This window comes from Sphingosinicella sp. SM1-17 (assembly GCF_056821765.1).
In genome coordinates, this window is record NZ_JBPDIO010000001.1 from 716757 (window position 1) to 773648 (window position 56892).

Consider the following 56892-nt stretch of genomic DNA (forward strand, 5'->3'; position numbering starts at 1 on the left):
GACGATCACCGGCTATGCCCGCAGCGACGGAACCCCCGAGATGCGACTGGAACGCCTGCGGGTTGGCGAGCGCACCGTCGAGTTCCGCTGACGGCGAATGGAAGCCGCGCTGTCGGCCGCCGCCGGATGGCTGCAGGCCATCGGCTATAGCGACTGGGCGCGCTTTTCGCCCCTGGTCTACCCGATCGCCAACGTGGTTCACCTGCTGGGCCTGGTCATGCTGGTCGGCGGGATCGGAATCGTCGATCTGCGGACGGTCGGGTTGTGGCGTTCCCTTCCGCTGGCCGAGCTGTCACGCGCGCTGACGCCGATCGCGGTCGCCGGGCTGGCGATCCTGGCGGCGAGCGGAAGCCTGCTGTTCGCGGCAGACGGACCGGCGCTCGCTACTTCCGGAATGTTTCACCTGAAGCTCATCCTGATTCTTATCGCGCTAGGCAACGTGGCGTTGTTCCATCTGCTTCGGCGTCCCCATGGCGGCAAAAGACGGGGAGAGGCAGCACCGCTGGAGCGCGCGGTGGCTGCGGCCTCCTTGTTGCTATGGCTTGGAGTCGCGGCCGCCGGACGGATGATCGCCTATAGCTGATGACGGGAGCCATGGCCCAGCAGTTCGAACCGCTTGTCCAGGGTTCCAGGCTTGGTGCGGAGGCGACAAACCGCCATGAAGTGAGCAGGCCGCCAAGAAGGCGAAGCTCATGGCCTACCTGGCTTCGCACCTGCCTCCCGACTTCGCGAAAGCAGCGGAGCGAAAGTGGATTTGGCGGGAGCAGGCCGAGCGCGCGGGAATGCTTAAGCACTATGAATTCCTGTACCGGCTTACGAGTAAGCTTCTTCATTCGACACCGCTCAATATTCTCACTGAGAAGGTGCTCAGCCCCTCCGAGAGGGTGATCGTGATGGACTACATCGTCGTGGCCTCGCTCGATCTTCTCAAAGAGATAGGGCGATTTGACCATCCTGGACGTATGAAGGCATTGTTGATCAGTGGGTAACCGACCAAGCTCCTTTTGCTGAACGACCATCGTTTTTCGGGACATGAGGAGTCATTTGTGCAATCGCGCGGGCGGTTTCACTCGCGCTGAAATACGCAGATGTTCCCGATGCAATGAGAGCGTGAAAGGAAGGCGAGGAAGCGATGAGCGTCACTCTTGATCGACTTATTCGTCACCCCCGCTGAACGGCTAGTCGTAATCGAGGCGCCAGAGGTAGAACCATTTTCATGCGCTCAGAGGACCTTCTCTTGGCCTGAGTTTCACCGCCTTCAGCATTAGGGTATCATCCGGCCTGCCTCTCCGGAGACCTATGCCGGTGAGGTGGCAGGTTCTTGGAAGCTATCATTCTTTGGCCTCGTCGTTCGGGCTGCTTTGCAACGCGCGCCTGAATGATCGTTGGCATTCCGGGCTTTGAGATCGCCTTGATTCAGAGTCGCAGCATCGGCAGTCGTTCGCCAATCTCGGCCATTCATTCCGATCGCGTGCTGTCCTGGAGCTGCCATTCGCTCAGTATGTATCTGGCGACCTCTATCGGGGCCGAGCGGGTCATTCCTGCAGAAGTGCTTTACAACATTTTTCGTGAGGCATAGCGTTCACAAGGTTGTGAGGCTGGGGGGACGCTTCATTACGAGACGGGGGAGCACTATCGCTTCGAGCTATAATGCAACCGGGTCGATGCTCGGGTATCTGTACCAGTGTCGTGAGGCGCTGCTACTTGCCATTTTGGAGACAAAAACACAGCCAAGCCTTTCGGTCTCGATCGAGCGCTTCGACGATGTCACCTTTGAGCAGCACGGCACGGCGACAGAACAACTTCAGCTCAAGCACCACGTAAACCCGTCGAGCCTGACCGACATGAGCGTCGACCTGTGGAAGACGCTAAGGATCTGGAGCGAACTAGTCGCCGCAGATCCGCAATTGCCATTCGAACGGCGGTTCACCATCATCACCACCGCCCAGGCTCCAGCCGGCTCGGCTGCTGAATTGCTGAGAGCAGCGCGGCCATCCGAAGACGCAGAGAAGACGGCGCTCCGTCTTCTCCAGGCAGCTGCCGCAGACTCAACCAACCAGGAATCGGCCGCGGGGCGAAAGGCCTTCCTTGCGTTGTCCGAGCAAGACCAGAGCAACCTGCTTGCGGCTATGCGTATCCACGACAACGCGCCCAGCATCACCAATGCGCGAAGCGAGATTGAGGAGCAGCTCTACTTCTCGGCGCCAGATGGCAAGGTCTCGGACCTCGTCGATCATCTTGAGGGGTGGTGGTTCGCGCAAGTCGTCACATCGCTCGCCGAACCGGGCGCACTCGCAATATCGCTCCTCGCGTTACGCGCGAAGATAGATGAGATCGGCAGGGCTTTTCGCAACAGCGAGCTGCTGATCAACCCGGAAACGCTGGCGGTCTCCGCCGAAGATCTGCCCAACTCCGATGACCGAATATTCGTCCAGCAGATGCGCTGTGTCGACGTAGCGGAGGAGTCGATCGAGCTCGCGAAGCTCGACTTTTATCGGGCAACAGCGCAACGTTCGAGCTGGGCGCGGGAAAATGCGCTGCTCGACGGCGAGGCGGCCCGTTACGATGCCGATCTGGTCGAACGGTGGAAGCGGGAGCGCCTTGCCCGCGAAAGCAGCGTTAAACCTTCGACTGAAGACGAGAAGAAACTGTTCGGCCGCGACCTGTTCCACTGGGCCAACCGCATGCAGGCACCGTTCCGCAACCGCCATGAACAATGGCTGTGCACGGGGTCCTATCAGATCCTTGCCGACGGCGTGACGGTCGGCTGGCATCCCGATCACAGTACGATGTTCGGCACTCGCGCCAAGGACAAGGCCGCATGAGCCTGCTGGCGTGGGATAAACGTCCGCGCGAAGAAGCGCATCTGTTCAACCCCGCCTTCTGCGCTGCGGCGCTGCACGAGTTCGTAAAGGAGTATCAGAAGGCGAAGGGAGCGGCCGCCCCTTATGCCCTGCTGTTCTGTGTTCTTTCGATCGCGCTCCATTGCAAGACTCGGCGCGCTCTGCCGGGCTCGACGCTCACGTCACTCTATTCATGGCGTGAGCGCAATCCGCAGGTGCTAGTCGGCTTCGCGGAACGCGCCCGCTCGCTACGGCCGGTCGCGCAGGAAGCGCTGCGCTTCGCGATCGATCGCGGCGCAATCGCTTTCGCCGACGATGGCGGGGTCACGCTCGGCTCAAAGCCGCTGGTCGTCGCGAAAAGCTTCGAGGATGCTCTCACCGACGACGCCCGCGAGTGCATCGCCGCGACGCGCTTGCTTGGACGCTGGTTTGCAAAGGCTGGCACGACATCGACGATCATGGCCGCCTGGGGGGTCAAACCATGAGCATGAGCATAGGGGCGATCGTACTCTATTCGCATTCGGGCGAGCAGCGCGAGCTCACTTTCAAGAGCGGCTGCCTCAACGTCATCACCGGCGACTCCAAGACCGGTAAGTCCGCAATCATCGACATCATCGATTATTGCCTTGGCCGGAGCAGCTGCAACGTGGCCGAGGGCGTCATCCGGCGCAGCATCTCTTGGTTCGCGGTGCGCTTGCTGAAAGGCGACGATGAGCTGTTCGTCGCCCGCAAGAATCCGGGTCCCGGCACGGATACTGGCGGCGATATCTATGTCCGCCGCGGTACGTTCGACGCGGCGCCGGCGTTCGACGAACTCGCGCGAAACATGGTCGAGGCCGAGCTCATCTCCCTGTTGTCGCGTTTCGTCGGCATCTCGGAGAATGAACACAGGCCGCAGAGCGGTACGCGGCTGCCGTTGCAGGCAACGATCCGGCACGCCTTGTTCCTCTGCTTCCAGAAACAGGATGAAATCGATAACCGCGACCGGCTCTTCCATCGACAGGGCGATCAATTCATCCCGCAGGCGATCAAGGATACTCTGCCGTATTTTGTGGGCGCGGTTGATGAACAGCACTTCCTGCGGCAGCACGAGCTCGATCTCGCGCGGGAAGCCTTGCGCGAACTTGAGCAGCGCGCCCAGCGGCAAAATGAGGGACGCAACGTTGACATGGCCCGCATCCGCAGGCTGGTCACGGACGGCAAACGTGTCGGTTTGATCGTGCCTGAGTATGAGCCGGTCGAGATAGATACCGCGCTGGAAGTACTCGACCGCGCTACGCGCACCGATCTAACCACCACAGCGGCGCTGCCCGACTTCGGGGATTCCATCAATCGGCTGCGGGGCGAACAGGCTACTCTCAGGAGCGGTCTCGAACGGGTGAACGAAGAAATTCGGGCCTCGAGGCTCATGCTGTCGGAACAGAGCGCCTATTCGCGCGAAGGCCATGAACAGCGGGCTCGCCTCAGTTCGATCGGCTTGTTCAAGGTCGAAGCCGACGGTCATCGCTGTCCGTTGTGCGACACGACGCTCGATGTGCCGACACCGGGCGCCGCACAGGTCGCCAATGCGCTGCGCTTGGTGGGCGATCAGCTCGCAGCGGTCGAAGTCGAGCAGCCGCACCTTCAACGTCACATTGAAAGGCTGGAGCAGCGAAAGGGAGAACTTGAACGTGAACTGGTCGAGGCGCAGAACTCGCTGTCGCGGCTGATCGCGGACGACGCCCGGGCCAAGGCTCAGCAGGATTTGTTGGTGGACCAAGCACGCGTCATCGGCCGGATCGGTGCCTTTCTGGATGCGGTACGCCCAAGCGAGAGTGACTCCGATCTGGGGCCGATGATCGAGACGGCGAAGCGCAAGGTCGAGACGCTTGAGACCGCCGTCAATGCCGACGACGTCGCCCAGCGCCTTGACACCTATCTCAACCTAATCAGCAAGCAGATGTCAGCCTTCGCCGAATCCCTCGATCTCGAGCATAGCGGCAGCGAGCTTCGGCTCGACATCAAGAAGCTCACCGTGGTCGCCGACACGCTCGACGGCCCAATACCGCTCAATCGGATGGGAAGCGGCGAGAACTGGGTAGGCTATCATGTGCTCACTTATCTCGCGCTGCACTGGTGGTTCAGAAAGCGCAATCGGCCGGTGCCGGCAACGCTGATCTTTGACCAGCCGAGCCAAGCCCATTATCCTGCCGAGCGCGATCAGGAGGGCAGTCTTGATCCCCTTGACGACAAGGACCGTCACGCTGTGCAGGCCTTGTTCGAACTAATGCACCGCGCCTGTCAGGAGATCGAAGGTCTGCAATTGATCGTGCTCGATCACGCCCATCTCGCCAATGACTGGTTTGAGGCTTCGATCGTCGAGGAATGGCGTCGCAACCGCTTCCTCGTGCCGCCCGCATGGGACGAGCGTAACATCTGACGCCTTTGTTTTACCGAGTGCGGGAGTCACGTAGCTGCGTGCGACCGCTAATGCCTTGGCAACCCAACGGCCGCCGGTCGGCTGACGGCCAGAAGCCGACATTTAACTGGCTCGAAAACTCGGCTCCTGCTTAGCGCGGGCACGGCGCGCGCGACTGATTCCGCCGGCTCTCCTGAATGAACGGCGTATCCGCTCCTCCAGCGTCGGCAGCGGCACCGAGCCCAATTGGATGATCGCTTCGTGGAACTTGCGCTGGTCGAAGCGGGGGCCGAGATCGCGCTCCGCCTCGGCGCGCGGCGGCGGGATACGCTGCGAACGGCCCAGCCTCGTCAACCGCGCTTCGGATGCACTTTCAATTCGCCAATGATGCACTCCATCCAAGCTCGGTAAGGTCGACCTGGTCGGCGCGGAACTGCTCCTCGAAATCTTGATCCCAGGGAAACCTGTCGAGACTGTCGGGCCAAACGAGCTGCAGGCAGGCGAAGTCGCTGTCCTGGTAGAACCATTTCGACGAGAGAAGCCACTCGTCGCGATGGGTTGAACTCACCGGAAAGAAGGCGACACGAACGCCGTCGGCGATCCCCTCGACAGGGCGGCCGACCGGGAGAGTGTTACCAGCCACGCCCCCCCTGAAGATGTCCCAGAAAATGGAATGGGCGGTCCGTCCTGGAAGCCCAAAGACGATGATTTCGGGAGCGCCTGCAGTCAGGCAGAAGCCGGTGGTATAGGTAAAGCTCGGCTGCCCATTGTCAGCGACAACGTGCGTGCAGAACCATCCGTGTTCGCGAACGTCTGCAACGATCGTGCGTTCGTAAGCGCTCAGCGCTTTGGCCGGCAGGTCGAGCGCCGTGGCCGGTGGAGCTCCATGCGTTTCAGCCCGGGCTCGGCTGCCCATCTTGCGGAAGGGGTCAAGCCAACTCATTCGGTCCTCCACTCGGTTACCTATCCGCAAGTATACCCACCGCCTGCGCGCCCCTGGACGCGAGGCGCAGGCATCCAGCAGCCGCTACGCTACTGACCCCGCCGGCTCTCCGCGATGAACTGCCGGATCCGCTCCTCCAGCGTCGGCAGCGGCACCGAGCCGAGCTCCAGGATCGCGTCGTGGAACTTGCGCTGGTCGAAGCGCGGGCCGAGCTCGCGTTCGGCCTCGGCGCGGAGGCGGCGGATCTGGAGCTCGCCGAGCTTGTAGGCGACCGCCTGGCCGGGCCAGGAAATGTAGCGGTCGACCTCGTTGACGATCTCCAGCTCCGACAAGGCGGTATTGTCGCGCAGATATTGGAGGGCCTGGTCGCGGGTCCAGCCATAGGCATGGATGCCGGTGTCGATGACCAGCCGGGCGGCGCGCCACATCTCGTAGCTCAGCCGGCCGAAATCCTCATAGGGCGTCTCGTAGATGCCCATGACGGTGCCGAGCCATTCGACATAGAGGCCCCAGCCTTCGCCATAGCCGGAGAAATAGGTCTGCTGCCGGAATTCGGGCCGATCGGGGCCTTCCAGGGCCAGCGCCGCCTGGAAGCTGTGCCCGGGCGTGCATTCGTGAAGCGCGAGCGCCGGCAGCTGGTAGAGCGGACGGGTCGGCAGGTTGTAGGTGTTGAACATGCAGTTTTCGAGGCCGCCCCGGCCGCTGGTGTAGATCGGCGCGATCTCGTCCGGAACCGGGACGATGCCGTGGCGGTAGCGCGGCAGCGTGCCGATCGTCTCGCCGAGCACGCCGTCCGCCTTCTTCACCACATAAGCGGCGGCGGCGAGAAGCTCGCGCGGGGTGCGCGCATAGAATTGCGGATCGGTCCGGAGGAACTGGATGAACTCGGGCAAGGTGCCCTGGAAGTTCGCCCGCCGCATCACCTGTTCCATCTCGGCGCGGATGCGCGCGACCTCGCCAAGACCGATATCGTGGATCTCGCGCGGGGAGAGATCGAGCGTCGAATATTTGCGGATCATCGCCCGGTAATAGGCTTCGCCGTTCGGCATCTGGTGAGCGCCGAGACTGGTCCGGGCGCGGGTCATATATTCCTCGCGGAACATGGTGTGGAGCTGGCGGTAGGCGGGGATCGCCGCTTCGCGAATCGCGGCCATGCCCTCGGCGCGAAGCCGCGCCTGTTCATCCGCCGGGATGGTCGAGGGCATGTTCGCGAAGGGCGCGTAAAGCGGGTTGCCTTCGCCCTCGGCGAGGAACGGCTCCATCGTCCGTTCCCGGCCCGGCAGGGTCACGCGCGGGATCGAGAAGCCGCGCTCCAGCCCGGCGCGCATGTTGGCGATATGCTCCCCGAAATAGCGCGGCAGGTCCCGAAGCCGGCCGATATAGCGGCGATATTCCTCGGCATTGGCGAAGCCGGTCCGCGGCGCGAGATAGGTCCAGAAGAAGGAATCCGAAGTGAACGGCGCCTCGTAGGTTCGAAAGCGGACGTCGTTCGCATCCTCCTCGATGATCGCCCGGAACACGGCCGCATTCACCCGCTCCTCGGGAGAAAGCGCGTTCACGGGGATCCGGTCCAGCTCGGCGAGAACCCGTTCCCAATAAGCGAGCCGTTCCTGCTGGGCGGCGGGGGCGACGCTCGGCCAGCGATCGGCCAGAGCGCCCGGACCATGGCCGGGCAGCCGCCCGAACTGTTCGCGCCGCCATTCCCATTCCGCATTGTAGAGCTGGCGCAGCCGCTCGTCGGCGGAGTTTCGCGAGGCGGTCGCCGCCGCCGGCTGCTGCGCCGCAGCGGCGGGAGACAGCGCGCAGGCAGCGGCGGTGGCAAAAGCGAGGCGGTGAAGGGTGGAGCGCATCGGCAACTTTCTGGCTGGCGGGCTTGGGACGGGCGCAATATCGTATACGAAATTCCTCCGAGTCAATCGAGGCGCCCGTGGATGCACTGAAGCTTAGCCGTCGAACCCTGCTCGCAAGCGCCGCCGCCGCGGCGATCCTGCCGAAATCGGCGTTGGCCGAGGCGGCGTCGCTGCCAGGCGCGGTACGGCCGCTTCCGCTGACTTCCGTCCGGCTCCTGCCGTCGCTGTTTTTCGACGCGCTCGAAGCGAACCGGCTTTACCTGTTGAGGCTCGAGCCGGACCGGCTCCTCCACAACTTCCGAACGAGCGCCGGACTCGAACCCAGAGGTGCGGCCTATGGCGGCTGGGAAGCGGACACGATCGCCGGCCACAGCCTTGGCCATTATCTGAGCGCGCTGGCCCTGATGCATGCCCAGACCGGCGACGAGGAATGCCGCCGTCGCGCGTCCCATATCGTTGCGGAGCTGGCCCGGTGCCAGGAGGCGCATGGTGACGGCTATGTCGCCGGCTTCACCCGCCGCCGCGGCGAGACGATCGAGGACGGCAAAGCGCTCTTCGCGGAACTGGTGCGGGGCGACATCCGGTCGATGCCGTTCGACCTCAACGGCTGCTGGGTGCCTTTCTACAACTGGCACAAATTGTTCGCCGGCCTGTTCGACGCCCAGGCCCATTGCGGCATCGCGCAGGCCCTGAGCGTAGCGAGCGGCCTTGGCGGCTATATCGAGCGGGTGTTCGCGGCGCTGGACGAGGACCAGGTGCAGCGCGTGCTCGACTGCGAACATGGCGGGATCAACGAGAGCTTCGCCGAGCTCCACGCCCGCACCGGCGATCCTCGCTGGCTCCGGCTCGCCGAGCGCCTTCGCCACCGGCGGATCCTCGATCCCCTGTCCGAGCGTCGCGATGTCCTGCCCTGGATCCATGCCAACACGCAGATCCCGAAGCTGATCGGGCTCGCCCGGCTGCACGAGATCAGCGGCACCGCGGCGCATGCCGAGGCTGCCCGCTTCTTCTGGGAAACGGTGACCCGCGATTATTCCTATGTGATCGGCGGCAATGCCGACCGGGAATATTTCCCGGAGCCGCGCACCGTTTCGCGCCATATCACCGAGCAGACCTGCGAAAGCTGCAACAGCTACAACATGCTGAAGCTGACCCGGCACCTGTACGGCTGGCGTCCGGAGGCTCGCCTGTTCGACTATTACGAACGGACGCACATCAACCATATCCTCGCCCAGCAGGACCCGGCGAGCGGCATGTTCGCCTATATGGTGCCGTTGATGTCGGGCAGCCATCGGGAATATTCGACGCCGTTCGACAGCTTCTGGTGCTGCGTCGGCACGGGAATGGAAAGCCATTCGAAACATGGCGATTCGATCTGGTGGCAGAGCAACGACACTTTGATCGCCAATCTCTACATCCCCTCCGTCGCCGAGTGGAGCGCGCGCGGCGCCACCGTCCGGATGGATACCGCCTATCCGTTCGGCGAACAGGTGATGCTGAGCCTCGACCGGCTCGAACGGCCGTCACGCTTCACGCTTGCCCTGCGCGTTCCGGGCTGGTGCGAAGGGGCGCGGGTCAGGATCAACGGGCGCGCCGATCCGGCACCCGCGCGCGACGGCTACTTCCGGATCGACCGGGAATGGCGGCAAGGCGACCGGATCGCGCTCGACCTGCCGATGCGGCTGCGCACCGAGGCGACGGTCGACGACCCGTCCGTGGTCGCGCTCCTGCACGGACCGGTCGTGCTCGCGGCCGACCTCGGCGCCACCGACGCGCCGTTCGAGGGCCCGGCCCCCGCTTTGGTCGCGGCCGAGCCGCTCACCGGGTTCGTCGCCGTCGATCGATCGCGGGGCCGATTCCGAACCAGCGGCATCGGCCGGCCGGCCGATCTCGATTTCGCGCCCTTCTTCGAGCAGCGGCAGCGGCGGACCGCCGTCTATTTCGAGACCTTCGACGAAACGGGCTGGGCCGCCGAGCAGTCGGAGCGGTCGGCCGAGGCGGCGCGCCTTCGCGCGCTCGACGCCCGATCCGTCGACATCATCGCGCTCGGCGACGAGGAGTCCGAGCGTGCGCACGACCTCGAATCGCTTCGCAGCTATGCGGTCGTCTATCGCGGGCGCCGCGGTCGCGACGCCCGCAGCGAAGGCCATTTCGAGTTCACCGCGAATGTACGGCCGGGCCCGCTCAGTCTCCACGCCACCTATTGGGGCGACGAGCGCGACAAGCTGTTCGACATCCTCGTCGAGGGGCGGAAGATCGCCACCCAGCGGCTTCACGCAGAGCGGCCGGGCGAGTTCTTCGACGTGGAATATCCGATTCCCCCGGAGCTGACCGACGGCAAGGATCGGGTCCGGATCCGGGTGGAGCCTTCGACCCCGACCGCGCGCGGCGGGCCCGTCTTCGGCCTTCGCCTGCTGCGGCCCGAGACCGTCTAGACGCCCTCACGATTGAAAGTACCTAGATTAAGTTCGCCCTGAGCTTGTCGAAGGGCTTCCCTTCTTCTTCCGGGAAATAGGGGAAGTCGGGTTTCGACAATGACCCGGTGCGAACGTCCCCCGGAAATTCGCAGCCAAGCCGGGGGCCCGGCGCCCGGGTCATCAGCCCGAACGGTTCAAGGAGAATCCGGCAGCGTCTAGATTCCGGTCACCGGCCGATCCTTCGCGGCAAGGCTGCGCGACCGGCTGTAAAGGAAATAGACGGCAAGCCCGATCAGGTTCCAGATCAGGAACCGGACCAGGGTCAGGCCCGGAAGGCTGAAAAGAAGATAGAGACAGCCGAGGATGGTCAGAGATCCGACCAGATAGGGGGCGGGGCATCGGAACACCCGCGGCAGGTCGGGACGGGTGCGCCGGAGCGCCATCATGCAGGCGCCCACCGCGATGAAGGCGGCCAGCGTTCCGGCATTGGCGAGTTCGGCAATCTGGGCGAGCGGGAAGAAGCCGGCGACCAGAGCGATCGCGACTCCGGTCACTGCGGTCATCAGGGTCGGCGTTCCGCTGCGCGGCGAAACCCGGCTGAAGGCGCGGGGGAGCAGGCCGTCGCGCGCCATCACGAAGAAGATCCGGCTTTGGCCATACATCATCACCAGGATCACCGAGGGCAGGGCGACGAGCGCGGCGATCGCCACGGCCCAGGCGGCGAAGGGCTGGTCGAGAGTCCGAAGCACCAGCGCCAGCGGCTCGGCAGAATCGCCGAGCTGGCGGTAGTCGAGCGCTCCCACCGCGGCGAGCGCGACAGCCATGTAGATGATCGTGCAGATCATCATCGATCCGATGATTCCGATGGTGAGGTCGCGGCCGGGATTCTTGGCCTCCTCGGCCGAGGTCGCGACCGCGTCGAAGCCGTAAAAGGCGAAAAAGACGATCGCAGCCGCCGCCATCACCCCCCGGGTCGTTCCTTCGGCATCCACCGTGCTTCCGAAGCCATAGGGCATGAAGGGGGTGAAATTGGCGCCGTTGAACGCCGGCAGGGCCAGAACGACGAAGGCGGCGAGCGCGGTGAGCTTGATGATCACGAGGATGATGTTGAGGGTCGCGCTTTCCCTGGTGCCGGCGATCAGCATTCCGGCCACGGCGAGCGACACCAGGACGGCGGGAAGATTGATCAGGCCCGGACTGGAATCGGCCAGCGGTCCGGCGAGCAGGGCCGGCGGCAAGCCGATTCCGATCGATTGCAGCCATCCCACCAGATAGCCGGCCCAGCCCACCGCGACGGCGCTGCAGGCCACCGAATATTCAAGGATGAGGCTCCACCCCACCACCCAGGCCAGAGTCTCGCCGGCCACCGAATAGGTGTAGGTGTAGGCGCTTCCGGAGGTAGGAATCAGGGTGGCCAGTTCCGCATAGGCCAGCGCGGCGCAGGCGCAGACCGCACCGGCAATCAGGAAGGCGAGGATCACCGCCGGGCCGGCCCGGTCGGCGCCGACGCCGGTCAAGGTATAGATGCCGGTACCGACAATGGCGCCCACCCCGAGCGCAACGAGATGCGGCCAGCTGAGCGATTTACGAAGTCGGTGATGCTCGGCAAGCGTGGCGTGCGTGTCGATGGGCTTTATCGGTCCGAGCAGCGATCCAGTCATCCTCATTCCCCCCGTTTCGTTTTTTTTCATTCGGCCGGCAGTTGCCGTCGCAAATCTTCCAGTGCCTGGCGGATATGCGCTTCCACCAGGCGCTCGACCTCGTCCTGGTCGCGTCTGCACCAGGCGTCGAACAAGGCGCGATGCTCCGCGCTCGCGCGCTCGTCGCGGCCGAGCGGCTCCAGATGCTTGCGCACGTAGCGCTCCGAAAGGAGGTGAAGCCGCTCGAGTATGTCGCAGGTAATCGGCTGGCGCCCCGGCCGAAGCAGAGCGAGGTGGAACGCCCGGTTCGCGAACCCGACGCCCTCGCCATGGCCGCCGATGATCCTGTCGAGCTGGTCGAGGCGATCGCGCGCCTGCCGATGGTCGCCGGCATCGGCCAGTGACGCGGCGAGGGCGGCCGCGGCAGGCTCGAGCTTGAGCCGGAGCTCGAACACCTCGGTCGCCTCCTCGGCACTGAGCGGGCTGACGAAATAGCCGCGATTGGCCTCGGAGCGGATCAGCCCGTCGCTTTCGAGCCGAGCCATGGCTTCGCGAAGCGGGATCTTGCTGACCCCGAGCTCGGCGGCGAGCGCATCCTGCCGGAGCGGCCGTCCCGGAGCGACGATCCCGGCGAGGATCCGCTCGCGCAGCCGATCGACCAGGCTGTCAGACAACGGAGAAGCCCGCGTGGAAGGGGTCGGCGCGGTCTATCCAGACCGTGTTGAAGCCGGTCGCGATGGCCGATCCCTCGATCGATGGAATGATTGCCGGCCGGTCGCCGACCCGGGTTTCCGCCTCGATCCGGCCGATGAACCGGCTGCCAATATAGCTTTCATGGACGAAGCGATCGCCCGGCTGCAGCCGGCCGGTTCCGGCGAGATGGGCGAGCCGGGCGGACGTGCCGGTCCCGCACGGACTGCGATCGATCGCGCGCTCGCCGTAGAAGACGGCGTTGCGGCCGTCGGCGCCTTCCCCCTTGGGCGAATCCGCCCACAGGACATGAGTGACGCCTCGGATCGTCGGGTCGAGCGGATGGACCGGCTCGAAGCGATCGCGGACGAGCTGGCGAACGGTCCGGCTGAGCTCGACGATCCGCGAGGCGCCGAGAGCGTCGAGCCCGCCATAGGGGCCCTGCGGCTCGATGATCGCATAGAAGTTGCCGCCATAAGCGACGTCCACCGCCAGAACACCGAAACCCGGCACCTCGATCTCCAGGCCGCGCTCGGCGATGAAGGAGGGAACGTTGCGGATCCGGACGGAAGTCACCTTCTCGCCGGCCGTTTCATAGTCGATGTCGATCAGGCCGGCAGGAACCTCGATCCGAAGCCTTCCCGGAGTGCGCGGTTCGACCAGCCCATGTTCGAGCGCGAACGTGACCATTCCGATCGTGCCATGGCCGCACATCGGCAGGCAGCCGCTCGTCTCGATGAACAGGATTCCGCAATCGGCTTCCTCGCGGGTGGGCGGGTAGAGGAAGCCGCCCGACATCATGTCGTGGCCGCGCGGTTCGAAGCAGAGCCCGGTGCGGATCCAGTCGAACCGCGCCAGGAAGTCCTGCCGTCGCTCGGCCATGGTGGCTCCGCGGAGCAGAGGCGCTCCGCCGGCGACGAGCCGCACCGGATTGCCGGCCGTATGGCCATCGATGCAGAAGAAGGTATGGCGCATCAGGCGGCGTCTTGAGCCTGTCGAAGGGCGGCGTCGGCCTGGGACAGCGTCGGACGGGTCGCGGCCGCCTCCTCGACCATCGCGATCACCTGGGATCGGCGGGCGCCGCTGAGCGGCAGGCGGGGCATCCTGACCCGTTCCGAGCCCCGGCCCATCACCTGTTCGGCCAGCTTGATCGACTGGACCAGATCATGTTCGGCATCGAGATGGAGCAGCGGCATGAACCAGCGGTAGATCCGGCGCGCCTCGTCCAGGTCGCCGCGTTCCACGGCCGCGAAAAGGGCGACCGATTCGCGCGGGAAGGCGCTGGTCAGGCCGGAAACCCAGCCCGAAGCGCCCAGGACCAGTCCCTCGAGGGCGACATCGTCCAGGCCGGCCATCAGAGTGTAGCGGTCCCCGAAACGGTTGATGATGTCGGTGAAGCGCCTCGGATCCGGCGCGCTTTCCTTGATCGCGACGATGTTGGGCACGTCCGCCAGCCGCTCGAGGACGGCCAGGTCGATCGTCACCCGGTAGGCCGGGGGATTGTTGTAGAGCATGATCGGCAGCGAAGTCGCCTCGGCCACCGCGCGAAGATGGACTTCAAGCTCTTCCGGCCTGGGAACATAGACCATCGCCGGCAGCACCATCAGGGCGTTCACGCCGATCGACTCGGCATCCCGGGCAAAAGCGACCGCGCGGGACGTGGTCAGTTCGGAAACTCCGGCCACCAGCGGAACCCGCCCGCCGACGGCGTCGACGGCCGCTTCGAGCACGGCGCGCTTTTCTTCAGGCTCGAGCGAATTGTTCTCACCGCACGTGCCGAGCAGGACGAGTCCGTCGACGCCGTCGTCGACGAGCGCCTTCTGCACCTGCCGGGTTTCGGAAAGGGAGACCGAAAGGTCTTCCGCGAACTGGGTCGTGGCGGCGGGATAGACTCCGTGCCACAGCGGCCTTGCACTCAAGCGTTCCTCCATTGCTGCGCCGAATCGTATACGATATGAACTCGGCAATGTCAGCCCGCGATGCGATCGTAATCGGCGGCGGGGTGATCGGGATGAACTGCGCGTTGAGCCTTCAGGATCGCGGGCTCGGAGTCGTCCTGGTCGACCCCTGCTCCACCCGTGCCGCGTCGGTCGGCAATGCCGGCCACGTCGCGGTTGAACAGGTCGAGCCCCTGGCTTCGCTGGCAACGCTGCGCGCTTTGCCGGCCCAGCTCTACTGGCGAGGCGGTCCGGTATCGCTGCCGCTGGCGGAGATCGGCGCCTGGCTGCCCTTCGCCCTTCGCTTCCTCGCTTGCTCCGGACCCCGCCGCTTTGCCGCCGGCAAGGCCGCCTTGACGGGGTTGATGGCCAGCGCGATCCCGGCCTGGAAGCGGCAGCTCGCTCGGCTCGGCTCCCCCGACCTCCTGATCGAGAACGGCCATTATGTGGTCTGGGAGAGCGTCCGGGCGGCCGAAGCGGGACGACGGCGCTGGAGCGAGACCGACACGGGGACGGTGACCTTTCGGGAGGCGAGCGCCGATGAACTGGCGAGGCTCGCCGAACGCCTGAGCGTGAAGCTGGCGGGCGGCCTGCGCTTTTCCGGAAGCGCCCAGATCGCCGATCTCGACGCGCTGGCGGGCGCCCTCGGCCAGGGCTTCGAACGGCAGGGCGGAAAATTTCTCCGCGCCTCGGCGTCGAGCCTGAGCGAGGAGGGCGGCGAGATCGAGGTCCGACTCGACAATGGCGAACGACTCCGTTCCCGCCAGGTCGTCGTCGCAGCAGGCGTTGAGTCGGCCAGCCTGCTTGCTCCGCTCGGCTATCGAGTCCCCCTGATCGCCGAGCGCGGCTATCATCTGCAGGCGGCACATAGCGACTGGCCGATCGATCTTCCGCCGGTCGTCTTCGAGGAGCGGGCGATGATCGTCACCCGCTTTCGCTCCGGTCTTCGGGCCGCCGGTCTGTTCGAGTTCGGCCGCGCCGAGCGCGGTGCCGACCCGCGAAAATGGGCGCGGTTGAGCGGCCATCTCGAGGCGCTGGGAATCGCCTTTGCCGAGCCGGTCAGATGGATGGGGGCCCGGCCGACTTTGCCCGATTATCTGCCGGCGATCGGACGAAGCCGGCGAATGCCCTCGCTCCACTACGCCTTCGGCCACCAGCATCTCGGCCTCACCCTGTCGGCCGCCACCGGCGAAGCGATCGCCGCCCTGGTCGCCGGGGAGCCGCCGGAGCTCGACCTGACTCCCTTTGCGATCGAGCGGTTCTGAGCCCGGCGCGGGCGACCGAACAAGGGCCTTTACCGGTCATTCACTCCCCTTCGTCATGCTTGCGCGCCATGGCTGACAATGACGATGCCCATCGCGACCTGATCGCCACCCTGGAAGCCTGCGGCGAGCGGCTGAACGGCATCCAGAAGGAGGCCGGCCTGGCAGCGACCCTGCTCGAGATGGCGGTGACGACGCTTCGGCAGTCCGCGGAGAGCGTCTCGATCGACGATCGTCTCGAGTCCATCCTCGCTCGCCATCATGACCGGCTGGTCGCCGCGGTGGTCCAGAAGCTGAGTAGCGCCGAAGGCCTTGGCGAGGCGCGCTATCACTTCCGGATGGATCCCGCCGGCCGGACGGCAAGGATCGGCCGGCGCCGGATTCCGCTGACGGAAAGCGAATATAAGGTGCTCGAGCTGCTCTGGGAGCAGATGCCCGCGCCCGTTTCCCGCGCCGCCTTGCTCCACCATCTCTACGGGGCCGATCACGACCATACCGATACCGTGATCGACATGTTCATCCTGAGGATCCGGCAGAAGCTGAAAAATGCCGGCTGCACCGACGCGTCGATCATTGCCGTGCGCGGCCAGGGCTGGGTGCTCGAGCTTGCCCCGGCGGCGGAGGCCGGAGCGGACGCGAAGGACAGGAAGGTCGAATCGCGCGACTAACGCTGCGGGGTTCGGACGGACGGAGCGTCCCGGGTCCCGGACGACGGACCGCCGGCCGCGATCCGGGGCCAGCCGCCCCGCCATTCCATCCTGTCGAGCAGCATGACCCGGCGCGTGTTGACGTCGTCGGCCGGAAGGCTCCGCGGCTGGCGGGTGTCCACCGCATGATAAAGCATCCAGTGCTGGCCGGAATCGTCCTCGACCACCGAATTGTGTCCGGGAGCGAGCCATCGGTCCCGCGCCTCGAGAATCACGCTGCTCGGTTCACCAGCGGCCTGCTGAAGCGTCTCGTAAGGTCCCGTCGCGCTTCGGGACCGGGCGACCATCACCGCATAATGGGCGTTCGGGCCACAGCAATTGTCCCCTGAATAGAAGAGATAGTACCAGCCGTCGCGAAGGATGACCCAGGCGCCTTCGACGAGACGCTGGTAGTTGGCGGGATCGTCCCCGCCTGCCGCCGGAATGAGATCGATCGCCTGGCTTCCCGGCGCGAACGACACACGGTCGGGGCCGAGTTCCCGAACCTTTATCGGGCCGAAGCCCGAGCCCCAGTAGAGCCATTGCCGGCCTGTGGCAGGGTCGTCATAGGCCATCGGATCGATGTTGACGAAGCCTTCGCCGCACTGGAGCGGGCGGCCGATGTCGGTGAAGGGTCCTTCGGGCCGGTCGGCGGTGGCTACCGCGAGACAAAGGCCGCGGCCGGGATCGGTCAGGGCCTCGTCGGGCCTGGCCGAGTAATAGAGATAATAGCGCCCCTCATGCTCGGAGACGTGGGGAGCCCAGAAATCCTGGGTCCGGCTGGCCCAGGCCGGCTTTGCGGGCAAGGCGTCGCCAAGCCGCTCCCAGTTCACCAGGTCCGAAGAGCGAGCGACCTGGACGTTGAGCATTCGTCCGTCATGCCGCCCCTGCGTGGCATAAGCGTAGAAATAGCCGTCGGCGGCGCGAAGCACTGCCGGGTCGGGAAAGTCGCTGTCGAGCACCGGATTGCCGTAGGTGGCGGAAAGCTCGGACAGGGCCGCCGGCGTGGCGCAGCCGGCGAGCGCGAAGGTTCCGGCGACCAGGAGGATGAGGGCGCGCATGTCACGCTCCTTTCGTGCGCTGATTTATATGATAATAGCCGGTTCAGGTTCATTGTGGCAGCCGTCGCGGCGCGCCTTCGGAAGGAAAGCTGTGCGTAAACTCGTCCTGGCCCTGGTCGCCGCCCTCACCCTTCTTGGCCCGGCTTCGGCCCGGCAGCCCCACCCCTTCGTGCCGGTGTTCAGCACGAATTTCCCCGATCCCTTCATCCTTCCGAACGATGGCGAATATCTCGCTTATGCGACCAACCCCGAAGGGGGGCGTGCGAACGTGCAGATGGCCCGTTCGCGCAATCTCGTCGACTGGGACTTCGTTCGCGATGGTTCCCGGCTGCATGATGCGATGCCGAACCTTCCGCCCTGGGCGCGCGAAGGCTGGACCTGGGCGCCGGAAGTGATCCGCCACGACGGCCGCTATATCATCTACTTCACGGCCAAGGAGCGCCGAAGCGAGCTTCAGTGCGTCGGAGTGGCGACGGCCGACAGCCCGTTCGGGCCGTTCACCAGCGATTCGAGCGAGCCCCTCGTCTGCCAGCGCGAAATCGGGGGAACGATCGATCCGACCGCCTTTCGCGATTCGGACGGCCAGCTCTACCTCTATTACAAGAATGACGGTAACCATCCCGACTTCCGCCGACCGACCGACATCTTCGTTCAGCGCCTGTCGCCGGACGGCCTCTCGCTGACCGGCGAGCCGGTGGCTCTGCTTCGCAACGACAAGGAATGGGAAGCCCATGTCATCGAATCGCCGACGATGGTCCGGCAGGGCGACCGCTATGTGCTCTTCTTCTCGGCGAACCATTTCGGATGGGAGGAGCATCAGCGGCTTTCTCCCTATGCGATGGGCTATGCCCGCTGCGAGGGGCCGATGGGTCCCTGCACGGATGCGCCCGAGAACCCCATCCTTTACAGCTACAATGACCGCGAGGCGGGTTGCCTGAGCGGCCCGGGGCACCAGGCCATATTCGAAGCCGGGGGGCGCCAGTATATCGTCTTTCACGCGCACGGCGCCGCCTCCGGCTGCCGAAGGGCGCAGCTTGGCCGCTACATGTACATCGCCCCCCTGTTCTGGCGCGACGGAACGCCGCAGATCGGAACCAGCCTTCGTCCCGCCGGGCGGGGGGAGCGAGGCTGAAACCCGGCGGCGCCAGGCCCGCCTGACGGAAATTTCACGGGCTGCCGATGAATTGATCCGGTCCAGCCATAATGCTGCGGGCCGGAGCCGGAACGACAGGAACGATAATCGGCCTGATTCTTTGCTTTGTCCTCAACCCAGGCGAGGACCGGCAAATGTTCATGCACAACAAGCGACTTCAATATACTGTTCGAGTGTCGGAGCCGAACCCCAAGCTGGCCTGCATGCTGCTGGAGCAGTTCGGCGGCGCTGACGGCGAACTGGCGGCAGCGATGCGCTACTTCACCCAGGGCCTCACCGAAGAGGATCCCGGGCGGAAGGACATGCTGCTCGACATCGCCACCGAGGAGCTCAGCCATCTCGAGGTGATCGGGTCCATCATCGCGATGTTGAACAAGGGCGCCCGGGCCCAGCTGACGGAGCAGCAGCTCGCCGAGGCCGAACTTTACCAGATGGTCGGATCGAGCGGAACGAGCGTCAAGGAATCGATCCTGTTCGGCGGCAGCGTCGGCCTGATCGATTCCGCCGGCATTCCGTGGAACGCCGACTATATCGACAGCCGGGGCGAACCGACGGTGGATCTGCGATCCAACATTGCGGCCGAAAGCCGGGCGAAGATCGTCTACGAGCGGCTGATCGCGATCACCGACGATCCCGGGATCAAGGAAGCGCTGGGCTTTCTGATGACGCGCGAGATCGCTCACCAGAAGTCGTTCGAGAAGGCGCTGTATGCGATCGAGGACAATTTCCCGCCCGGAAAGCTTCCCGGAGTGGAGCGATACGCTAACATGTATGTCAACGCTTCCCAGGGCGAGGGCGACATGAGCGGCCCCTGGAACAGCGGCGATCAATGGCAGGTCGTCGACGACCTCAACGAAGTGCTTCCGGCAGACGAAGGCGGCGATGGGTCGGCGAGCGTCAAGCTCGGGCCAAGCGACACGGCGGCGCTCACGAAGATGATGTCGCGGCTGAAGTCCGACCCCAAATCCGACCCGACGACCGGTGCCGATCTCGGTGCCGGACCAGGCGCGGGCAGGACCGGTGCCGGCGACAAGGGCGGCGCCGCAGACATCCACGCCGCCGCCCGCGAGGCGGATGCGCTTGCGCCGAGTTGAGGCCCTTGGGAACGGAGAGAAGGATGCGCAGGGAATATCCGATCTGGGGCGGCCTGATCGCGGCGGGGATCGTCGCCGGAATGTGGCTGCCGAAGATCCTGCCCAGGGCCCGAATGGCCATGCGCAGGATCGGCGCCGTCACCTATCGGAGCGGTGGCGGCCAGGCCAACGTCAGGGCCACCGCCGATCCGGCGCGCGGCCTTCCGGCCTGATCTAGGCCCGATCGGCGGATCCGCTACGGCCTGCATTCGCCGCGCCCGGAGCAGGAGGCCGGACGGGACGTCGTCAGCCGCCCGATCCGATTTCGGGGCCGCTTATCCGCCGAAATTGAATCGCACGCCGAGCGACAGGGTGCTTTCGTCGTAGCGGCGGTAGCGGATGAACTCTGCCAGCGGCGCGCCGTTTCGGGCCGACGTGAAATCCTGCCGGAAGGTGGTGCGGGTGATGTTCGTCCAGTCCCCGAAGATGGTGAACCGGTCGCTGAGGTCATAGTTGATCGACAGGTCCAGCCGGTCCGCCGGGCGCGCCCATTCGGTATAGACGTCGGTGAACTCGCCGCCGCCCCGGAACTGCTGCGTCGCGCGATACCTGGAACGGCCATTATAGGTGAGGCGCACGGCCAGGCCGTAGCGCTCATAGATGCCGACGAGATTGTAGTTCCACTTGGAGACGCCGTTCAGCTGGTCGGTAATCGGCTGGAAGGAAAGGCCGCCCTGGCCGTCCGGCTGCTCGGTCTCGGCATCGAGATAGGTGAGGTTCGCCTGAACCCCGAAGCCGCGCGCCCATTCCGGAACCCAGTCGAAATCGGCGAAGACCTGACCCTGCAGCTCGACACCGCTGATCCGGCCCTTGCCGGTGTTGACCGGACCGGTGATCTCGACGACTCCGAGATTGGGATCGTCGACCCGGAAGGTCGACTGCTGGATGAAGCCCCTGAGCTCCCGATGGAAGGCGGTGATCGAGGCGAAGCCGTTGCCGGGGAAATAGAATTCCGCCGCGGCATCGAAATTCCATGAGGTGAACGGCCTCAGGAATGGATTGCCGCCCGACCCTCGGCGAGGATCGCTGGGCGTCCCGACACCGCCAGGAGGGGGCGGCCCCAGGACGAGAGCCGGATTGAGGTCGGCGAAGTTGGGCAAGGTACGTGTCTTCGAGACCGCGGCTCGAAGCTGAACGATCCGGCTGACGCGCGAGCGGATGCTCGCGTTCGGAAGCACCGACGTCTGCTCGCTGCCTTCGTCGATTTCCGGAATGCCGGTCGGCTGAGGCCCGGCAACCCGAGTCTCGACCCGGGTCACCCGCAGGCCGAGGGTGCCGTCCGTGTCCCCGGTGCCGAGGTTGAGCTGTCCATATCCGGCGAGATTGCGCTCGTCAGCCGTGTAGAGAAGGAAGTCTTCGACCGGGCTGGTGCTGAACCCGACCAGCTGCCGAAGCTCCTCGACATTTCGCCGGATGCTCGAATAGGTCGGAGCCGCCCAAACGGTGGTTCCACCGAAATTGACGCCGTTGAAGACTTCGAAGTCCAGCGGCAACTGGGAGGCATTCACCACCCCCGGCGGCCTTGCGAACCGGTTGCCGAAGCGGCGCTCTGCGTCGCGGTCGGTGTAGCGGACTCCGAATTCGATGCTCCTCAGAAGCGGTCCGCCGAACTCATATTCGGCGTCGGCGCGGAGCTGCCAGTCATCGCCGGCCGATTTCTGATTTTCTTCATAGAGGCCGTCGAAAAACTGTTCGGACGGGTCGCTGAAGTCGATCCCGGTAATCTCGAATCGCGGCGCGCTGGTGTTGAAGTTGATCGTCGGAGCGCCGGTCCAGCGGCGATCGACGGACTCGGTCGAGCCCCTGAAGGTCGAGGTGGTCCGGGCGATGTCGATAACCAGACTGAGCCGGTCGCGGGTGATCCTGGTTCCGCCGGCGAACTGGTAGGTGTTGGTGCGGTTGTAGGTCCCGCCCTGGAAGGAGAAGAGCGAGCCCGGCGGGGCCGTCACGGTACCGGCCGTCGCCAGGTTCGTGCCCTCGCGGAACTGGAGCGACGAGAAGCTGGCGCCGTTGAACAGTTCGGCCGCGAGCAGCCGGTCGTCGATCTTGTTGCGGAAGCCCTGCCACAAGAATTCCGCATAGAATTCCAGGTCGGGGTTCGGCCGATATTGGGCAACGGCGTTGACCGACGGCCGGATCCGGCGGCCGGAACGGTAGAAGAGGCGCTGAATGTCGGGAAACCGCGCCGCCTGCCCGTTCGCCGGATCGGCGACCAGCGTGTCGCCTTCCCGGCGGAAAGTCTGGAGGAAATCGGTGTTGGAGATTTCCGCGTCCAGATAGCGCATTTCCGTCCGCGAAACGTTGAGCAGCAGGCCGAACTCGCCGTCGCCGACGTCCCAGCGATCGGTCGCGAGCAGGTTGAAGTTCGGCGTGATGTCGTCGCCCTGGCGGGTGTAGAGCCCCCAGACCGAGCCGGCGATCTGGCCGTCGGTGAAGTCGAAGGGACGGCGCGAGCGGACGTTCACGAGGCCGGCAAGACCCGGCTCCACCAGGTCCGCCGACGAGGTCTTGAACACTTCGAGAGCGGCGATGTTGGACGAGGGGAAGTCCTGAAGCGCGACGATCCGCGTTTCCGCGGTGAAGATCTCGCGGCCATTGTAGGTGGTGGTGAAATTCGGGAGACCGCGGACGAGCACGTTCTGAGCTTCGCCGCCCTGGCGGTAGACCTGCACGCCCGGAATTCGGGCCGCCGTCTGAGCGGTATTCAGGTCGGGCAGCTTGCCAATATCCTCGGCCACGATCGCGTCGACGATCTGCTCGGAGTTTCGGCGGATATTCTCGGCGGACCGGAGGCTGCGCCGAATGCCGGTGACGACGATTCCCTCTTCGGCCTGGGCGAGCTGCGTCGGTTCAGCGGGACCGGTCTGAGCCGTCTCGCCGCCGGCGGCGCCCTGCTGCTGAGCGGCGCTGTCCTGAGTGGCGGTGCCCGACTGGGCAAGAGCCGGTGACGCGGCGGCGAGAGCCAGAGCCGCAACGGAAGCCGAACAGCGGACAAGAGTTCTCGAGCGCATCAGCGATCCTCCCCATGTTTATCGACCGCCCAAGGCGGCTTTTTATCCGGTCGTTATAGGTCTGGCACGAGCGGGGTGACAAGCCATTTATATGATTTATCCTACAGCCGTGTCGTCGGCGGCACACCGCTTCGGAGCGGAGGCGCCTGAGGGGAGAAGGCCTCTTTCACCGAGACCCGAACTGTGATTGATCGGATAGAAAAGAGGCCGATCGAGGGAGAGGACGGCAAGTGGCGAGTGAGCGGTCGGAGCTGCAGCCTTCCAGCGGAACGGGCCGCAATCTGACTTATGCCCTGCTCGACAGCCTTGGACGAGCGATCGTCACCGGCCACTATGACGGGCGCCCCTTCCCAACCGAGGCGGAACTCGCCCGCGAGCATTCGGTAAGCCGGTCCGTCACTCGCGAGGCCGTGAAGATGCTCACCGCCAAGGGGCTGCTCACGGCCCGCCCGCGCAAGGGCACGAGCGTCCAGCCCTCGTCGAGCTGGAACCTGTTCGATGCCGACGTGCTCCGCTGGCTGCTCGAGCGCAAATTCTCGCTCGAACTCCTGCGCCAGTTCACCGAACTGCGGATCGCGATCGAGCCGGCCGCCGCTGCGCTGGCGGCACGTGCGGCCGACGAGGCCGGGCTCGGCGCGATCAAAGACGGCTATGCGCGGATGCAAGCCGCCGAGAGCGGCAACGACGATCCGCTGGAAGCGGACATCGCCTTCCACATCGCCATCATGCAGGCGTCAGCCAACCCTTTTTACATGCAGTTTCGCGACGTCGTGGAAACGGCGCTGAGAACCTCGATCCGGTTCACCAACCGCTTCAAGGGCCGGACCGCCAGCCTTCCCCAACATCATGCCGTTCTTGCCGCCATTCTTGGCCATGAACCCGATGCCGCACGGGCAACCATGACGGAGCTGATCGCCGACGTCATGGTCCTGATCGACGAGGCCGGCTCCAGAAGCTGAGCTAGAGCGCCTGCCCAAGCAGTTCGTTGACCCGCCGCTCGGCGTCGGCGAGCGCTTGTTCTACCGGCTTGATCCCGGTCACCGCCGCCTCAAGCTCCTCACCGATCAGGCCCTGGATCGCCGACTGGCGCTGGACGTAATCGGGCAATTGCCTGCCGGTCGCCGCCATCGCCGCAATGTCACTTCGATGAGGCAGGGCGCGAAACTGCGGCATCCGAAGCACCGCTTCGAAGGCCGGCAGGTGGCCGGTGCGGGTCCATTCATAATTGTGGCGCGCGAGGAAGCGAAGGAAGCGGGCGATGGCCTCCCTTTCCCGAGCCGATCGCTCGGCACTCGGCATGACCCAGGCATGGCCGTCGACGAATGCGGCCTCCCGGCCCCAGAGCCGCGGGAATGGAAGCACGGCATAACCCTGGCTGAGCGGCCGCCCCGGCTTCGCCGCCTCTTCGTCATAAGGCCCGATCATCCAGGTGCCGGTCGGAAAGATCCCGCCGTCGCCGTTCATGAACGCCGCCGTGGCGGCCGGGAAATCCTGGTTGCGGGTGGTGAGCCCTTCGGCGTTCAACTGCCTGTAGAGTTCGACGATTTCGCGCGCCTGGGGCGTGTTGATCCGGATGTGCCGCTCGTCGGGGAAGATGACGGCGTCCTGGGCAAGCAGATAGGTGTAGAGATTGGCGACGAAATAATCGGGGGCATTGACCTGGGCCTGGATGAGATAGGGCTTTCCGGTCGCCTCCCTGAAGCGGCGCGCGTGCTGAAGAAGCTCCTGCGGCGAATCGGGAAGGATCGGACGATCGCCGTCCATCAGCCCGGCCTGGCGCATCAGGCCGGTGTTGATATGCCAGAGGCGGCCGATCGTATCCCAGGGCATGCCATAGGCCCTGCCCTCCTTGATCACTCCAGCCCGCCCGGCCTCGGTGAACGTCTCCGGACCGAACCCGGCCTCGCGAAGCAAGGGGTCCATCGGCTCCAGCAGGCCCCTGCCCTGATAGTCCGAGATGACCGACTGGTGCATGGTGACGAGGTCCGGCGGATCACCCGCGGCGATCTGCGCCGACAGCTGCGGATATCCTGGCCAGGCGACCACGTTCACCCGAAGGCGGATATCCGGATTTTCCGCCTGGAACTTGTTGATGAGGGTGGTGAGGATGCCGCATTCGCCCTCGGCGGCGCGAACGTCGGTGCTCTGGCCGTAGAGCGCGCCGCACTCGCCGAAGAAGCGCTGGACGACGATCTCGGTTCTGCCGTCGCTGTCGCCGCAGCCGGCGAGCGAGAGCGCGGCGAGGAACAGCAAGAAGATCCGCTTCATCGAACCGCCGCCCCGGCCATCGCCCGAACGATCTGCTTCTGGAAGATGATGTAGACGATCAGGATCGGAATGGAGGCGAACACCGCCTGCGCCATCAGGAAGCCGAGCCCGCTCGTCTGGGCATAGTTCATCTGGGCCGAGGCGAGACCGACGGTAAGCGTGAACATCTCGCTCGTCGTCGCCGAGATGAGCGGCCACCAATAATCGTTCCACGCCGCGAGAAAGGTGAACACGCCGAGAGTGGCCTGGGCGGGGATGGTCAGCGGCAGAAGCACCTTCCAGAACAGAGTGAACCGCGATGCCCCGTCCAGCATCGCCGCCTCGTCCAGGTCGCGCGGGATGGCGCGGAAATATTGGGTCATGAAGAAGACTCCGAAGGAGCCGGTCAGACCGGGCAGGATCAGTCCTGGATAGCTGTTGTGAAGGCCAAGGTCGGCAAAGAACTGGTGACGCGGCAGGATCACCGCCTGCTCGGGAATGGCCAGGCCGAGCAGCACGAACACGAACAGGGTCCGGCGGAACGGGAAGTCGAGCCGAGCGAAGCCGAAGCCCGCAAGCGAGCACAGCACCAGCACTCCGACCGTCGTTCCGAGCGACACGATCAGGCTGTTGAGAAGCCAGCGAGTGACGGACGAGCCGACCAGGATCGCCCGATAATTTTCGAGCGTGTACGGAGCCGAGAAGGCGGTTGCGCTGTCGCGCATCAGTTCCGAATTGCTCTTGAACGACAGCAGCAGCGTCCACAGCAGCGGAGTCAGCATGATCGCTGCGCCGATCGTGACTCCGACCAGCGCCGGCAGCGACAGTCGATCGCTCGACGAACGGGAACTCATCGCTCCGACTCCTTCCGGGTGACGGCCCAATATTGGAACAGGGTCACCGTCAGAATGAGCAGGAACAGCAGTTCCGCCGCCGCCACGGCATAGCCGAGCTCCCACCGGCCGAACGACACTTCGTAGATGAACAGGACGACCGTTCGCGACGCTCCGCTGGGCCCGCCGGCGGTGAGAAGCTGCGCCTGACCGAAGAGCTGCAGCTGAGCCGCCGTCTGCAGCATGATGACGAGGATCAACGTCCGCCGGAGCGAGGGCAAGGTGATCCGCCAGAAGGTGGTCCAGCGACCGGCGCCGTCAAGCGCGGCGGCTTCGTACATGTCCCTGGGGATCTGCTGGAGCCCGGCAAGGAACAGCATGATCGGGAAGCCGAGCGACCACCAGATGGTGGCGATCGCAAGCGAGGGGATGGCGAGATCCGGATCGCTGAGGAACGGCACCGGCTCATGGCCGAGGGCGGTGAGGATCTCCGCGACCAGTCCGGCATCGGGCGTCAGGATGAAGCGCCAGATCAGGGTGACGATGGTCACCGAAAGGACCGAGGAAGAAAAGAAGATCCCGCGAAACACCGCTGCCGTGCGTGAAGCGCTGTTGAGCGCCAGCGCCAGGAGCAGGGCGATGATCGTCAGCGGCGGAACGATCAGCAAGGCCACCTTGAAGGTGTTGATCAGTGCCTGATGAAAGACCGGATCGGCGAGGAGCCGGCCATAATTGTCGAACCCCACCCACTGGCGGGCCCCGAACAGGTCGGCCTTGTGGAAGCTGATGCCGATGCCGAGCAGCAGCGGATAGATCAGGACGACGACATAGAGGAAAAGGAAGGGTCCGACATAGAGGAAGCCGCCCAGGTCACGCGAACGGCCGCCGGCCCTCACCGCCCCTCCTCCGAATGGTGGCCGCTTCCGTCCGGCCCGAACAGATGCGCGGATCGACCGTCGATGGCCAGCGGCACGGTGTCGCCGATCCTCACCCGGCTGGTGCCCGTATCTTCGGCAGTGATCGCCTCGCCGTCCGACAGCGTCCCGTAGACGAGCGTTCGCTCGCCGAGCCGCTCGACCAGGACGACCTTTGCCGATGTCGATCCCTCCCCGTCCGCCGCGACTCGAACCGCTTCCGGCCGAAGCCCGAGCTGGAGCCCGTCTGCGGGGAGACCGGCGCGGGGAACGCGGGTTTCGACGGTGGCGCCGTCGCCGAGCCTGACGGACGCCAGGGCCGATCCGCCGTCGACGAGCGTCGCCGGCAGCAGGTTCATTGCCGGCGAGCCGACGAATCGCGCCACGAAGGTGTTGGCGGGGCGGCTGTAGATTTCCATCGGCGGGCCGATCTGCTGGATCCGGCGGTCGTTCATGACGACGATCCGGTCCGCCAGAGTCATCGCCTCGGCCTGGTCGTGAGTGACCATGATCACCGCCGCATCGACCCGCTGGCGCAGCTGGGCAAGCTCGAGGCGGGTACGCATCCGAAGCGCCGCATCGAGATTGGACAAGGGTTCGTCGAGCAGGAAGAGCCGGGGCTGCTTGACGATGGCTCGACCGATCGCAACCCGTTGACGCTGCCCGCCGGACATCTGGCCGGGCTTCTTGTCGAGCTGCTCCTCGATTTCGAGCACCTGCGCCGCTTCCAGAACGCGGCGCTCGATCTCGTCCGCGGCCACGCCGGCATTCTTCAGCCCGAACGCCATATTCTCGCGCACGGTCATGTGCGGGTAGAGCGCATAATGCTGGAACACCATGGCGACTCCGCGCCGCCCGGGCGGCAGCTGGTCGATCCGCTCTCCGTCCAGCTTCACTTCACCGCCATCGAGCCCTTCAAGGCCGGCGATGATCCGAAGAAGCGTGGACTTGCCGCTTCCCGACGGTCCCAGGAAGGCGATGAATTCCCGCGGCGCCATGGTCAGCGAAACGTCGTCGAGGACGAGCGTCCGCCCATAGGCCTTGCGAATATGGCTGAGCTCGAGGCTTACCGGGGCATCCTGCATTTATCTTTTCGTTTCCATCTGTGCGGGAGCAGTCGGGCGGCGTCAATCAGCGTCAATAGGCCGGCTCGAGCAGCCCGGTGATGACGTGGTGCTGGACCACCGGTTCAAGCTTGTCGACGAGGCGATAGGTGAGGTGTTCGAGCACCCGCGCCGGAAGCGTCTCGGCATAAGTGCGCGTGACCTGCAGGTCATGGTGGGCGGCGTTCGTCGCGTCCGGCGCATCGACCCCGACGACAACCACCGGACGCGCCTCGTTCGACCGGTTGGCCGTGCCCCGATGGATGGTCAGCGCCGAACGGGCCGAGATGTCGCCTCTTTGCGGCAGCTTCTGGACGGCTCGTTCGACATAACGGGGCCAGAGCGTCTTCGGCGGAAACATGCCCTTGGGGCAGCCTTCGAACTGATCCCATTGCGTTCCAGGCGCGACTTCGAACGGGCCGTGCTCCGGCCTGGTGTCGATCGTCGTCAGGTTGAAGGCGAGCGAATTCAGCCTCCGGCCCTTGGTGGTTGCCTCCGGAACGGCGAAGTCGCGGTGCCACGGCTGATCGGCGGCACCCGGAAAGGGAATGTCGAAGCCGACTTCGACGATCCTGTAGTTCGGGCCGAGCACCGCCTCGCAGACGGCGACGAACCAGGGATGGGTGGCGATCTCGACGAAACCCCGGATCCGCTCGGGCTGCACTTCCACGTACCAGCGCTCCGGTCCGCGCGGGAGCGCTCCGCCGGGTATCTGGCGGGCCTCCTCGAAAAGTTGCTCGACATCCTCCCTCAGCCGGTCGGCGAAGTCGCAGCTGAAGGCGCCCTTCAGGCCGATTATCCCATCGCCGTACAGGCCGCCCATGATCTCCGCGGGCTCGTACACGGTCCTCTCCACCGTGGGGGCGGTTGCCATCAGGCCCTCCCATTCTATTTATATTACAAATATGGTCTAACCTGCTTTCGACCATTTGGCGAGGAGGCTAATCGCGCCGACATGACCGCGACTCAACCTTTCGATGTCGAGGCCGTTGCCGACGGCGCTGCGACCGAGTTCACCGTAACCCGGGACGGCGAGAGCCGCCGGTATCGGATCCCGACGGGCGAACATCACGACTATCTGGAGTTCTTCCGGACTCTTGCGAGGGATTTCGGGACCCGCACGCCCCATGTCTATGAGGGACCAGCGCCAAGCGAGGGTACCGAGCCCGACTGGCGCCCACTGATCGTCGAGAATCTGAGCCCGCGAACAACGGCCGGCTATGGCGATCCCGCCGTCCTCAAGACGGACGAGGGCTATATCCTGACGGCGACGTCCAACGATGCCCCCGACGCTTTCCCGATCCTTCGCTCCTACGACCTGGAATCCTGGACTCACGAAGGATTCGTCTTTCCCGAGGGCCATGCCCCCGAATGGACCGCGCACGGCACCAGGATCGGCGACTTCTGGGCACCGGAGATGGCCAAGGTCGGCGACGAATATTGGCTCGTCTATACGGCGCGCCAGCGTTCGAACGCGCTCGCCATCGGCCTCGCCAAGAGCGACAGTCCGCTGGGTCCGTGGCGCGATCTCGGCCGGCCGTTGCTGAGCGGACACGCCGTCAACACGACCGGCCTTCCCGATCATCCGGACCAGCCCGTGCTGAGCGGCGGAGTGATCGATTCCCACATCTTCATCGATTCGGACGGCACCCGCTATCTGTTCTGGAAGCGCGACACGAACGGAGTCTGGCCGCGCCCTCTCGCCGGCCTGATGCGGCAACGGCCGGAGCTGATCGACCGGCTCTTTTCGGCAGAACCGGACCGTCGCACCGCCGCCTTCGCCGCGGCGATCCAGCCCTGGGCGAATGCGCGCCGTCCGATGGAGCGCTTTTTCCTGATGCAGCCGCTGATCGAGGCGGTGCTCGACAGCTGGCGCCACGTGAAGACGGTGCTCGCCGACTATCCCGAAGCGTCGGCGATCGTCGACGCCATGACCACGCCGATTCATGCCCAGCGCATGTCGGAAACGGGAGAGCTGATCGGCGAGGACAAGCTGGTCCTGGCCAACGACCTCGACTGGGAGGGCCATCTGATCGAGGGGCCCTGGGTGACCAGGCAGCAGGGGCGCTACTGGATCTTCTACGCCGGCAATGATTTCGGGACGCCCGCTTACGGCATCGGCGTTGCCGTCGCCGACCATCCGCTCGGCCCCTATGTCAAGCAGCCCGAGCCGTTGCTGAAGACGACCCCGAGCTGGTGGGCGCCGGGCCATGCTTCGGTCGCGCCGGGGCTCGACGGCGAACCGCAGCTCTTCTTCCACGCCTTCTTCCCGAAGACCGGCGGCTACAACGCCTTCCGAGCCCTGCTGACGACCAAGCTTCACTTCACCCGCGACCAGGTCGAGCTGGCGCCGCTCCCGGCACCGGTCCAGCGAACCGGCACCGAACTGAGCTGAACGCCCAGGCGGATCGAATGGGCGCCGTCGGCGGCGGCGCGCCTTTGCGGCGCTAGAGCGAGATCCGCTTCTGCCGTCCCCCGGCACCGCCAGGGGAGGTATCGGATGCCAGATTCCGGGTCCGGGTGCCTCCCGCCGAATCGTTGGCCACGGCCTCGGGTCCGTGGAGGTTCATCAGCGAGTTCATCAGGCTCTCGTCGGCGCTCGAGCAGATTCCGATCACCGTCGCTTCAGAGCAACCGTCCGCGACGACGTAGGCATGGCCCATGTTCGAATCGAGGTAGATGGACTCCCCCTTCTCGAGAACGACCGGATCGTAGAATTCGGTGTGCACCTCGATCCGGCCATCGAGCACGAAGATGAACTCCTCGCCCGGGTGACGGACGAGATCCCCGAATTCCTCCACCGTCTTCGCACGGATGTTGGTGATGATCGGAATCATCCGCTTGCGACGCAGTTCCGGGCACAGATAGTGATAGTCGTAATTGGGCGTCGTGACCTGGATCGCCCGGTCGAGCCGGCCGATGCTCCGCCGGGCGGTCACGGCCTCCGGGCCTTCCGGCGATTCGGCAAAAAGCTCCGACATCCGCATCCCGAGCCGCTGGCTGAGCTGCTGGAGCTTGTCGTAGGTGAGCGTCAGCCGGTCATGCTCGACCTTGGAGAGGGTCGAGACCGGGATACCGCTGCGCTCGCTCATTTCGCGCAGAGTCCAGCCATTTCTGGCCCGGAGCCCCTTCAGCAGCTTGCCCAGGGTGGGCTGTTCCGAAGTCATCCGATCGCAGTCCCCTCATCTCATGTTTGACATTTTTCCGATCAGGATCATTATGTCCTGATCAGACATAGATCGTCGTCCTGTTCAAACAATAGTCCGGCCGAGCCGGAGAGGCAAACGATCGTGAACATGGGAGGGGTGAGATGCGATCAGCGAAGTTCCTGACAATCGGGCTGATGGCGCTCGCCGGCCTCGCCGCGGCGGCTCAACAGGTACAACCGGTCGGCCCCACCGTGGTGCCAACGGAACCGACCGCGACAATCGCGGCTCCACCCCCAACCCAGCCGCGCCAACCCACGCCCGGCGCTCGCGAACTCACGGCGGAGGACGTGAACGCCTGGCTTGACGGCTTCATCCCCTATGCGCTCGGCACCGGCGACATTGCCGGCGGCGTGATCGTGATCGTCCGGGACGGCCAGGTCCTCACGCAACGGGGCTTCGGCTTCGCCGATGTCGAGCGGCGCACCCCGGTCGACCCGGAGCGGACCCTGTTTCGTCCGGGATCGGTCTCGAAACTGTTCACCTGGACGGCGGTGATGCAGCTCGTCGAGCAGGGGCGGCTCGATCTCGACGCCGACATCAACCGCTATCTCGATTTCGAGATCCCGCCGCGGGACGGGCAGCCGGTCACCTTGCGCAACATCATGACCCACACAGCGGGCTTCGAGGAGACGCTCAAGAATCTGCTGGCGACCGAGCCCAACACGACTCCGCCCTACGAGGAGCTGCTGAAGGCGTGGGTGCCCGAACGGGTGTTCGCTCCGGGAACCACCCCAGCCTATTCCAATTATGCCACGAGCCTGGCCGGCTACATCGTCCAGCGGGTTTCCGGTCAGCCGTTCGATGACTATGTCGAACAGCACATTTTCGCACCGCTCGGGATGCGCAGTTCGACCTTTCGGCAGCCGCTGCCGCCGCACCTTCGGCCGCGAATGGCACAGGGCTATCGGCTCGGCTCCGGCGATCCGGTGGGGTACGAATATGTCGGGCCGCGCCCGGCCGGCTCCCTGGCCGCCACCGGCGCCGACATGGCGCAATTCATGATCGCGCACCTCAATCAAGGCGCAGGCCTGCTGAGGCCGCAAACGGCACGGCTCATGCACACCACCGCCCATCCGAGCGTCGGCCCGCTCAACCGGATGATGCTGGGGTTCTACGAAACGACCGTCAACGGCCGTCGCGCCATCGCTCACGGCGGCGACACGGTCGGGTTCCATTCCGACCTCCAGCTCTTCCTGGACGACAATGTCGGCATCTTCGTCTCGTTCAACTCCGGCGGCCGCGAGGGCGCCGTCGGTGGGCTGAGGGCCGCGATCGTCGACCAGTTCGCCGATCGCTATCTTCCCGGTCCGAGTGACACGCGCCGAGTGCCGGCGGATCAATCTGCCGAACATGCGCGAATGCTTGCCGGAACCTATACCAATTCGCGCGGCGCCTTTTCGAGTTTCATGAACGTGCTCGAGCTGGTCGGGCAAGTGAAGATCGGCGTGGACAAGGAGGGCCGTCCCGTGGTCCCCCTGCTGCTCGGCCTGAATGGCCAGCCGCGTCGCTGGGTCGAAGTGGCGCCGTTCGTGTGGGACGATCCCGACAGCCACGAGCGGCTCGCGGCCGTCGTCGAGAACGGACGCGTGGTGCGCTTCAGCCTCGACACCATTTCGCCCTTCATGGTGTTCGACCGCACTCCCTGGCACCGGGATTCCGCCTGGCTGCTTCCCGCCTTGCTGCTGGCGCTCGCCATCCTTGCGGTCACGGCCCTGTTCTGGCCGGTCCGATGGCTGGTCCGGCGGCGGTTCGGCGCGAGCCTGGCGCTCGAGAAGCGCGAGCTGATGAGCTACCGGCTCGTTCGCGGCGCCTCCTGGCTGATCCTGCTTACCCTGCTCGGCTGGACGGCGGCGATCGCCACGATGATGACTGACTTCAACAATCTCAGCGGCGCTTTCGACCCGATCATCTACGCCCTGCAGATCCTGAGCTTCATCGCCTTCCTGGGTGGCCTGGGAGTCATGCTTTGGGACGCCTGGCTGGTTTGGCGGGCCCGGCGGGGCTGGAAGGCGAAGGTCTGGAGCCTGGCCCTGGTCTTCGCGGCGATCATCGTGGTTTGGGTAGGCGTGGCCTTCAACCTGCTGAGCTTCGGCGCGAACTACTGATGCCGGCCCGCAGCCTGGCCGTGCGGTCGGAAAAGCTCCGCCTGCAGTTCCCATTCCGAATCTCCGGCTACGTCTTCGAGCATATGGAGGCGGTCCTCGTGACGATCCGCGAGGGCCGCCACGAGGGACGCGGCGAAGCTTCGGGAGTCTATTATCTCGGCGACGACCTCGGCCAAATGCTGGCTGGGCTCGAGGCCGCCCGGAAGAGTGTCGAAGCGGGGATCAGCCGGTTGGAGCTGCAGGCGCTGATGCCCGCGGGCGGTGCCCGCAACGCGCTGGATTGCGCCCTTTGGGAACTCGAGGCGGCGATGGCGGGGCGGCCGGTCTGGCAGCTTGCCGGACTGTCGGCGCCAGAACCGCTCGTCACCACCTTCACCCTCAGCGCGGACGACCCTGAAAGTGTCGCTGCCGCAGCCCGTCGCCTCGTCGATGCCCGGGCCATCAAGCTCAAGCTGACCGGTGAGATGGAAGCGGATCTCGCCAGGATCCAGGCGGTGCGCGAAGCCCGGCCGGAGGCCTGGCTCGGGGTCGATGCCAATCAGGGCTATCGTCGCGAAGAACTCGACCGGCTCATCGAAGCGCTGGTCCAGGCGCGAGTCTCGCTGCTCGAGCAACCGCTTGCCCGGGGGAAGGAAGCCGATCTCGAAGGCTATCGGTCCCCGATCCCGATCGCGGCCGACGAGAGCGCGCTCACGCTCGCGGATCTTCGCAGCCTCGTCGGCCGCTTCGACGTGGTCAACATCAAGCTCGACAAGTGTGGCGGCCTCACCGAGGGCCTTCGCATGGCCGCCGAAGCGCGCCGGCTCGGCCTCAAGGTGATGGTCGGCAACATGGTCGGGACGAGTCTCGCAATGGCGCCGGCCTTCCTGCTCGGCCAGCTGTGCGATTTCGTCGATCTGGACGGTCCGGCCTTCCTGGCCCGGGACCGCAGCCCCGGCGCCGTTTATCGCGACGGCTTCATTTCGGTCGGCGAAGAGGTCTGGGGCGGAGCGGGCAGGCTGGCGGCGTGAGCGGGACAACGGACGGAGCGCCGACCTGGTTCGGACAGCCGCGCGGACTCACCATCCTGTTCCTGACCAACATGTGGGAGCAGTTTTCCTATTTCGGAATGCGCGCGCTGCTCGTCTACTACATGACGACGACGCTGCTGATGGAGCAGCAGGCTTCGTCGACGATCTACGGCTTCTACACCGCCTTCGCCTATTTCACCCCGATCATCGGCGGGACGATCGCCGACCGGTGGCTCGGCAAGCGTCGCGCCGTGATCATCGGCGCCTCGATCATGGCCGCTGGTCATTTCATGATGGCCTTCGAGCCTGCATTCTACTTCGCGCTGGCAACGATCGCGCTCGGCAACGGCCTGTTCCTGCCGACGCTTCCCAGCCAGATCAACGACCTCTACGAGGCGGGTGACCCGCGTCGGCCCTGGGCGTACAACGTCTATTATGTGGGCGTGAATCTCGGCGCCTTCCTGGCGCCTCTGGTGTGCGGAGGACTGGGGGAAACATTCGGCTGGCATTACGGCTTCGGCGCGGCCGGTGTCGGAATGCTGCTCGGACTCCTCGTCTATCTTGCAGGCGGAAAATATCTCCCGCGGGAAGCCCGCGCCGTCGAAGCCGAGGCACTCTCCCCGACCCGGCGGCGGCCGGGGCGCGAAACCGCCCTGCTGCTGCTCGGGATCGGCCTCGCGGTGACAATCTTCCGCGGTGCCTACGAGCAGATCGGCAACACCATCGCGCTGTGGATGCGGGATGATGTCGACCGCCTCGTCGGCGGCTTCGAGCTGAGGGCCACCTGGTTCTTCTCGCTGAACCCGCTGCTGGTCATCGCCGTGACGCCCGTCCTGCTCGCCTGGTGGAAGCGGCAGGCCGCCCGCGGACGGGAGCGCTCGCCGATCCAGAAGATGGCGGCCGGCGCGCTTCTGGTCTCCCTGGCCTACCTCCTGTGCGCCGCCGCCGAACAGATTTCGGGCGATGGCCCGGTCAGCTGGCTTTGGCTGCTCGCCTTCTTCGTCGTCTTCACACTGGGGGAGCTCTACATCCTGCCGAACGGCCTCGGCATCTTCGCCCGGCTCGCACCGCCAAGGCTCGGCGCAAGCACCGTCGCCGCCTGGTACCTCGCCATCTTCGCTGGAAGCCTTGCGGCCGGACAGGTCGGCCGATTGTGGAGCTTGCTCAGCCAGACGGCCTTCTTCCTCCTCCTGGCGGCGATCGCCGCCATCGCTTCGGGAGTCCTGCTGATGCTCGACCGGCCCGCACGACGGGTGATCGGGGAAGCTGGCGACAGACACGGCCCGAGCGGCGAGGCTCAGCCGAAAAGTCGGGTTTGACATTTTTCTGTTTAGGACATTAGTGTCCTTATCAGAACAAAAGAATCCAGGAGAGGAGCGGTTGGTCTTGAGCCCGACAAGACGGCAGATGCTGCAGGGTGCTGCAGCGGCGAGCCTGGTCGCCTTTCCGATGGTCAATTTCGGCCGTTACGCCGTGGCTGGCGCTCAGGAGCGAACCTATTCCGCGCGGGCGGTTGGGCTGGTCGAATCTTCGCTGGTGATCGACATGCTGGCGGTCCCGCGGATCGACTTTCGCCCGTCCTCGTACAGCGAGCCTCTGACCGAGGCGGAGGTGGCGCAATTCCGAGCCTCCGGGATCAATGCGATTCACAATGCGCAGGGGATCGGCACCCGTGAGCAGGCGCTGGAGTTTCTTGCTGCGTGGCAGGGCTTTGCCGGCCGCCAGCCCGATCTGTTCGCACTGGTCGACACGGCCGCGGACCTCGACCGGGCCAAGAGCCAGGGCCGGATCGGGATGATCATCGGCCTTCAGAACGCGTCGCACTTCAACACTCCGGAAGATGTCGCTTATTTCTATGGACTCGGCCTGCGCTGCGCCCAGCTCACCTACAACAGCCAGAACCGGATCGGTTCGGGAAGCACCGACCGGGTCGATGGCGGGGTCAGCAGCTTCGGCGAGCAGATCGTCCGGGCGATGAACGAGGCCGGGATGCTGATCGACGTTTCGCATTGCGGCGACCGCACCACCCTCGATGCGATCGAGCTTTCGAGCAAGCCGATCGCGATCACCCATTCGAACTGCAGGGCGCTCAACAGCCACCCCCGGAACAAGACCGACGAGGCGATACGGGCGCTCGCCCGGAAGGGCGGAGTGATGGGCATCACCGGAGTCCGCAATTTCGTGAGGGATCGCGATCCAACCCATGTCGGCCACATCGTCGACCATATCGAACATGTCGCCCGGCTGGTCGGCATCGAGCATGTCGGAATCGGCTCCGATGCCGACCTCAACGGCTATGACGACATGCCGTCCGACCAATATGAGCAGCTGAAGGGCCTTTACGCTTCGAGCTACGCCTTTCGCGACAAGCTCGACACGGACGGCTTCGATCACCCGCGCAAGATCTACGATCTGACCGAGGCGCTGATCCGGCGTCGGCACAGCGATTCCGACATCGCGCTCATCCTTGGCGGCAATTTCAGGCGCCTGCTCGGCGCAACATGGCGGTGACCGCAACAGCGGCGCTCGAAACACGGGAAGGGGAGTAGGGGAGATGAAGTCGAGAAAGGTACGGGGGGCGCTGCTGACCGCCGCGGCAGTGGCAGCCTTGACCGCCGCCAGCACCGCCCAGGCGCAGGATCGGTCGCTCGTTCAGGAATCGACCGACCCGCAGGCGGCGGGCGCGGCGGGGAACCAGGATGATCAGGTGATCCTCGTCACCGCTCAGAAGCGCCAGGAAGACCAGCAGGACGTACCGATCTCCATCAGTGTGATCGGCGGCGAGGATCTGGTCGAAAGCGGCGCAACCCAGCTGACCGAAATCGCCGGCTATGTTCCGGGACTTCATGTCGGCAATCTCGGAGCGCCGGGCCAGACCCTGGTCTCGCTGCGCGGAATCGCGCCGCTCGGCGCTGGGGCGAGCGTCGGCACCTATGTCGACGACGCGCCCGTGGGATCGAGCACGGTCTATACCGAGAGCGCCGGATTCACCGTCGACCTGCTCCCTTATGATCTCGCCCGCATCGAAGTCCTGAGGGGCCCGCAAGGCACGCTTTATGGCGCCAGCACGATCGGCGGACTGCTCAAATATGTGACGGTCGCGCCCGATCTCGACGAATTCAGCGCCCGCGCCGGCGTGGAAGCCTTCAACATCCGATATTCGGGAGACATCGGCTTCGCCGCTCAGGCGCTGATCAACGTGCCGATCGTCGTCGATCGCCTGGCCATGACCGCCAGCTTTGCGCATCGCCGCACACCCGGCTGGATCGACAACAGCCAGACCGGCGATCGGGACCAGAACGGGTTCGATCAGACGGGCTTCCGCGCCAGCCTTCTTTGGCAGGCGACCGACCGACTGCGCGTGCGCCTTTCCGCTCTCTACCAGGAGATCGACTCCGACAGCAGCGGGATCATCGCCCAGGACCTTGCCGGAACGCCCGTCGGCAATGGCCGCTCCAACTTCAACTTCGTGCCGGAACCGTTCGAATCCGAGTTCCAGAACTATGCCGCGATGGTCGAATATGATCTCGGCTTCGCCACCCTTTCGTCGACGACGACCTATACGGATGCGGAGCGGCTCGAGGCGGTCGATGCGAGCCGTATCTTCGGCGTGCTGTTTCCGCTCCTGACCGGCGGAGCCATCGGTCCGGGGATCACGCCTTTCGACAATCGGATCACCATGGAGAAGATCACCGAAGAGGTCAGGCTGACCTCGCCTGGCGGAGGCCGGTTCGAATGGCTGCTCGGCTTCTTCTACACGGACGAGGAAGCCAATAACCGGCAGATCGTCAACAGCTTCGATCTCGACGGCAACGTCATTGCGCCGCTCGATCCGCTCGCCACGGTCGCGCTGCCGTCGACCTACAAGGAATATGCCCTGTTCGGCAACGCCACCTGGCGAATCAGCGACCAGTTCTGGCTCAGCGGCGGCCTTCGCTGGGCCCGCAACGAACAGACCTTCCGCCAGATATCCTCCGGCGCGATCGTTCCCACCGCCGACGATCCCGGTGAATCGGAGGAGGATGTCTTCACCTTCAGCCTCAGCCCCCAATATCACTTCAACAGGGACACGATGATCTATGCCCGGGTAGCGACGGGCTATCGTCCGGGCGGTCCGAACGTGACCTTGCCGGGCGTTCCCCCGACCTTCGACGCCGATACGGTGACCAATTACGAGCTGGGCCTCAAGACGCGGCTCGCCAATCGGACGGTTTCGCTCGACGTCGCGCTGTTCAGAATGGACTGGGACGACATCCAGATCACCCAGGCGTTCGGCGGAACGTCCGGCCTCGCCAATGGCGGAACGGCACGAAGCCAGGGAGTCGAAGCGGCGCTGTTGTGGGAACCGGTCGACGGCCTGACGCTTGGCGCCAACGGCGCTTATACCGACTCCGAACTGACCGAGGATGCGCCGGCGATCGGCGGTCTCGACGGCGATCGGCTCGCGCTCGTTCCGAAGTTCAGCGGCGCATTGACCGCCAATTATCGATTCCCGATCGGCGCCACCACGGATGCCGAAATCGGCGGCGGAATCCGTCATACCGGCCGCCGCTTCTCGGCCGTCGAAAGCGATCCCGATGCGCTTCCGGTCGGCTCCTATACGGCCATAGACCTCAACGCGTCGATAACCTTCAGCGACCGGTACACACTCCGATTCTATGTTCGCAATCTGACCGACGATTCAGGTCCGATCTCCCGATCGCTGATCAACAATGGCCTCAACCAACCCAGCCACATCAACGTCGTGCCGTTGCAGCCCCGAACGATCGGCGCCGCTCTCGACGTGAGATTCTGATCTTGGGAAGGGGCAAAGCCGCGGTCGACCTCCACCGTCTCGGAAAGTGAAGTGCTGTCCAATCGCCTCGACCAACAGCCGGAGAAGGGGCTGGCCGGCACGGAGAAGCGTGCCGGGCAGCTCGATCTCCCCACACCTTACCTCCTGTTTCTCGGGGACGTCAGCGAGGCGGCCTTCGCGAAGACGGCGTTCGGACTGAAGGACTGGGCCGCCGACAAATGCGTCGGCGAGTTCGCCCTGGCCGGAGCAAGGATATCGACAGGGCTGCCTTTCCTGCCCCCAAAGGCGGCGGCCGAGCGGGGAGCCCGATCGATGGTGATCGGAGTGGCCAATGCCGGCGGTGTTCTCGCTGCGGCCTGGCTTCCCGCTTTGGTCGAAGCGCTCGAGGCTGGGCTGGACATCGTCAGCGGAATGCACATGCGCCTGCTCGACCACCCGCTGCTGAGGGACAAGGCGGCCGAGTTGGGCCGGCGGCTGATCGACGTTCGGACGCCGCCCGCCGCAATTCCGGTGGCGACCGGGCGCAAGCGCAGCGGCAAAAGATTGCTCACCGTCGGCACCGACTGCGCGCTTGGGAAGAAGTATAGCGCCCTGGCGATCGAGCGCGGCTTCAGAGCGCGCGGGATCGACAGCGATTTTCGAGCGACGGGACAGACCGGCATCATGATCGCCGGCGCCGGGATCCCGCTCGACGCCGTGATATCCGACTTTGCGGCCGGTGCCGCCGAGATGCTGAGCCCGGACTCGGAGCCTGAGCATTGGGACGTGATCGAAGGCCAGGGTTCGCTGTTCCATCCGGCTTATGCCGGCGTGTCGCTGGCTCTGCTCCATGGCAGCCAGCCCGACGTGATCGTCGTCTGCCACGACGCCTCGCGCCATCGCATCCTCGGCAATTCAGAGTTCGCCCTTCCCAGCCTGGAGGAGACGATCGAGACCAACCTCCGGCTCGGTGCGCGGACCAACCCCAAGATCCGATGTGGCGGCGTCGCGATCAACACGTCGACGCTTCCCGTCGGTCAGGCGGAGGCGTTGCTCGATCGGGAAGCCGACCGGATCGGGTTGCCGGTCGCGGACCCGATCCGCCGGGGCGAGCGCTTCGAGCGGCTGCTCGATCGCTGCCTGGGCTGATGGCTGGGAAGGCGCCTTCGCAATCCACCTTCTTCCAGCGCTTCCTGCTGCCTGGTCTCGCGTTCAAGGCGGTCGTGATCGGCGGCGGCTATGCCACCGGCCGCGAGATTGCCGAATTCTTCCTGGCCAGCGGTCCGCTGGGCGGACTTTGGGGGATGTTGCTGGCGATGGGGCTCTGGAGCGGGGTTTGCGCCCTCACCTTCCTGTTCGCCCGGACTGTCGCGGCGGCCGATTATCGCACCTTCTTCCAGGCGCTGCTCGGGCCCTTCTGGATCCTGTTCGAGATCGTCTACATCCTCTTCCTCGTGCTTGTTCTGGCGGTGGTGACGGCGTCGGCCGGAACCATCGGCACGGCGACGTTCGGGCTCCCACAATGGGCTGGCGGCGGCGCGCTGATGGCCGCCATCATCGCCGTTTCGGGGTTCGGGACGGACGCGGCGGAGCGGCTGTTCCGCTATTCGTCGCTCTACATCTACGCCATCTACGCGGCTTTCCTTCTGCTCGCCTTGCTGAGCTTCGGCGGCCGCATCGCCCCGCAACTGGCCGAAGCGCCGGCCGGCCCTGGCTGGGCGATCGGCGGCGTGACCTATGCCGGCTACAATGTCGTCGCGGCGGTCGCGATCCTGCCCTTCCTGCGTCACCTGACAAGCGACCGCGATGCCATTGCCGCGGGGCTTCTCAGCGGACCCCTTGCCATGGTTCCGGCGCTGCTCTTCTTCCTGTGCATGGTGGCCTGGTACCCCGAGGTCGGTGCCGAGGCGCTGCCCTCCGACTTCCTGCTCCGCCGGCTCGACGCGCCCTGGTTCCACTGGCTGTTCCAGGCGATGATCCTGTGCGCGCTGCTGGAAACCGGGATCGGAATCGTCAACGCGATCAACGAGCGCCTGGCCGCGGGCGCGAAACGGAACCGCCGGACCTTCCCACCAGGTCGCCGGCTGGCGGTCAGCGCGATCCTCGTCGTCGGTTCGGGCGCGCTCGCCGCCCGGTTCGGCCTGATCGAGCTGATCGCCCAGGGCTATGGTGCCTTCGGCTACGTCATTCTGGCCGTCTTCGTCCTTCCGCTGTTCACGATCGGAATCGCCCGCATCCTCAGCTCCCGGTCCGGAGGTCACCATGCTTAAGCGACTCGTCCTTTGCCTTTTCCTGTTCGTCCCGGGACCGGCACTCGCCGATCCCCCGGCCGGTTTCGTCGAGCGGGTCGAGAGCTTGAGGCAAAGCTTCGGAAGTCCGGGAGCGACGGTGGCGATCGTGGAAAACGGCCGAACGACCTTCGCCCGGGGTTTCGGTGCCACCCGCCTGTCGGGCGGGCGTCCGGTCGATGCCGACACCAATTTCTTCACCGGCTCCACGGGCAAGGCTTTCACCGCCGCGGCACTGGCCATTCTCGTCGACCAGGGCCGACTGAACTGGGACGACAAGGTGATCGACCACATGCCCGACTTCCGGATGTACGATCCGTGGGTCACCCGCGAAATGACGGTGCGCGACCTGCTCGTCCATCGGTCCGGTCTGGGTCTCGGCGCCGGCGACCTGCTGTTCGTTCCCCGTTCCGATCTCAGCCGGCGAGAAGTGATGCGCCGGCTACGCCATATCCGCCCCGCCACCAGCTTTCGAAGCGGCTATGCCTATGACAACGTGCTCTACATCGTCGCCGGCCAGCTGATCGAGGAGGTCAGCGGCACGAGCTGGGAGCAGTTCATTCGGCGCAACCTGCTTCGTCCGGCGGGAATGGACCGTGTGACCCTCGACCCCGAAGGACGCCGCTCGGACCGGAATCATGCCCATCCTCACGCCCGGATCAGCGGGCCTGTCCGCGGCCTCGGCGCTATCGAGCCGCTCGGGCCCGATGCCGTCATCGCCCAGGTTGCGGCTCCGGCCGGCGGATTATCCGTCAGCGCGAACGACATGTCGCGCTGGATCGCGCTTCAGCTCGCCCGCGGCGCCCTTCCGGGCGAGCGCCGATTGTTCAGCGAAGCACAGTCCCGGCAGATGTGGAGCCCGGCCGTGCTGATTCCGCCGCAATCCCTTCCCGAGCCGCTTCGCGGCATCCAGCCCTTGTTCAACACTTATGCGCTCGGCTGGAACGTGCGCGATTATCGCGGCGAGCGGATCGTCATGCACAGCGGCGGCGTCTTCGGGTCGGTCGCGATGGTGGTGCTCATTCCCGAGCGCAATGTCGGCTTCTTCATCGCCCTCAACAGCGAAGAAAGCGCGATGCTTGCCGGGCTCACCTGGGAGCTGATCGACCATTATCTCGGCCAGCCCCGCGCCGACTGGCCCGATCGGTTCCGTGGCTTCCTCCATTCGCGACTTCAGGCCGCGGCCGCCGCCCTCGCGGCGCCGGCCGCTCAACCCGCGCAGGTCGGGCCTTCACTGCCGCTCGGTCGCTATGCCGGCGACTATAATGATCCCTGGTTCGGAACGATCGAAATCCGCGAGCAGGCCGGGCGGCTGAACGTGAGCTTCCCGCATTGGCCGGGCCTGACCGCCACGCTCGAGCACTGGCAGTATGACACCTTCCGAACCCGCTTCAACGATCCGTCGATGGAGCCGGCCTATGTGACCTTCCAGCTCGACGCCAACGGACAGGTGGAGCGGATCACGATGCGCGCCGTGTCGCCGGCCGCGGACTTCAGCTATGACTATCACGACCTGCTGTTCACACCGGTGCAGGATGGCCGCAGCGGGTAGCGTTCAAGGTCGAACCCCCGACTGACAGCAGATTCCAACACGCTGCGGTCCGTCAAGAACTTCGCCGGCTCACATCATTCCTAGTCACCGGGCTGCCGATCACCTTCGCCAGCGCGACGCCTGCGATTGCCGCGCCGGCGGTTCCCGCTCTCCATCCGGATCTGCATCAGGGCGGCCTCGGTGAGGCGTCCAGTTCGAGCGGTGTCAAGCAAGGTGAACCGACGCCCGGCCGCGGCATCGAACTCCTCCCGCGAGACGCCCCGGTTGAAGTTGGTATCGGCCTCCATCAGTGGGTGAGGGATGGCCAGCAGGCCGAAGCGCGCCGCACCTGCCATGGCGGTGGCCGGTCCGGCCCTTCCTTCACCTCTTGCGCGCCCACCACCACGCGGGCGCCCACCGCCGCCGCCCCGGCCCCGGCGCATCTGTCCTGCGTTCTGCGTGAACGCGCCTGTGCCAAGCGCTCCGCGGTTTGAAATTTCGGGGAAGACGTTGGTCTCGTAATGCGTGATTTCCAGAGGCTCGAGTTCGCCGTCTTGATCAAGGTCGAACGCAACGAAAGCCTGCGCGAAATCGGCGCGGAACTCGGCAAGGCTGAGGGCGCCATCGCCGTCGGCGTCCGCTTGGCGGAACCAGCTGCTCATGGGGTGCAGGCCGCCACCGCCGGGGCGGAACACCTGGCCGGCAGGACTGACGAACAGCCGCATTCCGAGGCCGCGCGTCGCGGCTTCGTCTTGATCGGCAGCTGGCTGAGCTTGCGCGTCGGCTACCCTGCCGATGAGAACCAACAGCGCAACGGCGCCCACTCGCAACGATCTGAATCTCACCTTGGCGCCTCCATGCTGCGCCTGGCGCACCTAGCTGCTTGCCGCTTGCGGCGCCCGCTCAAAGATGTCTCGATTTGTCGTGAACTGTCGCAGATAAACGCTCCGGGATGCACGGAATGCTGCACATCGGTCTGCTGAGGTTCGCAATGCCACGCTGGCGCAGAAGAAGGGGACGCTCCGACGATGGGAGCGCCCCTGCTTCGTCAAACTGCCTCAGCGCCGACGGTTGTTGCTCGCTGCCGCGGTCTGGATCTCCTGGCGCAGCCTTCGAATGCGCTGCTGAAGCGAGCGCCGCTCGTTCGCGGTGAAGCCGCCTCGCGCATATTGGCGTTCCAGACGTGTAAGAGCGCTCAGCTGGTTGCGCAGCGGCTGGGCTTCGTTCCGCGAGATCGTCCCGCGTTGAAGGCCGCGGTCGAACTGCTGTTGCAGACTCCCGATCTGACTGTCGAATCCGCTTTCACGGGATTGTGCCATGGCGGGCGCGGCTCCGGCAGACAGAGCGGCAGCGGCGGCGATGCTCAGGATCATCTTCTTCACGTTGGTTCCTCCTCCAAGCCCGCACTGGGGCGATGAGGATAAAGTGAGGCTCACCTGTCGCTAGAATATACCCGCACCCGCGGAGATTTGTCGCCAGAGGTGTCGATACATCTCACGACAAAACACCTCTGCTGAAGACAAACCTTCGCGACAAGACGTTCCCATGTCAGCTCATCGAAGGCGCGAGATTGCCGCCCATTCAATGAGGTTTGAACCATGTCTATTTCCCGCCGCCTGATTACTGCCGGCCTGCTTGCCGGCACCCTCCCAATGCCGCTCCATGCCCAGGATCCAACCGCACCGGCCGCTACACCTCAGCCGGTTGAGGAGGAGCCGGAGGCTCTCGAAGTGCCGGCAGAGGGCCAGGCCGAGGAGATCATCGTCACCGGCACGCGACTTCGCGGCCAAGTAGACAGCGACATACCGCCCGAGGTTCAGCTCAACGAGGAAGATATCCAGGCCTATGGCCTCGGATCTATCTCTGAGCTGCTCGAAGCGCTCGAGCCGCTCACTCGTAGCGCACGGGGCCGTGGGCAGGGCCGTCCGGTCATCCTCCTCAACGGACAGCGCATCTCGGGCTTCTCCGAAGTGCGCAACCTGCCGACGGAAGCGATCGAGCGGGTAGACATACTGCCGGAGGAAGTGGCCCTCCGCTACGGCTACAGGGCTGACCAGCGGGTGGTGAACTTCGTGCTCAAGGCGAACTTCAGCGCCGTCACCACCGAGATCGAGGGCGGCCTCGCCACTGACGGCGGCCGTTCGACTTATGGGGCGGAAGCCAACATCCTCAACATCAACGATGCCGGACGCTGGAATGTCGAGGCGGAATATCAGCACCAGACACCCCTTTTCGAAAGCGAGCGCGACATCCTCCTGCCCGAGGGTGCGCTCGACGAACGGGAGTTCCGGACGCTTCTGTCCGAAAGCGACGAACTCTCGATCGGCGGAACATTCAACCGCATGATCGGGGAGGTCGGAGCAACGATCAACGGCCGGCTCGACGTCAATTCCAGCCGAGGCTTCATCGGCTTGGCGCCCTCGGGCGAAGCGACTGCCCTTACCCGAGAGACGGACACTCGAAACGCCCATGTCGGGGTAGTGCTAAACGGCGCCGTCCAGCCAGTCCGCTGGTCCTTCACCGCCAACTTCGACCGCGGCCATTCCGAGTCGGTGATCGAGACCGACACGGTGCCAAACACGTCGCAGACCTTCACCCAGGTGGCCAATGCGGAACTGGTCGCGAATACGCCCCTGTTCGATCTTCCCGCAGGCGAGGTGTCGACCACCTTGCGCCTCGGCGCGGAGCACCAGGGGCTTCGCGGCGAGTCGATGCGGGGCGGCATCTTCGAGACGAGCGAGCTTTCGCGCAGCCGCGGCAACGTCCAGGTGAGCCTGGACGTGCCGATCGCCAGCCGGCGCCAGGGCGTGCTGGATGCCATCGGCGACCTTTCGTTGAACCTCAACGGCCAGGTCGAACAGCTCTCCGACTTCGGTACGCTCACCAGCATCGGCGCAGGCCTGAACTGGTCGCCGATCCAGCAGGTGCGGGTGATCGCGTCCTTCACGAATGAGGACGGCGCCCCCTCGATGCAGCAGCTCGGCGATCCGTCGGTGCTGGTTCCCAACGTGCGCGTCTTCGACTTCCTGCGCGGCACGACCGTGGATATCGCGCGGCTCGAGGGCGGCAACCCCGACCTGCTCGCCGACAACCGTCAGGTTTGGAAGCTCGGCGTGACCGTGCGGCCGATCGAAGAGACCGACCTCGTGTTGCGCGCGGATTATGCCAACAGCCGGATCCGTAACCCGATCGCCTCGTTCCCGACGGCCACGCCCGAGATCGAAGCGGCCTTTGCGGATCGGTTCGTCCGCGATGCCGAGGGCAATCTCATCAGCATCGACGCCCGGCCGGTGAACTTCGCCAGCTCCGAGCGCAGCGAGCTGCGCTGGGGCTTCAATTACTCGCGCTCGCTGGGCCAGCAGGATGCCCGGCGAGGCGGCGGCGAAGGCGGGGACGGAGAAGGTCCGGCTGCCGGGGCGGGACAGCGCGGCGGCGGGATGGCCCGCGGCCGCGGCGGCGGGACCCGCCTTCAGTTCGGGCTCTTCCACACCTGGCATTTCACGGACGAGATCCTGATCCGCGAAGGGGTGCCGGTGCTCGACCTGCTGAATGGCTCGGCGGTCGGCAGCAGCGGCGGGCAGCCGCGCCACGAGATCGAGGCGCAGGCGGGGATCTCCGGCGGCGGACTGGGCGCCCGCCTCTCGGCGCAATGGCGCAGCGGGACGACCGTGAACGGAACGGCCGATGGGCTCGGCGGCACGACCGGCGATCTGGACTTCTCCGGCCTGGCGACGGTGAACCTCCGGCTCTTCGCCAACCTCGATCAGCAGGAGGCACTGATCAGGAACGCGCCGTGGCTGAGCAACACACGGGTGACTTTGTCCGTCAACAACCTGTTCAACAGCCGGCTGCGGGTCACGGATGCGAGCGGCCTGACGCCGATCAGCTACCAGCCCGATTATCTCGACCCGCTGGGACGCTCGGTGATGATCGGGATTCGCAAGCAATTCTGATTTCGGCGCATCCGTTCCCCGGTTCGGAGCCGCGCCCTCTTGGCAGGGAAATGACACATGCAAGAACCGCACATCTCCTCGCGTTCGTCACCCATCCACGCCGGGTGCTGACTCGCGACCAGCTGCTGGACCTCAGCCAGGAGCGTGAGCTTGCCGCGTTCGATCGGCCGATCGGCAACCATATCTCGCGCCTCTGGACGAAGATCGAGGAGAATCCATCCGATCCGAAGCTGGGCAAGACGGTGTGGGGCGGCGGCTACATTATGGGAAATGGCGGACAAATCGACGCGACAAGCGGAGGCCATGAATGCAATTCAGTCTAGGCAGAGGAGCCACCATGAAGAGGATCATACTCACGAGCGTCGCTGCATTGGCTGTCGCCCGCGGCGTCTCGGCTCAGCAGCCGGGGCCGGCGCAGTCCGGGGACATATACCGTGCGGCGGCCGTCGCCGACGCCGAGCGGCGCTTTGCCGCACTCGACACTGACGGCAATGGGGAGCTCAGCCAGGCTGAGAAGCAGCAGATTCTCGAGCAGCGCCGGGCGCAGCGCCTGGCGCAGCTGAGTCCGCAGGACCGCGCACGCTTCCAGCAGCGCCTGGCCGAACGCGGCGACGCCCAAGGCCGCGGGAACCGCGGCATGCGCGGCGGACGAGGTGGCGACCGCGGTCCAATCACCTTCGCTCAGTTCCGCGCGCAGGCCGAGCAACGCTTCGACCGGCTTGACCTGTCGGGAACGGGGTCATCGATCGGGCGGAGCAGGAGCAGCTTCGTGCCCAGCGGGCCGACCGGCGCGCCGATTGAGGTTTACACTGGCTGATTCAGCTGATGCCTGCCGTTCCGAGCCGACCGCCGTAATTTCAGGATCACGGCGGGCGGCCGCCCTTTACGGATATCCTTGCGGCGTCCGGGTTCCTGCACTTGAGGCACGTCGGCACGCGGGGCAGACCCTGGACCCGTAATGCGATCGCCAGAGGGAACCCAAGAGCTCTTCGGGAAATCCCTAGCCAATCGATCTTTTGGAGGATGGTGGACAGGGCTTCCGCCTAGTCGTTCGAGTTAAGTGTCACAGATAACATCAGAGTTATAAAGCGAGTGGCCGTCGTTCCCACACCCATTCCCACAGCTTCGCCCGCTGGAGCCAACAACGAGGTCAACTTACTGGCGCTGAGGAGGGCGACGCCCGACGCCATGGACTTTGCCACTAACGTTCACCATGAACACACGTACCCCGAGTGGCCAATCGCCTGCAGGTCCTTTGGCTTGCAACTCTCGCGCTTTAGCGGAGCCCTGCGCCGTGTAGAATCTCCGGCCGCGAGGGTCCCGTGGCCGATACGGGAAGGAGCCACCACGGGAACTAACTTCGGTGTAGCGCGTCTCACCAATCAATCTGGAGCGCAAGCAGGAGAGGCGCTTGGACCGGCACACCATAGCCTACTTGCTCATCGCCCTGCTACTCATCGCAGCCGCCGCGGCGATCGCACTCACCATGTACTATTCACGGGAGCGAGTGTACCGGCGTCAACTCCGTCGTCAGCGTTCCGCCACCGACGCCCGTCTCGATTATCGGCGGTAGCGAAGACGCCGGCTTGGACGTACTATTCCTGTGCTGAGCGAGCCATAGAGGCCGCCTCAAGGCCGCTCGGGGACCGCGCCCGCCGAAATGGCAATCTCTGAGCCGACCGATGAAGGCGATCGCCTCTGTGCATCCGCCTGCTCTTCCACTGCCGACGGCGCGCTTTCTTCAACGAACGGGTCCGACGCCAATCTTCGGTCAACACCCAGACCAGTGCCCCAGCCACGGCTAGTACTCCGATGGCACCCAGGGAAATCATCAACATCGCGATCTCCAGATGAGGTGTGTGCAGCAATGATAGTTGAGCCACGACTCCTGCGAGGAGCCATGAGTTGACCAGATCCTGTCAGGTCATTCTTCCTCCGGCGGGGGCGGGATATCCGAGAAGTCGACGAGCTTCGCGGTCTTGATCGTGCCCCCGGAGTTGATGGTGACCATTAGGTCGCCGTCGTCGTCGGTGTCGTTCTCGCGTTGCCATAAGATGAAACTGTCTTCGTCGGGCACCGGCGCTTCCGCACGTGCCTTGATCTGAATACCGCGCTGATCGTAGCGGGCGATCTCCACCCGATTCACTGCAAAGCCCCAAGCGCGCCAATTCAGCCAAAGGATCTGAGGCGCCTCCGGAATGTCCTCGAACACTGTGATTTGGGGAAATGACTCATCCTGAGAGTTGATACCGAAGCCCCACAGGTCGTCGCCGGAGCGAGTCTGGATGGCCGAGCCGTAACCGGCTCGTCCCATGCGATCTCGGACCGACAGGAACGGCTTGCGATCAGGATCAGTGTCGGAGCTCAGCTGAAGCTCGAAAGTGTCACCGAAGTCGCCCCACCCCCTGAACGCCGCACCGTATTGGTAGGTGGTGAAGTCGTAACGCGAGTCGTGGACTACGCCGTGCACGCGAATAAACCCGGCACCGGGATCCTGATCGTCCACGTTCTGAAGGCCAGCTTCGATGCGGGTATCGAGCTCCTGTCGCACCTTGAGCACCAAGGAGTCGTAGCCAGTGGGCGCAGCCGCCTGCACCACCTCAGGCAGAGGGCTCCTCAACGCCACATGATCTACTGTCACTCGCAGTTCGATTCTGGAAGATGTGCTTACGTCGGCGTCCGTGAAAGTGGATGCGTCTCCGGGAGCGTAGTACCAGCCAGGATTATCCTCGATCGCGGAATTGTAGCATCGGACACCATTCGGCGCATATGAACCTATATACTCGCCGCCTTTAACCTCCCAGTTGAGGCCGTCGAACGTGTTCAGTGTCTCCTTCACAACAGTTAGCGATAGCGCAGTTCCAACCTGCGTGAATGTGTCTCCGGCACGGGAATAGCGGCGAATTTGCAGAGTGCCGTTAGCACTGCCGCCAAACACTTCTACCTTCGAGATTATTCCGTTCGCGGGAACGACCTGAGCGAAGACCAACGTTGAGCCTATATCAAGCCCAGCAACTGGCGTTTGCTCCCGACCTATCGATGACTGCCTGGTTGTGAGCAGACTCAAGACATCATCCAAGTTGTAAGACATTAGCCCCCCCTTCTGATGGCTGTGGCTTCTCTACACACGAGACTCGCACTGGCAAGGGTGAGCCCAGCCATGTGCGCCGTGTTCAGCCGGGCTGAAGACCTTGGACCGTAGCCCGCCCTCTTCGAACCTTTCCCGCCAATGACCAATCTGTTCAGGTGCTGAAGCGCAGCGCGTGGTATCCTTCAGGCCATGCGGAAAGCTCTTATCCTCGGCGGAATCGCCCTCGCCCTGCTTGACTCAGCGGCTTATTCGACTGCGCCGCCAGCGAGCGAGTGGGAGATTGGACCGGTCATCCGGGGCAGGAACTACTCGGTCGGGATGCCATTGCGTCCGGCACAAGCGGGGAACGGGTGGTTCTTCGACTTTCCCGTTGGCTGCGACACCGGCCATGTACACTACGTCACTTTCGAACCGGGACCACTGACCAACGCAAGACGTCTCGTCGTGCGCTATCGAGTGGACGCGCCATCCGGAACCAGGTTCATTCCCCAGGAGGCACCACAGTTGCCCGGCACAGTGTCGTTCGTGATCCAACGTCGGGGCGATAACTGGAGTGCGCGGGGAAGGCACGAACACTATCGGTGGTATGCTCCGATAGATTCAATACGTGAGATCGCGCGTGGCGAGCACGAGGTCACACTCCGGCTAGACGATCCGGCGTGGGGCTCGGTGATGGGGCGGACAGCAGCCGAGCTTCCGGATCAGTTCCGAGAGGCTCTCGCTAATGCTTCGCGTATTGGCTTAGTTTTTGGATCCCGCTCCGGCCGCGGACATGGTGTCTGCGCCACAAGGCCAGCGCGATTCACGCTGATCAGTTTCTCCATTCTTTGAGGGGAGCTGTCACCACCAGGCTCTCAGCGGCGTCCGCAATGACCCGAACGCGAAACTCGCTCAATGACGAACTGACCCTGCGCGCGGCTCTTCAAGCAGCTTCACCACGCGCTCCAGAATTCCCCTGAAGGTTTCCGCGCCTCGCTTGTCCCCCGCGTCGCCAAGCTCCTGAACTCGCTTCGCAGCATGGACGATGGCGCCGCGACCATACCTTTGAACCAGCGCGTTCGCGCAGGCCCAGAGTTCCCAGTCCGAGATCACGTCAGGACTTTCACCGCCGCCGCGAAGAGTAGGCAGACGACACCCATCGTCATCAGGCCCCACTCACCGACTTTGATAGGGCCGGCGTCCTTCTTCACGGGCCTTCGAATGCGCACGACTAGGCCGCCGGCGCAGCGTCAGACCGACGCCTGATCCAGGGATCGCTGGTCCGCTCCATCTCCATCAGGTCTTCGGGAAAGCAGCGCCCCTGGAACGACAGCACCTCATCGAGAGAGCCGCGGAGCCAGAGGTCGTAATCCTCCTCGTGCAGAAGCACCGGCATGCGATTGTGGACTGGGCGGACGAACTCGTTGCAGTCGGTCATCAGGCCTGAATAGACCGGTCCCCATTCGTCAGAGTTCTTCCACATACCGGCTCAGGCGAAGATCGGCCGATCGCGCAGGGTGAACCACGTCCGCGTCTTCGATCCCTTCTCGCCCTCCGCCTCGCAGAATCCGCTCAGCGGGATGATGCAGCGATGCTCCGGCTTGCCGGCGATGAAGCGCCACATGAAGCTCGTGAGGTCGGCGATGTTGTTGACCGGCTTGGGCTTCGTTCCCGGCTTCATCGACTTGAGCTTGAGTGGGAAGCCCCAAGTCATCGACTGGAGGATTCGGTCGCCGCCTTCCTCCCGAACGACCATTCCCTGGCCGCTGGGGTAGACCTCCCCCGCGCCGGCGTTGAAGTTGAGCGGCATTTGGGCTCGAAAATGAGCAGCCACCTCGGAGGGACTCGATCGGGTCGTATAGAGGTTGCACATCAGGGCGCAGATAGCACGAGGGCCAAGTCTGCCAAGCGCCGAGCTATGTTTGTCGCCGCTCCGGGTAGAGTGGCAGCGGTTGTGCACTCGTGGTGAGGATCGCGCGTTGGCCCCTCTGCCACTCGAACATGCCCAACTCCGCGTGATAGGCGTCGCGTCATAGAGAGGGCGATTCCGTCCCTGCCGTGGGAAAAGGTGTGGGATAACGTTACTATAGCCACGAATTACCTTGTTTAACCCGTTACTTAGTGGGCAATTTCGGCGGAGAATTCCTCCACCAAGGAAGATCTCAGTGTCTCAAGTGGACGCCAAGGACAGCGGGCTGCGGCAGCATTGCGCCCATACCGTACTATCAGACTGACCCCCGCTACCGGCAGCATCGACCCACTTGCGTACGTTCACGGGCGCTTGGGGGACCTCAGTTCCGGACGCTTGTTCATCATGCAGCGGGGCCAAGAGGCGCCATCTTCCTCGCCGGGTCCGGCGAAGCGGCCGAGTGCCCCGATCTGGGCTGTAGAGAAAGTCGGAATTGACGCTTTGGGCGCGGTCTCGTCATGATCTGTGCCGAACGCGTTAACCGTCAGCCTGCGGTGAGTGCGCGCATTTCTCTTGCGCCGGCGATCTTGATCGACGATCGTCGTCCTATGGCTCTTCACGATCCCGAGCGAGACGAGGAACGTCCGTCCTACACGCCTCTAAGAATCGTGGACCTTTTTTGCGGAACGGGTGGGTTTTCGCGCGGAGCGCACGCCGCAGGGCTCGAGGTCGTAGCCGCCTACGACCGCGATCCGATCCTTACTTCGTCGTTCCGGGCCAACTTTCCGGATACGCCGCTTCACCTTCGGAACCTCGCCTGGATCACGGGCGAGCGGCTGAAGCGAGACGTCGGCGGACCCATAGACGGCGTCATTGGCGGCCCGCCTTGCCAAGGGTTCAGCGAGATGGGCCTGAGATCGCACGACGATCCGCGGCGCCTGCTCTTGCGTCACTTCTTCAGGCTCGTGGCCGAGGTCAAGCCGAGCTTCTTCGTCATGGAAAACGTGCGCGGGCTGGGCTTCGCATCCGCCAGGCCGACCCTCGATTGTGCGCTCGATCTGGTCCGCGCGGACTACGATCTGCTCGGCCCGATCGTGTGGGATGCCGCGTCGTTCGGCGCGGCCACGACGCGCCCCCGGCTGTTCGTGATCGGCACTCGAAAGGAGCTGCGCCGACCGCTGCGTGCTATCGATGTCGAGAAGCGCCGCAAGGAGCCGGCGACAGTCGAGGACGCGATCGCCGACCTCGTCGGAGCTCGCAGGATCGGAGAAGACGCGGACGGGTTCGACCTATGGAAGACCACGCGGCCGTGCCGTCCTTCGACTTACGCCATCGGGTTACGGCGTGGCGGCACGTTCACGGGTCATCGGCCGACAGAGCACGCAGCGACCGTCGTTACCCGCTTCGCGTCGATCCCGCAGGGCGGCTTCGACAAGGTCGGCCGACACCCGCGCCTCGCCTGGAATGGGCGTTGTCCAACCCTTCGGGCTGGAACAGGCGCGGATCGAGGCAGCTTCCAGTCCGTTCGACCCATCCATCCCGAGGAGGACCGCGTCATCACGGTTCGGGAAGCAGCGCGCCTGCAGGGCTTTCCGGACGATCATCGCTTCCACCCGACCGTCTGGCACAGCTTCCGCATGATCGGGAACAGCGTCTCACCAATCGTCGGCGAGGCGGTGCTGGCGGCGATCCGAGACCGGCTGCGCGGGCCAGCCGATGGCGTCGAGGCCCAGACGCGGTCGATCGAGGTTGCGCCGGCATAGGCATAGCGGATGGTCGACCGCCTGACCCCGGAACGGCGATCATGGCTCATGTCGCGCGTGAAGGACAAGCACACCGGCCCAGAGATGATTGTACGGCGAGCGGCGCACATGCTCGGGCTCAGGTTCCGGCTGCACCGCAAGGATCTGCCCGGCCGCCCCGATCTCGTGTTCCCGCGCCACGAGGTCGCGCTGTTCGTCCACGGATGCTTCTGGCATCGCCATCCGGGCTGCCGGCTCGCCAGCACGCCAAAGAGCCGGGTCGACTATTGGCAGGCCAAGTTCGACGCCAACGTCGCTCGGGACGCGGCGGCCGAACAGGCTCTACGCGACGCGGGCTGGCGGGTCGTAACGATTTGGGAATGCGAGACGCGCAAGGAATATTCCTTGCGGGTGCGATTGGCGGAAGTCGTCGGTCTTGAAGACGCGACTATTAGCGGGCAGTCAGATGCCGCTTGCAGGGAGGGGGAGCTTGATGGCGACTAGCGTGGACGAACGACAGGGAGCGAACGCGCTGCCTAGCAAGCGGTTTTTCGTGAACATGCTCGTCAGGGACATCGAGTTGAAGGACGCTATCCTCGATCTGCTCGACAACTGCGTTGACGGCATTCTTCGATCCCGGCGCCCAGACCTGTCACAACCCAAGCCTTATGCGGGCTGTCGCGCCGTCATCTCGATTAGCGCCGACGGCTTCAGGATCGTCGACAACTGCGGCGGCATCCCTTTCCAAGTGGCGAAAGACAAAGCCTTCGCGATCGGCAACCCCGATCCCATCACGGGCGACGACGCGGTCGCCACCGTTGGCATGTACGGGATCGGCATGAAGCGCGCGATCTTCAAGTTCGGCGAGAGCGCGCTCGTTCGGTCATACTCCGACATTCCCTTCGAGGTGCGGATCGATCGGGAGTGGCTCGGCAACAACGCTTGGTCCGATCTACCTATGGACGTTCTGCCGGAAGCGGACTTCGCCGAAAAGGGAACGATGGTGGAGGTGCGCGATCTCTACGGGCCAGTCGCTTCCGAGTTCGGGCGCGATGGCTTCGTCGACGATGTGCGGGACGCGATTGCTCGTCAGTATTCGATCATCCTGGGCAAGGGGTTCGAGGTTTCGATCGCGCGACAAATGGATCTCGATGCAGCAGCCGTCCCAGTGCAGGCCGAGGAATTCAGACTGCTGGCGACCCCTGACGGCAGTGGCCCGCATATCGCTCCCTACGTCTTCAAGGGGAAAATCGACGGCGTGACGGTCGAGATCTATGCGGGCCTGTATCGCGAACTTCCCGACGAAGCCGAACAGGAGGAGGCAGAAGAGACCAGCGGCAGCGCCGACGACGCCGGTTGGGTGGTCGCCTGCAACGATCGGGTCGTGATCTGGAAAGATCGTTCGCGACTGACCGGCTGGGGAGAAGCAGGCACGCCGAGCTTCCATGGACAATTCATCGCGATCACCGGCATCGTTCTGATGCATTCCACCGATCCAAGCCTTTTGCCCCTCACGACCACGAAGCGGGGCGTCGATGCGGGCTCCGAGGTCTACTCGAAGGCAAAGGATCTGATGCGCACGGCGACACAAGGGCTGGCGTCGTTCACGAACAAGTGGAAGAAATTCCCTGCTGATCTCGACAAGCTTTATCTGGGCTCCGAAACGCTCAATCTGCCCGCGCTGCAGGCTCGGTCACCAGCGATGCGTGCGGTCCACAACATGCCGACAATGCAGCGTGCCGTTCCGACGCTGCCCGTGCCGGCGGCGATGACCACAGATGCGAGGATCAGCTTCGCCGCGCCGAAGATGAAGGTCGCTCGCCTGGCCGAAATCTATTTCGGAGATCGCAACGTCAAGGCGTCGAAAGTCGGGGAGCACGCCTTCCATCAGGAATACGCTCGCCTCGCCGAAGCCGCCGAATGAGTGGGGCGATCCTTCCATACCGTCTGCGTCCCCACAAGGCGGTCGACCGGCGACTCTTTCTCGAGTTGCTCAATCGCTACGAACGTTGGCGGAGCTTGGAGGACCATGCCTACGTGAGCATGGCTGCCTTCGCGATGGAGGATCAGAGGCTGGTTCACCGGCTGCTCGGAATCGAGCGACTGCTGGCCTTCGACATGGATCCGGACATCGTTGGCCGGCAGCTTTTCAATCGGCCGACCGAGTTGGCGAAGTGTGTCGCGTCGACGGCGACAGACATGGTGAAGGACATAGTGTGGAGCGTGGAGGCCGCCGGGATACCGGACGCCGAAGGTTATATTGTATGGCTGGACTACACCGACCCGAAGCAGATCGGCGCGCAGGTTACCGATTTCCACAAGTTGCTGGGCCAGCTTGGTCCTAATGATATCGTCAGGATCACCGTCAACGCCAACTACGACTGGTGGGCGGGGAGAAGCTACCCCAGCAACCCCGTTCCGATCGAAGAGAGACAGCGCCGCGCTTTCGTCAAGCTGCAGTCGGAACTGAAGACCTATCTTCCAACGAGCATCAAGGCCGACGATTTGGGGGAAGAGGGCATCGCAGTGGCTCTCGCCCAGACGTTCGGGCGAGCCGCAGGAAAAGCGGTGAAGGGACACCGGATCTTCGAACCCCTATCGATCGTGCGGTATGCGGACGGGCAGCAGATGCTAACCATGACCGGCGCCATAGTAGAACTTGCGGAACGTGCCGATCTGCGAGCCAAGCTCGGTTTGGCAAATTGGCCGTTCGCCTCGACGAGCTGGTCAGACGTCAAGTACCTCGCGGTTCCCGATCTGACCGCGCGTGAACGGCTATACCTAGAACGTAACGCCCATCTGGGCGCCGCGGCGCTTGCAACGTCCCTGCACTTCGATTTCGAAGCGGCAGCCCAAATGCCTGGCTTCGTCGACAACTTCCGGCGCTACTACCGGCACTATCCCGCCTTCACCGCCGTAGAGCTTTGATCGCACGGCATCGCGCCAGCTGCAGGCAATTTACGGACTTAGGCGGTGCCATAGCTGCCCGCTGGCGGCGCTTGGACAAGCATCCGCTTGCGCGGTCGGGGCACCAGTCATCGGACGGTATGCTCTCCCGCCGACTAAGGACTTTATGCTAATCGGCGTCTTTCGGCAGAGATGAGCGCAATTCAGACGTTGAAGGCAAGCCATACGAGCCACTCAGTGGGATAAGCTGTGGGAAGCGAGATAGAGACGACT

General features: G+C 64.7%; 50 protein-coding genes and 1 pseudogene (1 of these 51 cut by a window edge). 31 read left to right on the forward strand and 20 right to left on the reverse strand.

What is annotated here, in order from left to right; all coding sequences use genetic code 11:
- The 3 genes from ACRYLT_RS03730 to ACRYLT_RS03740 form a co-directional block, all read left to right on the forward strand.
- Positions 1-91 carry the 3' portion of a DUF6152 family protein gene (locus ACRYLT_RS03730; protein ID WP_482662765.1) on the forward strand. The gene continues 260 nt to the left of window position 1, outside the view, so 91 of the gene's 351 nt are visible here — the last part of the coding sequence; its start codon lies beyond the left edge, outside the window; the stop codon is at positions 89-91.
- A 6-nt stretch (positions 92-97) separates the two neighbouring features.
- Entirely contained in the window at positions 98-583 is a 486-nt protein-coding gene (locus tag ACRYLT_RS03735; RefSeq protein ID WP_482662766.1) for a DUF6644 family protein, read from the forward strand.
- A gap of 109 nt (positions 584-692) precedes the next feature.
- Positions 693-989, forward strand: a complete 297-nt coding sequence (locus ACRYLT_RS03740) for a hypothetical protein (RefSeq protein ID WP_482662767.1) — start codon at positions 693-695, stop codon at positions 987-989.
- Here ACRYLT_RS03740 and ACRYLT_RS03745 read toward each other — a convergent pair.
- Positions 979-1143: a SipW-dependent-type signal peptide-containing protein gene (locus ACRYLT_RS03745; protein WP_482662768.1), complete on the reverse strand. Its 165-nt coding sequence runs from the start codon at positions 1141-1143 to the stop codon at positions 979-981. The genes ACRYLT_RS03740 and ACRYLT_RS03745 overlap by 11 nt on opposite strands.
- Positions 1144-1378: 235 nt before the next feature.
- Between ACRYLT_RS03745 and ACRYLT_RS03750 the strand changes: the two genes are divergently transcribed.
- The 4 genes from ACRYLT_RS03750 (at position 1379) to ACRYLT_RS03765 (ending at position 5262) form a co-directional block, all read left to right on the forward strand.
- Complete coding sequence (locus ACRYLT_RS03750; RefSeq protein WP_482662769.1) at positions 1379-1579, forward strand: hypothetical protein; 201 nt, start codon at positions 1379-1381, stop codon at positions 1577-1579.
- Positions 1580-1664: 85 nt separating this feature from the next.
- Entirely contained in the window at positions 1665-2825 is a 1161-nt protein-coding gene (locus tag ACRYLT_RS03755) for an ABC-three component system protein (protein ID WP_482662770.1), read from the forward strand.
- Positions 2822-3328, forward strand: coding sequence for a three component ABC system middle component (locus ACRYLT_RS03760; protein WP_482662771.1), 507 nt, complete (start codon positions 2822-2824; stop codon positions 3326-3328). The genes ACRYLT_RS03755 and ACRYLT_RS03760 overlap by 4 nt, the downstream gene beginning before the upstream one ends.
- Positions 3325-5262 carry a DUF3732 domain-containing protein gene (locus ACRYLT_RS03765; protein WP_482662772.1) on the forward strand — a complete coding sequence of 646 codons (1938 nt, stop codon included), beginning with the start codon at positions 3325-3327 and terminating at the stop codon, positions 5260-5262. The genes ACRYLT_RS03760 and ACRYLT_RS03765 overlap by 4 nt, the downstream gene beginning before the upstream one ends.
- 102 nt (positions 5263-5364) lie before the next feature.
- Here the strand turns inward: ACRYLT_RS03765 and ACRYLT_RS03770 are convergent, their stop codons facing one another.
- From ACRYLT_RS03770 to ACRYLT_RS03780, 3 genes are all read right to left on the reverse strand, one after another.
- Positions 5365-5634 carry a DUF885 family protein gene (locus ACRYLT_RS03770; RefSeq protein WP_482662773.1) on the reverse strand — a complete coding sequence of 90 codons (270 nt, stop codon included), beginning with the start codon at positions 5632-5634 and terminating at the stop codon, positions 5365-5367.
- Complete coding sequence (locus tag ACRYLT_RS03775) at positions 5615-6184, reverse strand: DUF4262 domain-containing protein (protein WP_482662774.1); 570 nt, start codon at positions 6182-6184, stop codon at positions 5615-5617. The genes ACRYLT_RS03770 and ACRYLT_RS03775 overlap by 20 nt, the downstream gene beginning before the upstream one ends.
- A gap of 89 nt (positions 6185-6273) precedes the next feature.
- Positions 6274-8034 (reverse strand): DUF885 domain-containing protein, encoded by a 1761-nt coding sequence (locus ACRYLT_RS03780; protein ID WP_482662775.1) that lies wholly within the window; start codon positions 8032-8034, stop codon positions 6274-6276.
- Positions 8035-8111: 77 nt separating this feature from the next.
- On the opposite strand from ACRYLT_RS03780, the gene ACRYLT_RS03785 reads away from it, so the two are divergent.
- Positions 8112-10469, forward strand: a complete 2358-nt coding sequence (locus ACRYLT_RS03785; RefSeq protein ID WP_482662776.1) for a beta-L-arabinofuranosidase domain-containing protein — start codon at positions 8112-8114, stop codon at positions 10467-10469.
- 197 nt (positions 10470-10666) lie between these two features.
- Here ACRYLT_RS03785 and ACRYLT_RS03790 read toward each other — a convergent pair whose 3' ends face one another.
- From ACRYLT_RS03790 to ACRYLT_RS03805, 4 genes are read right to left on the reverse strand one after another with little or no spacing between them, the layout of a single operon-like run.
- Positions 10667-12112: an amino acid permease gene (locus ACRYLT_RS03790; RefSeq protein ID WP_482662777.1), complete on the reverse strand. Its 1446-nt coding sequence runs from the start codon at positions 12110-12112 to the stop codon at positions 10667-10669.
- Positions 12113-12138: 26 nt separating this feature from the next.
- On the reverse strand, positions 12139-12765 hold the full coding sequence (locus ACRYLT_RS03795; RefSeq protein WP_482662778.1) for a GntR family transcriptional regulator: 627 nt from the start codon (positions 12763-12765) through the stop codon (positions 12139-12141).
- Positions 12758-13756, reverse strand: coding sequence for a 4-hydroxyproline epimerase (locus ACRYLT_RS03800; protein WP_482662779.1), 999 nt, complete (start codon positions 13754-13756; stop codon positions 12758-12760). The genes ACRYLT_RS03795 and ACRYLT_RS03800 overlap by 8 nt, the downstream gene beginning before the upstream one ends.
- The gene (locus ACRYLT_RS03805; RefSeq protein ID WP_482662780.1) at positions 13756-14712 is read right to left on the reverse strand and encodes a dihydrodipicolinate synthase family protein; all 957 of its coding nucleotides are present in this window, start codon (positions 14710-14712) and stop codon (positions 13756-13758) included. Before ACRYLT_RS03805 ends, ACRYLT_RS03800 begins: the two co-directional genes overlap by 1 nt.
- A gap of 35 nt (positions 14713-14747) precedes the next feature.
- Here ACRYLT_RS03805 and ACRYLT_RS03810 point away from each other — a divergent pair, with 35 nt between their 5' ends.
- On the forward strand, positions 14748-15983 hold the full coding sequence (locus tag ACRYLT_RS03810) for an NAD(P)/FAD-dependent oxidoreductase (RefSeq protein ID WP_482662781.1): 1236 nt from the start codon (positions 14748-14750) through the stop codon (positions 15981-15983).
- A gap of 68 nt (positions 15984-16051) precedes the next feature.
- Entirely contained in the window at positions 16052-16648 is a 597-nt protein-coding gene (locus ACRYLT_RS03815; protein ID WP_482662782.1) for a winged helix-turn-helix domain-containing protein, read from the forward strand.
- Here ACRYLT_RS03815 and ACRYLT_RS03820 read toward each other — a convergent pair.
- Positions 16645-17727 carry a glycoside hydrolase family 43 protein gene (locus ACRYLT_RS03820; RefSeq protein WP_482662783.1) on the reverse strand — a complete coding sequence of 361 codons (1083 nt, stop codon included), beginning with the start codon at positions 17725-17727 and terminating at the stop codon, positions 16645-16647. The genes ACRYLT_RS03815 and ACRYLT_RS03820 overlap by 4 nt on opposite strands.
- Positions 17728-17818: 91 nt before the next feature.
- On the opposite strand from ACRYLT_RS03820, the gene ACRYLT_RS03825 reads away from it, so the two are divergent.
- From ACRYLT_RS03825 to ACRYLT_RS03835, 3 genes are all read left to right on the forward strand, one after another.
- Entirely contained in the window at positions 17819-18859 is a 1041-nt protein-coding gene (locus ACRYLT_RS03825) for a glycoside hydrolase family 43 protein (RefSeq protein ID WP_482662784.1), read from the forward strand.
- Between the two features lie 155 nt (positions 18860-19014).
- Positions 19015-19974, forward strand: coding sequence for a manganese catalase family protein (locus ACRYLT_RS03830; RefSeq protein ID WP_482662785.1), 960 nt, complete (start codon positions 19015-19017; stop codon positions 19972-19974).
- Positions 19975-19997: 23 nt separating this feature from the next.
- Positions 19998-20186, forward strand: coding sequence for a hypothetical protein (locus tag ACRYLT_RS03835; RefSeq protein WP_482662786.1), 189 nt, complete (start codon positions 19998-20000; stop codon positions 20184-20186).
- A 102-nt stretch (positions 20187-20288) separates the two neighbouring features.
- Here the strand turns inward: ACRYLT_RS03835 and ACRYLT_RS03840 are convergent, their stop codons facing one another.
- Complete coding sequence (locus ACRYLT_RS03840) at positions 20289-23024, reverse strand: TonB-dependent receptor (RefSeq protein WP_482662787.1); 2736 nt, start codon at positions 23022-23024, stop codon at positions 20289-20291.
- 230 nt (positions 23025-23254) lie between these two features.
- Between ACRYLT_RS03840 and ACRYLT_RS03845 the strand changes: the two genes are divergently transcribed.
- The gene (locus ACRYLT_RS03845) at positions 23255-23983 is read left to right on the forward strand and encodes a FadR/GntR family transcriptional regulator (RefSeq protein ID WP_482662788.1); all 729 of its coding nucleotides are present in this window, start codon (positions 23255-23257) and stop codon (positions 23981-23983) included.
- A gap of 1 nt (position 23984) precedes the next feature.
- Here the strand turns inward: ACRYLT_RS03845 and ACRYLT_RS03850 are convergent, their stop codons facing one another.
- The 5 genes from ACRYLT_RS03850 to ACRYLT_RS03870 are packed head-to-tail and all read right to left on the reverse strand — an operon-like array spanning position 23985 to position 28995.
- Complete coding sequence (locus ACRYLT_RS03850; protein WP_482662789.1) at positions 23985-25292, reverse strand: ABC transporter substrate-binding protein; 1308 nt, start codon at positions 25290-25292, stop codon at positions 23985-23987.
- A complete protein-coding gene (locus tag ACRYLT_RS03855; protein WP_482662790.1) occupies positions 25289-26125 on the reverse strand; it encodes a carbohydrate ABC transporter permease in 837 nt (278 codons plus the stop codon). The genes ACRYLT_RS03850 and ACRYLT_RS03855 overlap by 4 nt, the downstream gene beginning before the upstream one ends.
- Positions 26122-27000, reverse strand: coding sequence for a carbohydrate ABC transporter permease (locus ACRYLT_RS03860; protein WP_482662791.1), 879 nt, complete (start codon positions 26998-27000; stop codon positions 26122-26124). The genes ACRYLT_RS03855 and ACRYLT_RS03860 overlap by 4 nt, the downstream gene beginning before the upstream one ends.
- Positions 26997-28103 carry an ABC transporter ATP-binding protein gene (locus tag ACRYLT_RS03865; RefSeq protein WP_482662792.1) on the reverse strand — a complete coding sequence of 369 codons (1107 nt, stop codon included), beginning with the start codon at positions 28101-28103 and terminating at the stop codon, positions 26997-26999. The genes ACRYLT_RS03860 and ACRYLT_RS03865 overlap by 4 nt, the downstream gene beginning before the upstream one ends.
- Before the next feature lie 52 nt (positions 28104-28155).
- Positions 28156-28995, reverse strand: a complete 840-nt coding sequence (locus tag ACRYLT_RS03870) for a phytanoyl-CoA dioxygenase family protein (RefSeq protein WP_482662793.1) — start codon at positions 28993-28995, stop codon at positions 28156-28158.
- Positions 28996-29076: 81 nt separating this feature from the next.
- Here ACRYLT_RS03870 and ACRYLT_RS03875 point away from each other — a divergent pair, with 81 nt between their 5' ends.
- Positions 29077-30516, forward strand: coding sequence for a family 43 glycosylhydrolase (locus ACRYLT_RS03875; RefSeq protein WP_482662794.1), 1440 nt, complete (start codon positions 29077-29079; stop codon positions 30514-30516).
- 52 nt (positions 30517-30568) lie between these two features.
- Here ACRYLT_RS03875 and ACRYLT_RS03880 read toward each other — a convergent pair whose 3' ends face one another.
- Positions 30569-31288, reverse strand: coding sequence for a helix-turn-helix domain-containing protein (locus tag ACRYLT_RS03880; protein WP_482662795.1), 720 nt, complete (start codon positions 31286-31288; stop codon positions 30569-30571).
- A 143-nt stretch (positions 31289-31431) separates the two neighbouring features.
- Between ACRYLT_RS03880 and ACRYLT_RS03885 the strand changes: the two genes are divergently transcribed.
- The 8 genes from ACRYLT_RS03885 (at position 31432) to ACRYLT_RS03920 (ending at position 43059) form a co-directional block, all read left to right on the forward strand.
- Positions 31432-33435: a serine hydrolase domain-containing protein gene (locus ACRYLT_RS03885; RefSeq protein WP_482662796.1), complete on the forward strand. Its 2004-nt coding sequence runs from the start codon at positions 31432-31434 to the stop codon at positions 33433-33435.
- Positions 33435-34445, forward strand: a complete 1011-nt coding sequence (locus tag ACRYLT_RS03890) for a dipeptide epimerase (protein ID WP_482662797.1) — start codon at positions 33435-33437, stop codon at positions 34443-34445. Before ACRYLT_RS03885 ends, ACRYLT_RS03890 begins: the two co-directional genes overlap by 1 nt.
- The gene (locus ACRYLT_RS03895) at positions 34442-35764 is read left to right on the forward strand and encodes a peptide MFS transporter (protein WP_482662798.1); all 1323 of its coding nucleotides are present in this window, start codon (positions 34442-34444) and stop codon (positions 35762-35764) included. Before ACRYLT_RS03890 ends, ACRYLT_RS03895 begins: the two co-directional genes overlap by 4 nt.
- A gap of 67 nt (positions 35765-35831) precedes the next feature.
- Positions 35832-36956 (forward strand): dipeptidase, encoded by a 1125-nt coding sequence (locus ACRYLT_RS03900; RefSeq protein ID WP_482662799.1) that lies wholly within the window; start codon positions 35832-35834, stop codon positions 36954-36956.
- A gap of 43 nt (positions 36957-36999) precedes the next feature.
- Positions 37000-39240, forward strand: coding sequence for a TonB-dependent receptor (locus tag ACRYLT_RS03905; protein ID WP_482662800.1), 2241 nt, complete (start codon positions 37000-37002; stop codon positions 39238-39240).
- Between the two features lie 90 nt (positions 39241-39330).
- Positions 39331-40368, forward strand: coding sequence for an N-acetyltransferase DgcN family protein (locus tag ACRYLT_RS03910; RefSeq protein WP_482665389.1), 1038 nt, complete (start codon positions 39331-39333; stop codon positions 40366-40368).
- Positions 40368-41489 carry a YkvI family membrane protein gene (locus tag ACRYLT_RS03915; RefSeq protein WP_482662801.1) on the forward strand — a complete coding sequence of 374 codons (1122 nt, stop codon included), beginning with the start codon at positions 40368-40370 and terminating at the stop codon, positions 41487-41489. The genes ACRYLT_RS03910 and ACRYLT_RS03915 overlap by 1 nt, the downstream gene beginning before the upstream one ends.
- On the forward strand, positions 41482-43059 hold the full coding sequence (locus ACRYLT_RS03920; protein WP_482662802.1) for a serine hydrolase: 1578 nt from the start codon (positions 41482-41484) through the stop codon (positions 43057-43059). Before ACRYLT_RS03915 ends, ACRYLT_RS03920 begins: the two co-directional genes overlap by 8 nt.
- 80 nt (positions 43060-43139) lie before the next feature.
- On the opposite strand, the gene ACRYLT_RS03925 is transcribed toward ACRYLT_RS03920, so the two are convergent.
- Positions 43140-43763 (reverse strand): EF-hand domain-containing protein, encoded by a 624-nt coding sequence (locus ACRYLT_RS03925; RefSeq protein ID WP_482662803.1) that lies wholly within the window; start codon positions 43761-43763, stop codon positions 43140-43142.
- A 333-nt stretch (positions 43764-44096) separates the two neighbouring features.
- Complete coding sequence (locus ACRYLT_RS03930; protein WP_482662804.1) at positions 44097-44420, reverse strand: hypothetical protein; 324 nt, start codon at positions 44418-44420, stop codon at positions 44097-44099.
- Positions 44421-44636: 216 nt separating this feature from the next.
- Between ACRYLT_RS03930 and ACRYLT_RS03935 the strand changes: the two genes are divergently transcribed.
- The 4 genes from ACRYLT_RS03935 (at position 44637) to ACRYLT_RS03950 (ending at position 48564) form a co-directional block, all read left to right on the forward strand.
- Positions 44637-46991, forward strand: coding sequence for a TonB-dependent receptor plug domain-containing protein (locus ACRYLT_RS03935; protein ID WP_482662805.1), 2355 nt, complete (start codon positions 44637-44639; stop codon positions 46989-46991).
- Between the two features lie 50 nt (positions 46992-47041).
- Complete coding sequence (locus ACRYLT_RS03940) at positions 47042-47314, forward strand: winged helix-turn-helix domain-containing protein (protein WP_482662806.1); 273 nt, start codon at positions 47042-47044, stop codon at positions 47312-47314.
- 14 nt (positions 47315-47328) lie between these two features.
- Positions 47329-47808 (forward strand): hypothetical protein, encoded by a 480-nt coding sequence (locus ACRYLT_RS03945; protein ID WP_482662807.1) that lies wholly within the window; start codon positions 47329-47331, stop codon positions 47806-47808.
- 594 nt (positions 47809-48402) lie between these two features.
- Positions 48403-48564 carry a hypothetical protein gene (locus tag ACRYLT_RS03950; RefSeq protein WP_482662808.1) on the forward strand — a complete coding sequence of 54 codons (162 nt, stop codon included), beginning with the start codon at positions 48403-48405 and terminating at the stop codon, positions 48562-48564.
- 351 nt (positions 48565-48915) lie between these two features.
- Here the strand turns inward: ACRYLT_RS03950 and ACRYLT_RS03955 are convergent, their stop codons facing one another.
- Both ACRYLT_RS03955 and ACRYLT_RS03960 read right to left on the reverse strand, forming a co-directional pair.
- Complete coding sequence (locus ACRYLT_RS03955; protein ID WP_482662809.1) at positions 48916-50082, reverse strand: hypothetical protein; 1167 nt, start codon at positions 50080-50082, stop codon at positions 48916-48918.
- A gap of 1210 nt (positions 50083-51292) precedes the next feature.
- Positions 51293-51934 (reverse strand): annotated as a pseudogene (locus tag ACRYLT_RS03960) (SOS response-associated peptidase).
- Between the two features lie 644 nt (positions 51935-52578).
- Here ACRYLT_RS03960 and ACRYLT_RS03965 point away from each other — a divergent pair.
- Genes ACRYLT_RS03965 through ACRYLT_RS03980 form a run of 4 tightly spaced genes read left to right on the forward strand, consistent with a single transcriptional unit; the run spans position 52579 to position 56640 of the window.
- Positions 52579-53733 (forward strand): DNA cytosine methyltransferase, encoded by a 1155-nt coding sequence (locus ACRYLT_RS03965; protein WP_482665390.1) that lies wholly within the window; start codon positions 52579-52581, stop codon positions 53731-53733.
- A gap of 9 nt (positions 53734-53742) precedes the next feature.
- The gene (locus ACRYLT_RS03970; protein WP_482662810.1) at positions 53743-54216 is read left to right on the forward strand and encodes a very short patch repair endonuclease; all 474 of its coding nucleotides are present in this window, start codon (positions 53743-53745) and stop codon (positions 54214-54216) included.
- 1 nt (position 54217) lies between these two features.
- A complete protein-coding gene (locus ACRYLT_RS03975) occupies positions 54218-55636 on the forward strand; it encodes an ATP-binding protein (protein ID WP_482662811.1) in 1419 nt (472 codons plus the stop codon).
- Positions 55633-56640, forward strand: coding sequence for an O-methyltransferase (locus ACRYLT_RS03980; RefSeq protein WP_482662812.1), 1008 nt, complete (start codon positions 55633-55635; stop codon positions 56638-56640). The genes ACRYLT_RS03975 and ACRYLT_RS03980 overlap by 4 nt, the downstream gene beginning before the upstream one ends.
- The last annotated feature ends 252 nt before the right edge of the window (positions 56641-56892 follow it).

Excerpts from the sequence above, each read along its gene's own strand:
- ACRYLT_RS03820 (WP_482662783.1), bottom strand. The coding sequence starts at position 17,727 with ATGCGCGCCCTCATCCTCCTGGTCGCCGGAACCTTCGCGCTCGCCGGC.
- ACRYLT_RS03740 (WP_482662767.1), top strand. The coding sequence starts at position 693 with ATGGCCTACCTGGCTTCGCACCTGCCTCCCGACTTCGCGAAAGCAGCG.
- ACRYLT_RS03885 (WP_482662796.1), top strand. The coding sequence starts at position 31,432 with ATGCGATCAGCGAAGTTCCTGACAATCGGGCTGATGGCGCTCGCCGGC.
- ACRYLT_RS03945 (WP_482662807.1), top strand. The coding sequence starts at position 47,329 with ATGAAGAGGATCATACTCACGAGCGTCGCTGCATTGGCTGTCGCCCGC.
- ACRYLT_RS03800 (WP_482662779.1), bottom strand. The coding sequence starts at position 13,756 with ATGCGCCATACCTTCTTCTGCATCGATGGCCATACGGCCGGCAATCCG.
- ACRYLT_RS03905 (WP_482662800.1), top strand. The coding sequence starts at position 37,000 with ATGAAGTCGAGAAAGGTACGGGGGGCGCTGCTGACCGCCGCGGCAGTG.
- ACRYLT_RS03970 (WP_482662810.1), top strand. The coding sequence starts at position 53,743 with ATGGTCGACCGCCTGACCCCGGAACGGCGATCATGGCTCATGTCGCGC.
- ACRYLT_RS03935 (WP_482662805.1), top strand. The coding sequence starts at position 44,637 with ATGTCTATTTCCCGCCGCCTGATTACTGCCGGCCTGCTTGCCGGCACC.
- ACRYLT_RS03875 (WP_482662794.1), top strand. The coding sequence starts at position 29,077 with ATGACCGCGACTCAACCTTTCGATGTCGAGGCCGTTGCCGACGGCGCT.
- ACRYLT_RS03890 (WP_482662797.1), top strand. The coding sequence starts at position 33,435 with ATGCCGGCCCGCAGCCTGGCCGTGCGGTCGGAAAAGCTCCGCCTGCAG.
- ACRYLT_RS03765 (WP_482662772.1), top strand. The coding sequence starts at position 3,325 with ATGAGCATGAGCATAGGGGCGATCGTACTCTATTCGCATTCGGGCGAG.
- ACRYLT_RS03810 (WP_482662781.1), top strand. The coding sequence starts at position 14,748 with ATGTCAGCCCGCGATGCGATCGTAATCGGCGGCGGGGTGATCGGGATG.
- ACRYLT_RS03870 (WP_482662793.1), bottom strand. The coding sequence starts at position 28,995 with ATGGCAACCGCCCCCACGGTGGAGAGGACCGTGTACGAGCCCGCGGAG.
- ACRYLT_RS03805 (WP_482662780.1), bottom strand. The coding sequence starts at position 14,712 with ATGGAGGAACGCTTGAGTGCAAGGCCGCTGTGGCACGGAGTCTATCCC.
- ACRYLT_RS03775 (WP_482662774.1), bottom strand. The coding sequence starts at position 6,184 with ATGAGTTGGCTTGACCCCTTCCGCAAGATGGGCAGCCGAGCCCGGGCT.
- ACRYLT_RS03925 (WP_482662803.1), bottom strand. The coding sequence starts at position 43,763 with ATGCGGCTGTTCGTCAGTCCTGCCGGCCAGGTGTTCCGCCCCGGCGGT.
- ACRYLT_RS03955 (WP_482662809.1), bottom strand. The coding sequence starts at position 50,082 with ATGTCTTACAACTTGGATGATGTCTTGAGTCTGCTCACAACCAGGCAG.
- ACRYLT_RS03840 (WP_482662787.1), bottom strand. The coding sequence starts at position 23,024 with ATGCGCTCGAGAACTCTTGTCCGCTGTTCGGCTTCCGTTGCGGCTCTG.
- ACRYLT_RS03755 (WP_482662770.1), top strand. The coding sequence starts at position 1,665 with ATGCTCGGGTATCTGTACCAGTGTCGTGAGGCGCTGCTACTTGCCATT.
- ACRYLT_RS03750 (WP_482662769.1), top strand. The coding sequence starts at position 1,379 with ATGATCGTTGGCATTCCGGGCTTTGAGATCGCCTTGATTCAGAGTCGC.
- ACRYLT_RS03865 (WP_482662792.1), bottom strand. The coding sequence starts at position 28,103 with ATGCAGGATGCCCCGGTAAGCCTCGAGCTCAGCCATATTCGCAAGGCC.
- ACRYLT_RS03850 (WP_482662789.1), bottom strand. The coding sequence starts at position 25,292 with ATGAAGCGGATCTTCTTGCTGTTCCTCGCCGCGCTCTCGCTCGCCGGC.
- ACRYLT_RS03790 (WP_482662777.1), bottom strand. The coding sequence starts at position 12,112 with ATGACTGGATCGCTGCTCGGACCGATAAAGCCCATCGACACGCACGCC.
- ACRYLT_RS03780 (WP_482662775.1), bottom strand. The coding sequence starts at position 8,034 with ATGCGCTCCACCCTTCACCGCCTCGCTTTTGCCACCGCCGCTGCCTGC.
- ACRYLT_RS03880 (WP_482662795.1), bottom strand. The coding sequence starts at position 31,288 with ATGACTTCGGAACAGCCCACCCTGGGCAAGCTGCTGAAGGGGCTCCGG.
- ACRYLT_RS03940 (WP_482662806.1), top strand. The coding sequence starts at position 47,042 with ATGACACATGCAAGAACCGCACATCTCCTCGCGTTCGTCACCCATCCA.
- ACRYLT_RS03815 (WP_482662782.1), top strand. The coding sequence starts at position 16,052 with ATGGCTGACAATGACGATGCCCATCGCGACCTGATCGCCACCCTGGAA.
- ACRYLT_RS03915 (WP_482662801.1), top strand. The coding sequence starts at position 40,368 with ATGGCTGGGAAGGCGCCTTCGCAATCCACCTTCTTCCAGCGCTTCCTG.
- ACRYLT_RS03920 (WP_482662802.1), top strand. The coding sequence starts at position 41,482 with ATGCTTAAGCGACTCGTCCTTTGCCTTTTCCTGTTCGTCCCGGGACCG.
- ACRYLT_RS03965 (WP_482665390.1), top strand. The coding sequence starts at position 52,579 with ATGGCTCTTCACGATCCCGAGCGAGACGAGGAACGTCCGTCCTACACG.
- ACRYLT_RS03855 (WP_482662790.1), bottom strand. The coding sequence starts at position 26,125 with ATGAGTTCCCGTTCGTCGAGCGATCGACTGTCGCTGCCGGCGCTGGTC.
- ACRYLT_RS03735 (WP_482662766.1), top strand. The coding sequence starts at position 98 with ATGGAAGCCGCGCTGTCGGCCGCCGCCGGATGGCTGCAGGCCATCGGC.
- ACRYLT_RS03980 (WP_482662812.1), top strand. The coding sequence starts at position 55,633 with ATGAGTGGGGCGATCCTTCCATACCGTCTGCGTCCCCACAAGGCGGTC.
- ACRYLT_RS03830 (WP_482662785.1), top strand. The coding sequence starts at position 19,015 with ATGTTCATGCACAACAAGCGACTTCAATATACTGTTCGAGTGTCGGAG.
- ACRYLT_RS03760 (WP_482662771.1), top strand. The coding sequence starts at position 2,822 with ATGAGCCTGCTGGCGTGGGATAAACGTCCGCGCGAAGAAGCGCATCTG.
- ACRYLT_RS03835 (WP_482662786.1), top strand. The coding sequence starts at position 19,998 with ATGCGCAGGGAATATCCGATCTGGGGCGGCCTGATCGCGGCGGGGATC.